The following is a 56,482-nucleotide window of genomic DNA, read 5'->3' on the forward strand; positions in this document are numbered from 1 at the left end:
TCATGCGTTATTGGGAGGATATGGATGTCGCCGAGACTGCCGCCGCAATGGGCTGCTCCGAAGGCAGCGTGAAAACGCACTGCTCCCGGGCCACTCACACGCTGGCGCAAGCGCTCAAGGCGAAAGGAATCACGCTATGAGCTCCCTTGAAAACACAGAACTCGAGTTTGCGCGTCAACTGCGCCGCGCGCTTGACGAAAACACCGCCAGCCTCCCTCCCGCCACCGTCGACCGGCTCGCTGCCGCGCGTCGTGCCGCGTTGGCGCGCAAAAAGCCCGAAGCCGTCAGCGCGCCGGTGTTCGTGCCTGCGTTCGCCGGCATGCCGGCCGGGATGGCGGGGCTACCGCAGGGAGGCTTCGAGCCGCGCCGCCGCTGGCCGCTGCGCCGCTTCGCGCTCGCGTGGCCGCTGGCCGCGCTGGTCGTGAGCCTGATCGGCATCGCGTACTGGGAAGATCACCAGCGCACCGCCGAACTTGCCGATATCGATGCCGCCATGCTAAGCGACGACCTGCCGCTCAATGCCTATCTCGACCACGGCTTTAACGCGTATCTTTCACGCGCCCACTGAGCGGGAGATTCCTCGGGTGAGTTACAAGCGCGGCCTGGCCGTTGTTTTCGGATGCACGATCGCGGCCCTGGTGTCGTTTGTCGCGACCTATCCGCGCTTTCACCCGAGCCCATCGTCGGCGGGCAATCCGTCGCCCGGCGTCAACGTCGCCGCGCCCGCGCCCGCCCCCGCACTTTCCGTCGAATTGCCCGGCCTGCCGGGCAGCAATAGCCCCCTCGCGTGGTCACGCCTGAGCGCCGCCGACCACGCCGCGCTGGCCCCATTCGCATCGCAATGGGATTCGTTTAGCGACGAACGCAAGCGAAAGTGGATCAAGATTGCGTCGCGATACACAAAAATGTCGCCGGATGCGCAAAAGCGTCTGCATGAGCGCATGAGTGAATGGGTGCGCATGACGCCCGATCAGCGCCGCGTCGCGCGCGAAAACTACCAGGTTTCGAAGGAGTTACCGCGCGAAGCGCGCCAGAAGGCGTGGAAAGCGTACCAACAACTGCCCGAAGAAACGAAGGAGCGGCTCGCCGCGAGCGAACGCAAGCGTCGCCCCAGCGTCGTCAGCGCGCCGCCATCGGCTCGCAACGAGATCAAGGGCATCGACCGGTTCGTGAATGCGCGCGAGCACGGCGCCAGTGCTGCCGCGGCGGCGAGCGCCGCGCCGGCTGCCTCCGCGCCGGCCGCGGCCTCGCTGCCGGCAACGCCTGCGATTCCGGCGGCGGGCAGCTTCGTACCGGCGACGCCGGTGCCCGTGTCGCCTGCCGAAGCGCCGGCAATCTTCCACGGCTCCTGATTCCGACCCCGAACCCATTACGTGTCCCAGCCGCTCGCCACCCCCACCCTGCCTGCCGCCGCACCCGGCGGCACGGCGCCCACCGTCCGGCGACGGCTCGCGGCACTGCTCTACGAAGCGGTCATTCTGTTCGGCGTCGTGTTTGTCGCCGGCTATCTGTTCAGCACGCTGACGCAGCAGCGTAACGGGCTCGCGCATCACAACCTGCTCGCCGGCTGGATCGGCCTCGTGGTTGGCGTGTACTTCGTCTGGTTCTGGACGCACGGCGGCCAGACGCTGCCGATGAAAACCTGGCGATTACGGGTTGTTGGCGCTGATGGCGCGCCGGTTTCGGTTGGGCGGGCGATTGCGCGGTATGTGTTCGCCTGGTTGTGGTTTTTGCCGCCGCTGGCGTTGCATCCACTGCTTGGGTTGCGGGTGCCGCAGACGCTTGTTATTGCGGGCGTCTGGTTCGTGGTGTGGGCCGCGAGTGGGCGTTTTGATCCGCAGCGGCAGTTTTTGCATGATCGGCTCGCGGGGACGCGGGTGGTAGCGGTTGGGCGCTAGCGCGCGTGGGCGATGGGCCGAATGCGGTGCTCTCCTTGGGCGTGGGAGGCCTTTTTTGCCTTTGTTCGTGCGGTGTTGGCCTTTCCTTGCTGGCTTGTCGGTCTATTAGCGTAGCCCCTGTGCGGGGCGGCACCTACTTTCTTTGCTGCTGCAAAGAAAGTAGGCAAAGAAGACAGCTCAAACCGCCAACTCTTAAGCGGGTCCCTCGGTCCGCGTGAGGTAGTGGTGCATCTGGAATCCGTGCTCCCGCACATTCCGCGCTAGTGACAAGGCAGTCATTCTTCCGGCGGCGCTACGCGCGCCGAATCCCCGCTCAAAAACCACTGGTTGTTTCGGCGCGTCGCCGAGGCGCAGCCGAGGGTCCCCGCTGCGCGGGCCAAACCATTGGTTTCCCTGGCAGACCCGTCCGCGACGCACGTAGTGCGGAGTGGGAGGGATGACGGCTTTGTCACGAACGGGGAATGTGCGGGGGCACGGATTCCAGATGCACCACTACCCCCTCCAAGCCAGGGGACCCGCTTAAGAGTTTGCGGTTTGAGCTGTCTTCTTTGCCTACTTTCTTTGCAGCAGCAAAGAAAGTAGGTGCCGCCCCGCACAGGGGCAACGCTAATAGACCGACAAGACAACAAGGAAAGGCCAACAAAGCCAGAACAACGAAAAAACAGGCCCCGCCAAGGCCCCTCCGTAATAAGAACTTCTCATGACTGTCACGCCGCAGTCACGCGCCCCCGGCCCAATACGGGCACCGCCACTCGACGCGTGAGCCATGGACCCCAATACGTCCGCGACTTCCCTGTTTCGTCAAACCGGACCGAGCGTCGACCCCGTCGCGTTCCGGCCCGCTCCGGGTTCTACTCAACACGGCCTGCCGCTGCCCGCGACGCCATCACTCGATGCCCGCGCCGATCATCCCGATGACGGCCACGACGATCCGCATCGCTATCGCACGATCTGGCTCTCGGATATCCATCTCGGCTCGAGCGGCTGCCAGGCGGGATATCTGCTCGACTTCCTGCGCCACAACGAATCGGAGTACCTGTACCTCGTCGGCGACATCATCGACGGCTGGCAGTTGAAGAAAGGCTGGTACTGGCCGCAGGCGCACAACGACGTCGTGCAGAAAGTGCTGCGCAAAGCGCGCAAAGGCACTCAGGTCATCTACGTGCCCGGCAATCACGACGAAGCCGCGCGCCAGTTCTGCGACCTCGCGTTCGGCGACATCCACGTACGCGGCGAAGCGTTCCACACGACGCTCGCCGGCAAGCGGCTGTGGATCGTGCACGGCGATCTGTTCGACGGCGTGATCCAGCACGCGAAATGGCTCGCCTATCTCGGCGACACGCTGTACACGATGATCCTCGTGCTGAACCGCTGGTTCAACCGCATTCGCAGCAAACTCGGATTTCCGTACTGGTCGCTGTCGCAATACCTGAAGCATCAGGTCAAGAACGCGGTCAACTTCATCTCGTCGTTCGAACGCGTAATGACCGACGAAGCGCGTCGCCGCGGCTGCGACGGCGTCGTCTGCGGCCACATCCACAAGGCCGAGATGCGCGAGATCGATGGCGTGCTCTATTGCAACGATGGCGATTGGGTCGAGAGTCTGTCGGCGCTCGTCGAGACTTATGAAGGCGAGCTCAAGGTGATCTTCTGGACTGCGCTGCGCGCGCCCCAGGCGGGCACGCAAAAAGCCCGCGCCACTGCCTGAGCACTTCCACTCTCCACTTCCACAGGGCCCGCAGCGATGAACAACGCGATGAAGATCATGATCGTCACCGACGCATGGGAGCCGCAGGTCAACGGTGTCGTACGCACGCTGAAGAACACCCGGCGCGAACTCACCGCGCTCGGCCATCAGGTCGATCTGCTGACGCCGCTCGAATTCCGCACCATCCCGTGCCCGACTTACCCGGAGATACGCCTGTCGTTGCTGCCGCGCCGCCGGCTGCGCGAGCGCATCGACCGTTTCGCGCCCGACGCGTTGCACATCGCGACCGAAGGTCCGCTGGGCATGGCCGCGCGCGCGTATGCGCTCGACCACAAGCTGCCGTTCACGACCGCGTATCACACGCGCTTTCCCGAGTACGTGCAGGCGCGCTTTCGCATCCCGCTCGCGGCGACCTACAGGTTTCTGCACTGGTTCCACAAGCCGTCGCTCGCGGTAATGGCGCCGACCCCCATCGTCAAGCAGGACCTCGAGAAGTTCGGCTTCACGAACGTCGTGCTGTGGACGCGCGGCGTCGATCTCGAAATCTTCCGTCCGATGGACTCGAAGGTGCTCAACACCGCGCGGCCGATCTTCCTGTACGTGGGACGCGTGGCGGTCGAGAAGAACGTCGAGGCATTCCTGCAGCTCGACCTGCCCGGCTCGAAGTGGGTCGCGGGCGAAGGTCCGGCGCTCGCCGAACTGAAGTCGCGCTATCCGCAGGTCAACTATCTGGGCGTGCTGTCGCAGGCCGAACTCGCGAAGGTCTACGCGGCCGCCGACGTCTTCGTGTTTCCGAGCCGCACCGACACGTTCGGACTCGTGCTGCTCGAAGCGCTCGCATGCGGCACGCCGGTGGCCGCTTATCCGGTCACCGGCCCGATCGACGTGCTCGGCGACGGCGGCGCCGGTGCAATGCACGAGGATCTGCGCGAAGCGTGTCTGGAGGCACTGAAGATCGATCGGTCGCATGCGCGCGCATGGGCCGAGCGCTTCTCGTGGGCAGCGGCGTCCGCACAATTCGCCGCGCATCTGAAGCCGCTGCGCGACACGGCGTATCGTGAGGAAAGCGCCGCTGCGTGATGCGGCGCGCGGAGCCATCCATGCGAAGCAGTCGATCCAGCGCCGAAGGCGCGTCGAACGGCGCACTGCGCGCCGTCGAGTCCACCCGCGACACCACCAGCATCGAACCGTTCGACGACGTACGCGAACCGGGTATGACCGGGCATGCGGATACCGTGCATCGGGTGAACGGCGCGAGGACCACGACCGGCGGCGCCAGCGTCGCGGGTGGCATGCAACCTGACGCCACCCAGGACACGACTCGCGACTCAAGCCACGACGCCCCCAACGAACCGCTCAGCCCCGACGACCCGCTCGCCCCGCTGCCCTTCAACCCCTACAAAGGCAACCGCGGCCTCACGCGCGCATGGCACGCGATGAAAAACTCGCTGGCCGGTTTTCGCGTTGCGATTCGCGAGGAAAGCGCGTTTCGTCAGGAACTCACGTTGGCCGCGATCCTGATTCCGTGCGGCCTCGTGGTGCCCGTCGATCCCGTGTCGCGCGTGTTGCTGCTCGGCTCGGTGCTGCTCGTGCTGATCGTCGAGCTGCTCAATTCGAGCGTCGAAGCGGCAATCGACCGGATCTCGCTCGAACGTCACGAGTTGTCGCGCCGCGCGAAGGATCTCGGCAGTGCGGCCGTGATGGTCGCGCTCGGCATGTGTGTGATGACGTGGGGAGTCATCGTCGGGCCGCTGGTCGTCGGCTGGGTTCGCGCGTGGCTTTGAGGTTCGATGCGGGTTGAAGCGCACGCTTCGCCACGCCCCACAGGATGAAAATCCGCGCAGGCGGTTGGGGATTAGAACGCTCGGTTTATAATCGTTTGACGGTCTCACAGGAAAGCGCTCGCGCAAACGGATCCGCGCCTCGCCTCATCCTGCCCTTTCGGGGGGCCCGCCGTGTGTCGGCGGGTTCGGGAGAGCTCAATATACCAACCGCATCCGGGTGGAACACGCAGCAGCGGCACGCCGCCGCGCGCCCAGCCCGGCATAACCAGGGCCGGACGACATGGAAGCCAAACCTCCCCGCCGCACGCGCGAACGGATTCTCGAACTGTCGTTGAAGCTGTTCAACGAAATCGGCGAGCCGAACGTCACGACGACGACGATCGCCGAGGAAATGGAAATCAGCCCAGGCAACCTGTACTACCACTTCCGCAACAAAGACGACATCATCAACAGCATCTTCAGCCAGTTCGAGCAGGAGATCGAGAAGCGTCTGCGTTTCCCCGACGACCATCGCGCGACCATCGACGAGATGTGGTCGTATCTGCAGTACATGGTCGATTTCACGTGGCGCTACCGCTTCCTGTACCGCGACCTGAACGACCTGCTCGCGCGCAACCGCACGCTCGAGACGCACTTCAAGCAGATCATCAGCCATAAGGTGCGCTTCGCGAGCCAGTTCTGCGAACAGCTCGTCGCCGACGGCGAAATGGTCGCGACACCGCAGGAAATGCAGGTGATCGCCACCAACGTCGGCGTGATCGGCACGTACTGGCTGTCATATCAGTTCGTCATGAATCCGCGCAAATACAACGAGCAGGAAGCGATCCGCGAAGAGCTGCATCAGGTCAGCGTGCAGATCGTCTCGCTGATGGCGCCCTACCTGCGCGGCCGCTCGCGGCAGCTGTTCGACGATCTCGTATCGGGCAGGCTGCCCAAGCGCGAGTTCTACGACTACCTGCCGCCGCGTGAAGGCGCCGCGCCTCGCAACGAATCGAAGGACAGTTGAGCATGAAGTCGGTGTGTGTCTATTGCGGCTCCTCGATGGGAGCCAAACCGTTGTATGCGCAGGCGGCGCGCGCGTTCGGCCGTGCGCTGGTCGAGGCCGATCTCGCGCTCGTCTATGGCGGCGGCAAGGTGGGGCTGATGGGCGTGATCGCCGATACCGTGATGGCCGAAGGCGGCCGCGCGATCGGCGTGATTCCCGAGCTGCTCGTCAGCAAGGAAGTGGGGCATAACGGCCTGACCGAACTGCACGTGGTGCCCGACATGCATCATCGCAAGAAGATGATGGCCGAGCTGTCCGATGCGTTCGTCGCGATGCCCGGCGGCGCGGGCACGCTCGAGGAGCTGTTCGAGGTCTTCACGTGGGCGCAGCTCGGCTACCACGGCAAACCGGTTGCACTCCTGAACACCGACGGCTTCTACGCGCCGCTGATCGACCTGCTTCAGCACACGGTCGACGAAGGCTTCATGCGCAACACCTATCTCGACATGCTGCAGATCGACGCCGATCCGCTCGCGTTGATCGGCAAGCTGCAACGCTACGCGCCGCCCGCGCGCGACAAATGGGCGGCGGTCCAAAGCGACGCGATCTGAATCCCGGGTCCGCGGAACCCGAGCGAAGCGCGCCGCGCACGCACCACCCCAACGACGAGGTTGCGATGACGAAAGCTGTTCTGATCACCGGCGGCAGCCGCGGCATTGGCCGTGCCACCGCGCGTCTGCTTGGCGCGCGCGGCTGGTGCGTCGGCGTGAACTACGTGCGTGACCTCGCCGCCGCGCAGCAGACGGTCGCAGAGGTCGAACACGCGGGCGGCCGCGCGGTGCCGATCGCCGGCGATGTCGCGAACGAAGCCGACGTGACCGGCATGTTCGATACGCTGCAGCAATCCTTCGGCCGCATCGATGCGCTCGTCAACAACGCGGGCATCGTCGCGCCGTCGAGCCAGCTCGCCGATATGGACTTCGCGCGTCTGAAACGCATGTTCGACGTCAACGTGCTCGGCGCCTATCTGTGCGCACGGGAAGCGGCACGGCGCATGTCGACCCAGCGCGGCGGCGCGGGCGGCGCGATCGTCAATGTTTCGTCGGCGGCGGCGCGGCTCGGTTCGCCGAACGAATACGTCGACTATGCGGGGTCGAAAGGCGCAATCGACACGATGACGCTCGGCCTCGCGAAAGAACTCGGCCCGCAGGGCGTGCGCGTGAACGCGGTGCGTCCGGGCCTGATCGACACCGAGATCCATGCGAGCGGCGGCAAGCCCGAGCGCGCCGCGCAACTGGGCGCGACCACGCCGCTCGGCCGCCCCGGCCGCGCCGAAGAGGTCGCCGAGGCCATCGTGTGGCTGCTCAGCGACGCGTCGTCGTACGTGACGGGCGCGCTGTTCGACGTCGCCGGCGGCCGCTGAGCGAACGCCGCACGCAACGCGGCGCAAGCCTTAAACACCTGGCGCGGCCCACTACGGCCGCGCCTTTCCAGCCCGCTCCCCCTCTCCTCTTTCCCCACGAACCCTGGTCGATTTCTCACGAAACCGGCACAGCCGCGCATCGAATGCGCGCGCGTTCGTTCATGTGTAATCTTCAGTAATAATGCGGCGCTACAATCGACCAGATCGTATGCATCTGCAGGCGACGTAAGCAAAGCATAAGTACGAGGCCAACGCCGCCGCGTACGCTGACCAGAGACTTCCATGCAACACAAGCAGTCCACGCGCTGGCGCGCGCACAGTGCCAACGCGACGGCCCCGACCTCGGCCGCTCCAGCAGGTGGCGCGCACGAGGCGCTTTCCGCCAGCACCGCGCACCCGTTTGCCGACGCGCAGGGCCAGCCGGCGGCCGGGGACCCCGCGGCTTCGGCCGCAGCGGTATACAGCGCCGACACCGCCCATCCATCGGGCTCCGCCGTTTCTGCCGACCGCGCAACGCGCGGCCTGCAGCGTTGGCGCGCGCTCGCGGCGATCCGCCCGCTGCTGTGGCTGGTCGCGCTGGCGATCCTGTGCGCGTGGCTCGCCCCCGGCATTCTCGGCCACGAACCGTGGAAGCAGGACGAAACCTACACATTCGGCATCGTCCAGCACATGCTCGATACCGGCGACCTCGTCGTGCCGACCAATGCCGGCCAGCCCTTCGTCGAAAAGCCGCCGATCTACGATTGGGTCGCCACGGGCCTCGCGTGGATGTTCGGCCGCTATCTGCCGCTGCACGATGCGGCACGGCTCGCGAGTGCGCTGTTCGCGGGCCTGACGGTGTATTACACCGCGCGGGTCGCGCGTCGCGCGGTCGCTGCGTCGAGCTGGTTCGACCTGCGCGTGATCGGCACGCTCGCGCTGTTCGGCGGCACGCTCGTCGTCGTCAAGCACGTGCACGACATGATGACCGACGTCGCGCTGATGGCCGGCGCCGCGCTCGGCCTTTGCGGACTGTTCGAACTCGTACTCGTGCATCTGCGTGACGACCCGCGCGCCGCGTCGTATTTACCGATGCACTCGCAAGCCGCCCGGCACACCAAACCGCTCGATGCCCGCGAGCGGCGTCACGCGATCATCAGCGGCGCGACGATGTTCGGCGCGGGCGTCGGCGTGTCGCTGCTCGCCAAGGGGCTGTTCGTACCGCTCGTGTTCGGCGCCACCACCTGCGCGGCGCTGCTGCTCTATCCCGCATGCCGCAGCCGCGGCTTCGCCGGCGCGCTCGGCCTCGCCGCGCTCGTCTGCGCGCCGTTCGCGCTGATCTGGCCGATCTGCTTCTACCTGCGTTCAGAGGCACTCTTCAAGGTGTGGCTGTGGGATAACAACGTCGGGCGTTTCTTCGGTTTTTCGGTCGCCGAGCTCGGCTCCGAAAACGAGAGCCACCTGTTCGTACTGCGCACCGTGCTGAGCGTCGGCTTTCCGGTCGTACCGCTCGCGCTGGCCGCGCTCGCCGGTGGCGCATGGCGGCGCTGGCGCGATCCGCGCGTCGCGTTGCCGGTGCTGTTCGCGGGTATCGGTTTCGCGGTGCTGCAAAGCTCGGCGACGGTTCGCGAGCTATACATCCTGCCGTTCATCGCGCCGCTCGCGCTGGTCGCGATGCAGGGCGTCGAACGTTTGCCGGCGCACCTGCATACCGGCTGGGATATGACTAGCCGAGTGCTGTTCGGCAGCGCGGCCGCACTCGTGTGGATCGTCTGGTCGATCATGACGACCCCCGCGAGCACGCATGCGTCGCTGCATCTGCTCGGCCGCTGGCTGCCGCTCGACTGGGTGCTGCCGATTTCGCCCGCGCTGATCGTCGGCGCGCTGCTGCTGACGATCGGCTGGCTGTGGCTGTTGCCGTCGTTCAAGTACGCGGGCAAATGGCGCGGCGCGCTCAGCTGGTGCGCGGGCGCGATGCTCGTCTGGGGGCTCGTCAGCACGCTGTTGCTGCCGTGGCTCGACTACGCGAAAAGCTACCGCTCGGTGTTCCGGGACCTCGGCGCGAAGATGGATATCGAATGGAACGACGGCGACTGCATGGCAAGCTCCGGACTCGGCGAATCCGAAGCGCCGATGCTCTTCTACTACACGGGCATCGTGCATCAGCCGAGCGAAGATCCGCGCACGACCGCCTGCACCTGGCTGATCGAGGAAAGCCGCCGCGACAACGCGCGGCCGCCGGCCGGCGAATGGCGGCTGTTCTGGTCCGGTGCGCGACCGGGCGATTCGGATGAGCTGTTGCGCGTCTTCGTGCGCACGCCGATGGCGGGCAAGCTGCACGGCGACGAATAGAGCCGCGCAACGCGTCGCGCCGGCCGAGTGTCTCGCGCGCGCGTCCGCGTCGATTCAGAACGACGAACCGGGCTCGCGCAGGAACGCGATCTCCTCGTCGCTCGATTCACGTCCGAGCAACCCGTTGCGATGTGGAAAGCGGCCAAATCGTTCAATCGCTTTCGCGTGGCGCAGCGCGTACTGATAGTAGCCGTCACCGCCCGGCTCCGCCGCAAGCTGTTTGAACAGACGCAGCGACTCCTGCTGGCTCGCGAGCGTTTCATCGTGCTCGAACGGCAGATACGCGAACGCGCGATGCTGCACGTCCGGCAACAGCCGATCGGCGCCGCTCGCGATGATCCGTTGCGCGGTTTGCAGCGCCTTGCCGTCGGTCGAGAAGGCGCGCGGCGTATTGCGATGGCAGTTGCGGGAAAACTGGTCCAGCACGATGACGAGCGCCAACGCACCCAACGGCGTGCTCTGCCATGCGTCGAGCTCACCCGCGTTCGCCGCATCGATCAGGTTACCGAAACGTTCGCGCAGCATCGTATCGACGGCGTCATCGCGCTTGAACCAGAACTTGCGCTCCGTGCCGCGCTCCGGCGTGCCCGGCGCACCGAACCAGCAGTCGAGAACCTCGCGCGCCCGCGGCGCAAGCGCTGCATAGTCGGCTTCGACCGAGTACGGTGCCGAGGTGGCGTGCGGCGGCGTGTCAGCCATTGCGGTTGCGCATCCAGTCGGCGGTTTCGAAGAACGAGCCGAGCAGGCGCTCGCGCAACGGTTCCGGCAAGCCGACATCCTCCATCGCCCATGCCATGCACCTCAACCACTGGTCACGCTCGCTCGACGCGATCGCGAACGGCAGATGCCGCGCGCGCAGACGGGGATGGCCAAAGCGGCCGATGTAATGATCGGGACCGCCGAGCCAGCCGCACAAAAACCAGAATAGCTTGTCGCGCGAACCCTCGAGCGACGCCGGATGCAGCGCGCGAATCCCGGCGAAATCCGCCTCGAGATCCATCAGGTCGTAAAAGCGGTCGACCAGGTCGCGCACGCGCGTCTCGCCGCCCACCAGTTCGAAGGCCGTCGGTTTGTCCGAGGACACTTCGTCGTTCAAATCGCTCATACCCTGCTCAACAGCAAAAAGACATCACCAGGAAAACTCACGCGTCGCGCAGCGACTGCAGCGCCGGCCGCGCCAACACATGCCGCAAACTCAGCCACCCGCCGACACCGGCACACGCGATGCCAGCCGCGATGCCCACCGGCAGCAGCCACGGATCGAAGTCCAGATAAAACTCGAACACGTGCGTGGCCAGCATCGAGCCGACGATCTGCGCGCCGAGCGCCGCCATCAGGCCGGCAAGCGCGCCGACCGCGACGAATTCGGCCACCTGCACCGCCCGCACCTGACGATGCGATGCGCCCAGCGCACGCAGCAGCGCGGATTCTCGCATACGCTCGTCGCGCGTGCCGGCGAGCGCCGCGTATAGCACCAGCACGCCGGCCGCGAGCGTGAAGGCGAACAGAAATTGCACCGCGCCGATCACCTGCTGCAACACGCGCTGCACCTGCGCGAGGATCGGGCCGGTATCGATCGCGGTCAGATTCGGATACGCGGCGATCAGGCCATCGATCGTCGACTGTTTGTCCACCGGCAGATGGAAGCTCGTGATGAAAGTCGCCGGAAAATCCTGCAACGAAACCGGCGGCATCAGCACGAAGAAGTTGACCTTGAAAGAACCCCAGTCGAGCTTGCGCACGCTCGTCACCGGCGCCTCGACAGTCAGCCCCGTCACGTCGAAGCGCAGCACGTCGCCGGGCTTCACGTTGATCAGCTTCGCGAGACCCTGCTCGATCGAGATCTGCGGCTTCGTCGTCTCGCCGAACCAGGTTCCCGCGGCGATCCGGTTGTCGTCGGGCAGTTGCGTCGTGTAGGACAGGTTGAACTCGCGGTCGACCAGTCGCCGCGCATCCTCGCCCTTGAACGAATCCGGATCGACCGCCTTACCGTTGATCGCGACGAGCCGCCCGCGCACCATTGGCGACAGCGCCGCGCCGGCGATGCCGTGCGCGTCCAGATACTGCGTGACCGCGTCGCGCTGATCGGGCTGGATGTCGATGATGAACTCGTTGGGCGCATCGGGCGGGGTCGATTTGCGCCAGCCCTGCACGAGGTCGTTGCGCGTCATCGCGATCAGCAGCAGGCACATCAGGCCGATGCCGAGCGCGGTGATCTGCAGCGTGCTGGTACTGCTGCGCCGCTCGAGTGACGCCAGCGCATAGCGCCAGCCGATGCCCGCATTGACGCGCTCGCTGCGCACCACGCGCGCCGCGACCCACAACGCGAGCCGCGCGATGCCGGCGAACACCAGCAGCCCGCCCGCGAATCCACCCGCGACGATGCCCCCGAGCTTCAATTCCCCCGCGGCGAGTATCAGCAGCCCCGCGAACAGCACGATGCCGACCGCGTAGGCGGCCCACGCAGTGCGTCCCTCCTCGCCCCATTCACGCCGCAGCACGCGCACCGGCGGCACGCGCGTGAGCGGCAACAGCGGCGGCAGCGCGAAGCCGAGCAGCAGCACGAGGCCGGCCGCGATGCCTTCGAGCGCGGGCCACAGCGTCGGCTGCGGCAGCACCACGTCGATCAGGCCGCCGAGCCACGTCAGCAGCGCGAGATGCCCGAGATAACCGAGCGCCACGCCGAGCACGCCGCCGAGTACGCCCAGCCCGACGAATTCGAGCGTGAACAGCGCGCGCAGCGCGGCCTGGCTCACGCCGAGACAGCGCATCGCCGCGCAGCCGTCGAGATGCCGGCGCATATAGCGGTGCGCGGCCATCGCGATCGCGACGGCCGCGAGCAGCGCGGTCAACAGCGACACGAGCGTCAGGAAATGGCCCGCGCGATCGAGCGTCTGACGCACCTGCGGCTGGCCGTCCTGCAGCGACTCGAGTGCGACGCCGCGCATCTTGCCGCCGTCGACGTGCTCATGCGCAAACTGCGCGAAGCGCGCGACCGCGTCGTCTGAACCGGCCACCAGCAGCCGGTACGTGACGCGGCTGCCATAGGTGATCAGGCCCGTCGACGGTACGTCAGCGGCATTCAGCATCAGGCGCGGCGAAAAGTTGACGAACGAAAAGCCGCGATCGAGCTCGCGCGTGATCAGCGCGCCGACCGTGAAGTTGCGATTGCCGAGCTTCACCGCATCGCCGATCTTCAGCTTCAGCGCGTCGAGCAACTGCCGGTCGACCCACACGGTGCCCGGCGCCGGAATCGACGTCGCCGGATGATCGGCCGCACCGGGCGCCGCCGCGATGCGCAATGCGCCGCGCAACGGATAGCCGGGCGACACCGCCTTGACGGCGGCGAGCCGCGTCGCCGGCTGCGCGCCGGTCGAATTGATCATGCTGGGAAAGATCGCCGTGGTGGCGGTGCGCAGGCCCAGGGCGTGCGCCTCGGCGGCGAATTGCGGATCGACCGGATGATCGGCGCGCACGATGAAGTCCGCGGCGATCATGCGCCGCGCATCGCGCTCGAGCCCCTGATGCAGCCGATCGCCCAGAAACCCGACGCTCGACAACGCCGCGACCGCCAGCACGAGCGCGAGCAGCAACATCGTCAGTTCGCCCGCGCGCCAGTCGCGCGCCGTCATCCGCATGGCCTGGCGCAACAGATCGATGCCGCCGAGCCGCCGCGCCGGTCTCGTGTCGGCGCGCGTTCTTGAACCCGCCTTGGATCCTGGTAGTGCTTCGCTCAATCGTGCCTGCTCCTCGCAAATCGCGACACCATGTGCGTGGCCATGCCGCGAAAACCGCCCTGCACGCCACGCCACAATCGCGGCAATGCCCACGCCGCGAGCAGCAGGAAGCCTACCATCAAGACCAGAAACACGAGCGGCACGAACAGCGCAAGCAGTACGCCGCCGACCACGAGGCCGTCCTCGGCGGTCGACGTGACGAGGTTCGACACCGGCTCCGGCGACAGGTTGATCAGCGCGCGCGTGCCCGCCTTCGCGAGATGCGCGGTGCCGGCGAGCGTGCCGCCCGCGAGCGCGGCAACGCTCAGCAGCGTCGGATCGGCGTGGCCGAGCGCGCCGGCGGCCAGCACGGCGCCGGCCGGAATGCGGATGAAGGTGTGGATCGCATCCCACAGCGAATCGAACGCGGGGATCTTGTCGGCGAGGAATTCGGCCAGCGTCAGCACAGCCGCCGCACCGATCACCCATGGCGATGACAGCGCGGACAATGTGTTCGGCAAGTGAATCAGGCCAAGACGTTCGAACACGCCGGCCAGGAGGACCGTCAGATAGAGGCGCAGACCGCTGCCCCATGAAAGGCCCGCTGCAAGTGAAAGTGATTCAAGCATGGCCGCCTCCGCGCGCTCCGTGCGTGCCAGGCGCCGCGGCGGGAACGAGCGGGCGTTCCGCGCCGAAGCCATCAGGCTCGCCAGGCTGGCCGCGCCAGCCAGGCCGCGGGCAATCTCAAGGTCGTTTCTGTCTCATTATAGCTACGATAATTCGCAGAACGCAGAGCGGCGAAGCCTTCGCTGTGGCTTGCAGGCAATGGCGGCCGCGCCCCGAGCGCAGGTGGCCGCCCGGTCAGTGCCCCGACGACAGCTTCAGGCCGACGAGGCCGATCACGATCAGCGACGCACTGGCGGCGCGCGCGACCGTCAATGCCTCGCCCATCATCACGACGCCGAAGATGAACGCGCCGACCGCGCCGATCCCTGTCCAAACAGCATAGGCTGTGCCGAGCGGCAACTGGCGCATCGCGAGCGCGAGCAGCACGAAGCTGCCGAGCGCGGTCACGACCGTGAAGACGGACGGCCACAAGCGGGTGAAACCTTCGGAAGTTTTGAGACCGGCCGCCCACGCGACTTCGAGCAGACCGGCAATCAGGAGAAGAAACCAGGACATCGACACAGCTCCATGAAAAATGGGGCCGTCCCCGATGATTGATGCAGGCGCAAGGTCGTCCTTACGTCGGGAGATTATAACGAAGCGGCATCGCGGACGAACTCACACCGCACCCACCAGCCGGTACCCGACGCCCGTCTCCGTGACGATATGCTCCGGCTGCGCCGGATCGCGCTCCAGCTTGCCGCGCAGATGCGCCATGTAGATGCGCAGATAGTGGTGACTCTCGACGTGCGACGGCCCCCACACGTCGCGCAGCAACTGCCGGTGCGTGAGCACGCGGCCCGCATGGCGCACGAGGGTCGCGAGCAGCCGGTATTCGATCGGCGTCAGATGGACCGCGGCGCCGTCGCGCGTAACCTGGCGCAGCGCGAGGTCGACGGTGACCGCACCGAAGCGCACCTGCGGCGATTCGTTCGCGCCGCCGTGATTGCGCCGCCGCAGATGCGCGCGGATCCGCGCAAGCAACTCCGACACGCCGAACGGCTTGGTCAGGTAATCGTCGGCGCCGGCGTCGAGCGCGGCGACCTTTTCGCTTTCCTGGGTACGCGCCGACAGCACGATCACCGGCAGCTCGCTCCAGCCGCGCAGCTCGCGGATCACGTCGAGGCCGTCGGTGTCGGGCAGGCCCAGATCGACGATCACGAGATCGGGCTTGCGCGTCGCCGCTTCGACGAGCCCCTGCTTGCCGGTCTCGGCGTCGTACACGGCGATGCCCTCGCCTTCGAGCGCCGTGCGCACGAAGCGGCGAATCTGCTTCTCGTCTTCGATCAGAACGACGGTGATGCTCAGGTCACTCATGGGCGGGGCGGGTGAGCGGGTTGAGGTCGGCGGCGGTGTCGGTGTCGGTGGCTGCGCCTTCGTCTTCGAGCGTATCAAACGTCTCGGGTGCGTCGGGCGGCGTCTTGACCGGCAGCGTGAACCAGAAGCGCGCGCCCTCGACGTGGCCATCCGCGGCCAGCCGGTTGAGCGCGCCGATTGTACCGCCGTGCGCCTCGACGATCGCGCGGCAGATCGCGAGCCCAAGGCCGATGCCTGGTTTCGCCGACTCCTTCTCGCCGCGCGTGAACTTCTCGAACACGCGCGCTTCCATGCCGGCGGGCAGGCCGGGGCCGTTGTCGTCGATCGTGATGCGCACGAACGGCGTGCCGTCCGCGTCGATCTGCTGCGCGCCGATCGCGAGCGGCGTGCCGGACGCCGTGTATTTGGCCGCGTTCTCGAACAGGTTCGAGAACAAGCGCTCCATCAACACCGCGTCGAGATGCAGCAGCGGCAGATCGGCGGGCAGCGTAACCCGCACCGGATGATCCGCGAGCACACGCTTGCACGCGCGCAGCGCGGCGCCGACGGTCTCCTCGAGCAGCGTCCATTGCTGGTTCAGCTGCAGGCTGCCGGCCTGCAAGCGCGCCATGTCGAGCAGATTCGTGACGATGCCGGTCATGCGCAGCGCTTCTTCGTGGATTGCGTCGACGAGTTCGTCGTCACGCCGCGCGGCGGATTGCGCGTCGGTCCGCAAAGAAGCATTCGCCTCGCCTTCTGTCCGCCCCTGTCCCGCCTGCCGCCCCTGCGCGAGCATCGACGAAAACCCGACGATCGTCGTCAGCGGCGTGCGCAGATCGTGCGAAATCGCCGACAGCAGCGAATTGCGCAACCGCTCCGACTCCATGTTGACGAGCGCATCGCGCGCGATATCGACGTAGTGCACCCGCTCGAGCGCGAGCGCGATCTGCGCGGCGAACGCATCGAGCATGCGGCGCTGTTCGGGCACGGTCAGCTCGCGCTCGTCACGCACGACCACCGCGAGCACGCCGCGCGTGCGCATCGGCGCCTTCAGCGGCAGATACAGCGCCGCGGCGGCCGGCAGCGTATCGGTGCCGTGGCCGGCCGGCTTCTGCTGATCGTAGACCCACTGGCCGACGTCGAGATCGAGCGCGTCGCCTTCGAGCGTGATCGCCGCGTCGGGGTCCTCGATCTTCTGTTTGATCTGGTCGGCGCTGTCGGGCAGCAGGATCGCCACACGCGCGCCGAACACCTCGCTCACGTGCCGGGTGCCGATGCCGACGATCTGCTCGGTCGCGAGCGCCGCGGCGAGCTCGCGCGCCATCTCGTACATCGCGCCGGTGCGCTGCTCGCGGCGTCGCGCGACGCTCGCCTCGTGGCGCAGGCTCGAAGTCAGATGGCTGATCACGAGCGAGGTCAGCAGCATGCCGAAGAACGTCAGCAGGTATTGCGTGTCGGAGACCGACAGCGACATGCGCGGCGGCACGAAGAAGAAATCGAACGCGGCGACGCTCGCGAACGACAGCACGACGCCCGGCCCGCGCCCGAGCTTCACCGCGGTGAAGATCACGCCGAGCAGATACAGCATCACGAGGTTGGTCAGATCGATGCGGACGATCAACCGGCTCGACAGCAACGTGATCGCCGCGCCGATCGCGAGCGCGTACGCGTACGCGCGCGGCGGCGAGCGACGCTCGCGGGCCGCGCTCAACGCCTCGCGCCACGCGTTCGCGGTCGTGTTCAACAGCCGCCGCTGCTCGCCGCCGTCGCGCTCCGACGACACGCGAATCAGCGTGAGATCGAGATCGCCGCTCTTCTCGGCGATGCGCTCGCCCAGCGGCCGGCGCAGCCAGCGGCTCGCGCCCGTGCGCGACGATGCGCCCGCCACCAGCTTCGATACGTTGCGCGCCTGCGCGTAACCGATCAACGCGTCGAGCGCATCGCTGGCGGCGAGCGTCGCGGTTTCGGCGCCGAGTTCGGCGGCGAGCTTCAGCGCGTTCAGCGTGCGTTCGCGGCGCGCGTCGGGCAGGCGCTGCAACGCGGGCGTTTCGACATAGACCGCGAGCCAGTCGGCCCTCAGGCTCGCGGCGAGGCGCGCCGCCGAGCGCACCAGCGCCGGCGCTTCCGGACCGGGACCGACACACACCAGCAGCCGCTCGCGCGCCTGCCAGATACGCTGGATCGACCGATCGGCGCGGTACTCGCGCATCTGCGCGTCGACCCGATCGGCGGTGCGGCGCAGCGCGAGTTCGCGCAGCGCGATCAGGTTGCCCTTGCGAAAGAAGTTGCGCACCGCGCGCTCCGCCTGCTGCGCCATGTAGACCTTGCCGTCGCGCATGCGGTCGAGCAGTTCCTCGGCCGGCAGATCGACGAGCGTGACTTCGTCGGCATGATCGAACACGCGATCGGGCACGGTCTCCCACACCCGGATGCCGGTGATCTGGCCGACCACGTCGTTCAGGCTCTCCAGGTGCTGCACGTTGACGGTCGTATAAACGTCGATGCCCGCGTCGAGCAGTTCGTAGACGTCCTGCCAGCGCTTCAGATGACGCGCGCCCTGCACGTTCGAATGCGCGAGTTCGTCGACGAGGATCAGTTGCGGCTTGCGCGCGAGCGCGGCGTCGAGATCGAACTCGCCGAGCTTGCGGCCGCGATACTCGATCTGCGCGAGCGGCAGCACGTCGAGCCCCGCGAGCAACGCGGCGGTATCGCTGCGTCCATGCGTTTCGGCGATGCCGACCAGCACGTCGACCCCTTCTTGCTGGCGGCGGCTCGCGGCCTGCAGCATCGCATAGGTCTTGCCGACGCCGGCCGACGCGCCGAAGAAAACCTTCAGCCGGCCGCGCTGGCGTTTTTCTTCGTCGCGCTGCAGCTTGTCGAGCAGTTGGTCAGGATCGGGGCGGTTCATGCGCAGTGGTTTTGATAGTCGTACGAGCGGCGGTGTCTGCATGGTGGCACGGCCCGCGCCGGCCCGCAAATGGCGGCGCGGCGCCACGCGAAACACCGCTGTTTCATCGATGAACCGCAATTGCGGCTGGTGCGTCGTCGATGCGTTCAGTGTCAGCCGCGCTTCATTTCATCGAGCGCGAGATTGAGCTTCAGCACATTCACGCGCGGCTCGCCGAGCACGCCGAACTGGCGCCCCGTCGTGTAGCGCTCGACGAGCGCCTGCACGTCGTTCGGCGCGAGGTGACGGGCCTGCGCGACCCGCTCGAGCTGATACGCGGCCGCGGCCGGACTGATCTCCGGATCGAGCCCGCTGCCCGACGACGTGACCAGATCGACCGGCACCGGCTTCGACATGTCGGTGCCCGCCGCCTTCAGCGCCGCGAGACGGCCCTTGATCTCGTCGAGCAGCGCGGGGTTGTTCGGCCCGAGGTTCGAGCCGCCCGAGCTTTGCGGGTTGTACGGCATCGGGCTCGTCGCCGACAGCCGGCCCCAGAAGTACTGGGGCGCGTCGAACTGCTGGCCGATCAGCTGTGAGCCGACCACCTTGCCGTTCTGCTCGATGAGGCTGCCGTTGGCCTGTTCGTGGAACGCCGCCTGGCCGAACGCGGTCATCACGGCGGGATAGGCGAGTCCTGTGATCGCGGTCAGCACCGCGAAGATCACGATCAGCGGACGGAACAGATTTTTCATGATGGGTCTCTTTCCCTTTTCATCACTTCTGGTTGTGGCGTAATGACGCGCTGCGCGCTCAAACCCAGCCGAACGCGGCGAGCACCATATCGATCAGCTTGATGCCGATGAACGGCGCGATGATCCCGCCAAGGCCATAGATCAGCAGATTGCGGCGCAGCAGGATCGCAGCGCCTAGCGCGCGATAGCGCACGCCCTTCAGCGCCAGCGGAATCAGCAGCACGATGATCAGCGCGTTGAAGATCACCGCCGACATGATTGCCGAGGTCGGCGTCGCCAGATGCATCACGTTCAGCGCGTTCAGCGCCGGATACGTCGACGCGAACGCGGCCGGGATGATCGCGAAGTACTTGGCGAGGTCGTTGGCGATCGAGAACGTGGTCAACGACCCGCGCGTCATCAACATCTGCTTGCCGATCTCGACGATCTCGATCAGCTTGGTCGGATTCGAATCGAGGTCGACCATATTGCCGGCCTCTTTTGCCGCCTGCGTGCCGGTGTTCATCGCGACCGCGACGTCGGCCTGCGCGAGCGCGGGCGCGTCGTTGGTGCCGTCGCCGGTCATCGCGACCAGACGCCCTTCGGCCTGATGCGCGCGAATCGTCGCGAGCTTCGTTTCGGGTGTCGCTTCGGCGAGGAAGTCGTCGACGCCCGCTTCGGCCGCGATCGCGGCGGCGGTCAGGCGGTTGTCGCCCGTCACCATCACGGTCTTGATGCCCATCTTGCGCAGCTCGGCGAAGCGCTCCTTGATGCCGCCCTTCACGACGTCCTTCAACTCGATCACGCCGAGCACGCGCGCGCCCTGCTCGCCTTTCTCGGCGACCACCAGCGGTGTGCTGCCGCGTCGCGCGACATCGGCGACCGCGTTGCTGACTTCATTCGGGAAACGGCCGCCGTTCGCTTCGACATAGTGCTTGACCGCATCGGCCGCGCCCTTGCGGATTTCACGGCCATGAGTCCCGTACGGAGTCCCTTGCGGAGACAGATCGACGCCGCTCATGCGGGTCTGCGCGGTGAACGCGAGAAACACCGCATGCAGCGAAGCCATATCGCGCTGACGGATATTGAAGCGCTGCTTCGCGAGCACGACGATGCTGCGGCCTTCCGGCGTTTCGTCGGCGAGCGACGACAGCTGCGCGGCATCGGCAAGCGCCTCTTCGGTCAGACCCGGCGCGGGCAGAAACTGCGACGCCTGGCGGTTGCCGAGCGTGATCGTGCCGGTCTTGTCGAGCAGCAGCACGTCGACGTCGCCGGCCGCTTCGACGGCACGGCCCGAGGTCGCGATCACGTTCGCCTGCATCATGCGGCTCATCCCGGCCACGCCGATCGCCGACAACAGGCCGCCGATCGTCGTCGGGATCAGACACACGAGCAGCGCGGCGAGCGCGGTGATCGTCACCACGTGGCCCGCTTTCGCGGCTTCGACGGAGAACATCGAAAACGGCAGCAGCGTCGCGGTGGCGAGCAGCATCACGATGGTCAGCGCGACGAGCAGGATGGTGAGCGCGATTTCGTTCGGCGTCTTCTGACGCTTCGCGCCTTCGACCATCGCGATCATGCGGTCGAGGAACGCCTCGCCCGGATTGGCCGTGACGCGCACGACGATCCAGTCCGACAGCACCCGCGTGCCGCCCGTCACCGACGAAAAGTCGCCGCCCGACTCGCGGATCACCGGCGCCGATTCACCGGTGATCGCCGATTCGTCGACCGAAGCGACGCCCTCGATCACTTCGCCGTCGGCCGGGATCACGTCGCCGGTCTCGACCAGCACGACGTCGCCACGGCGCAGATCGGTCGCGGTCGTGATGCGGATCGGCGACTTCGGATGCGGCTCGTTGAGCTTCTTCGCCATCACGTCTCTCTTCGCGCTGCGCAGCGACGCGGCCTGCGCTTTCGAGCGGCCTTCGGCGAGCGCCTCCGCGAAGTTCGCGAACAGCACCGTGAACCACAGCCATAGCGTGACCGCGAGGATGAAGCCCGCGGGCGCCTCGGCCTGACCGCCGAGCGCGGCGATCCACAGAATGGTCGTCAGGATGCTGCCGACGTACACGCAGAACATCACCGGGTTGCGAAACTGCGTGCGCGGCGTGAGCTTTTTAAAGGAGTCCACGATCGCCGGGCGCAGCAGCGCCGGGTCGAACATGGACCGGGTAGCGTTATGTTCAGTCATTGAATCCTCGAATGTCCGTGGGCGCTTGCAGGCTTGCGGCGTGCAAGCGCCTGTTCGGTCGCTGGTTCGCGGCCGTGGCTCACTGCCGTGGGTCAGTGCGCGCCGATCATCATCAGTTGCTCGACGCCGGGACCGAGCGCGAGCGCCGGGACATAGGTCAGCGCGCCGACCAGCAGCACCGTGCCGAGCAGCAGCACGACGAACAGCGGTCCGTGCGTCGGCAGCGTGCCGCCGGTGACGGCGATGCGCTTCTTCGCGGCGAGCGAACCGGCGATCGCGAGCACCGGCACGATCGTGCCGAAGCGGCCGAACCACATCGCGATCGCGGTGAGCCAGTTGTAGAACGGCGTATTCACCGTGAGACCTGCGAACGCGCTACCGTTGTTGTTCGCCGCCGAGCTGAACGCATAGAGGATCTCGGAGAAGCCGTGTGCGCCGGGGTTCGCGATGCCGGCCTTGCCCGCCGCGCTGAGCACCGCGATCGAGGTGCCCACCAGCACGAGCAGCGGCGTGAGCAGCACGACGATCGACACCATCTTCATCTCGTAGGCCTCGATCTTCTTGCCGACATATTCAGGAGTACGCCCGATCATCAGTCCCGCGACGAACACCGCGAGCAGCGCGAACACGAGCATCCCGTACATGCCGGAACCGACACCGCCGAAGATCACTTCGCCGAGCTGGATCAGCAGCATCGGATACAGGCCGCCGAGCGGCGTCAACGAATCGTGCATGTTGTCGACCGCGCCGCACGAAGCCGCCGTCGTCGCGACCGTGAAGATGCCCGACTGCGCGATGCCGAAGCGCGTTTCCTTGCCCTCCGCATTGCCGCCCGCCTGCAGCGCGTTCGCCGACTGATCGACGTTGAGCGCCGTGAACGCGGGATTGCCGCTCTGCTCGGCGCTGATCTCGCCGAACACGCAAACGCCGAACGCGATCGTCATCGCCGCGAGCACCGCGACGCCCTGCCGCCGGTCGCCGATCACGCGGCCGAACACGAGCGCGAGCGCCGCCGGGATGATCAGGATCGAGATGATCTGCACGAAGTTCGAGAACGGCGTCGGGTTTTCGTACGGATGCGCGGAGTTGCCGTTGAAGAAGCCGCCGCCGTTGGTGCCGAGCATCTTGATCGCTTCCTGCGACGCGACCGGGCCCATCGCGATGGTCTGCGTCTTCACGGGCGTGTCGAGCGTCACCGGATCGCCCTTCGCGTCCTTCACCGGATTGCCTTGCGCGTCGAGCTTCGGCGCGGCGTAGGTGGTGGTCTGCAGCGTCGGCACCTCCTGATATGCCTTGAAGTTCTGGATCACGCCCTGACTCATCAGCAGTGCGGCGATGATCGCCGCCATCGGCAGCAGGACGTACATCGTCACGCGCGTGATGTCGACCCAGAAGTTGCCGATCGTCTGCGCGGTATGACGCGCGAAGCCGCGCATCAACGCGAACACGACGACGATGCCGGTCGCCGCCGACAGGAAGTTCTGCACGGTCAGGCCGAGCATCTGCGTCAGATAGCCGACGGTCTGCTCGGGCGTGTAGTCCTGCCAGTTGGTGTTGGTCACGAAGCTGACCGCGGTGTTGAAGGCGCTGTCGACCGACATCGCGCCGAACTGCTGCGGATTGCCGGGCAGCCACCCTTGCACGCGCAGCAGCACGTACAGGAACGCCGCGCCGAGCACGTTGAACGCGAGCGTGGCGACCGCGTAGTGCTTCCAGCCCATCTCCGCCGCTGGATCGACGCCCGCGATACGGTAAAGCAGCCGTTCGAGCGGCGCGCCGAAGCGCACCACGCGCGAACTGCCGTCCATCACGGCGCCGAGATAGCTCGCCATCGGCACCGCCGCGGCCAGTAGCACGACGATAAAAAGACTCGCCTGCAGGACATCGTTCGTGTTCATTCAATGTCCTCCGCGCGCAGCAGCGCATACACGAGATATACGAACAGCAGCGCGGTGGACGCGCCGGCCAGCCACAGCATCCAGGTCATCAGCGCGCTCCTTGTCCGCGGCGCAACTGCATCAGCTTCTCGCAGCCGCCGATCAGCCCAAAGGTCAGCAAGGCAAACAGCGCCAGGCCCCCGACATACAGCACATCCATTCTCGTTCTCCATTCACGGACTTTGGATGGATAGAACGGTATGCCGATCGGCCTAAAGGGCTGGTCAAAGATCGCGGGGTACGCGTAAAAATCGCGTAAACGGACAAGGCCGTTTCATCTCGCGATGAAACGGCCCTGATGGATGACGTGCAGCGCAGCCCGAGGCCGCGCTGCCACTTTTTATGGCAGCAGGATCGTCGACCCCGTCGTGCGGCGCCCTTCGAGGTCCGCATGTGCCTGCCCGACGTCCGGCAGCGCATAGCGCTGATTGATGCTGGTCTTGACCTTGCCCGAGCTCAGCACGTCGAACAGCTCGGCCGACATCGCCTCGTAGTCGCTGCGTTTCGCCATATAGGTGAAGAGCGTCGGTCGTGTAAAGAACAGCGAGCCGCGTCCCGCGAATTCCGACGAATCGATCGGCGGCAGCGGACCCGACGCGTTGCCGAAGCTCACGAACAGGCCGAGCGGCGCGAGACAGTCGAGCGATTTTTCGAAGGTGTCCTTGCCGATCGAATCGTAGACGACCGGCACGCCCGCGCCGTTGGTGATCTCGCGTACGCGCTTCGTGAAGTTCTCGCGCGTATAGACGATCGCGTGATCGCAGCCGTGCGCTTTCGCGATCTCGGCTTTCTCGTCGGAACCGACCGTGCCGATCACCGTCGCGCCGAGCGCCTTCGCCCACTGGCACACGAGCAGGCCGACGCCGCCCGCTGCGGCCTGAATGAGGATCGTGTCACCGGTCTTCACGCGATACGTGCGGCGCAGCAGATATTGCGCAGTCAAGCCTTGCAGCATCACCGACGCGGCCTGCTCGTCGCTGATCGCATCGGGCAGCTTGACGACCAGCGCGGCCTGCAGCACGCGCTCCTGCGCATACGCGCCGGGCGGCCGCGCGACATACGCGACGCGATCGCCGACCTTCAGACCGGTCACGCCCGAGCCCACCGCGCTGACCTCGCCGGCCGCTTCCATGCCGAGCCCGCCCGGCAGCGGCAGCGGATACAGACCGGTGCGGAAATACACGTCGATGTAATTGAGGCCGACCGCCGTCTGGCGAATGCGGATCTCGCCCGCGCCGGGCTCGCCCACCTCGACGTCGACCCATTTCATGACGTCGGGGCCGCCGGTTTTGTCGAAACGGATTGCCTTGACCATCACGTCTCCTTCATCTGTCATCTGTATGGATGTGGGTGCGGCGACGCGCGCGCTCACGCCTCGCCGGACAGGCGCAGCGTCAGCACGTCGAGCACCATGCGGGCGGTCGAAATGTTCGTCGCGCACGGAATGTTGTGCACGTCGCACGCGCGCACTAGCGCGTTGATGTCCGGCTCGTGCGGTTGCGGCGTCATCGGGTCGCGCAGGAAAATCACCATGTCGACGCGCCCTTCGGCGAGTTGCGCGCCGATCTGCAGGTCGCCGCCGTGCGGGCCCGACAGCATGCGCTCGACCGTCAGGCCGTGCGCGTCGCTGATGCGTCCGCCGGTCGTGCCGGTTGCGACGATCTCGCAGCGCGCGAGCGTGTCGACGTATTCGCCGGCCAGTTTGACGATGTCGTCCTTCTTGTGATCGTGCGCGATCAGCGCAATGCGGGTGCTCATGACGTAAGACTCCTCAAACCCTTGTGACTATCGTTGTTGTGATGTGACGGGTGTCGTTCGCGCGCGGCGGCTCGGTACGTGCCTGCTCAGTACGTACCAGCTCAGTACGTACCGGGATAGGCGCCGCCGTCGATCAACCAGTTCTGCCCGGTGATGTAACCCGCGTGCGTGCTGCACAGGAACGCGCAGGCGCGGCCGAATTCTTCGCGATTACCGAAACGGCCGGCGGGGATCGTCTTCATGCGCTGCTTGCGCGCTTCGTCGATCGAAATATTGTGCGTCTTCGCCTGCGCCTCGAACGTGACCGCGATACGGTCGGTGTCGAACAGGCCCGGCAGCAGGTTGTTGATCGTCACGCCGGTCGGCGCGACCTTGCGCGCGAGCCCCGCGACGAAACCGGTCAGGCCGGAGCGCGCGCCGTTCGACAGGCCGAGCACGTCGATCGGCGCCTTCACCGCCGAGCTCGTAATGTTGACGATGCGCCCGAAGCCGCGCGCGCTCATCGTGTCGATGGTCTGACGGATCAGCTCGATCGGCGTCAGCATGTTGGCTTCGAGCGCGCGGATCCAGTCCTCGTGCGTGAAGTTGCGGAAATCGCCCGGCGGCGGACCGCCCGCGTTGTTGACGAGAATGTCCGGCTGCGGGCAGGCCGCGAGCGCGGCCGCGCGCCCTTCAGGCGTGGTGATGTCGCATGCGACGGTCTTCACCTCGACGCCGCTCTGCTTGCGGATCGCCTCGGCGGTCGCTTCGAGCGTTTCGGCGGTGCGCGCGACGATCGTCAGGTCGACGCCCTCGGCGGCGAGCGCTTCCGCGCAGCCGCGTCCCAGACCTTTGCTCGCCGCGCAAACCAGCGCGCGGCGTCCTGCGATTCCCATGTCCATGTGTATGCCCTCCTGGCGAAGTTTCCCCAGATTCTAGAAGAATCGGTGCCGGACTGTGCCGCGTCGCTGCAAACTCAGGTATCGCCGGGCGGTACTCTTTCGGTAAACTTGCGCGGTGGCGCGCTTTTCCACCGTTCGTCCGACCTTCGAGCGCGGACTGAGCCAACGGATGAGCGCGCCGAACCGATCCACCTTGCCGCCGCGCGCGAGCCCGCCATGACCCAGGACAGCCGTTTCCCCAATCTCTTCATCCTCGATCACCCGCTGATCCAGCACAAGCTGTCGCACATGCGCGACCGGGACACGTCGACGCGCACGTTCCGCGAACTGCTGCGCGAAATCACGCTGCTGATGGGCTACGAAATCACCCGCAACCTGCCAATGACCACGCGCCGCATCACCACGCCGCTCGTCGAGATCGACGCGCCGGTGATCGCCGGCAAGAAGCTCGCGATCGTGCCGGTGCTGCGCGCGGGCGTCGGCATGTCGGACGGCCTGCTCGAGCTGGTGCCGTCGGCGCGCGTCGGCCATATCGGCGTGTATCGCGCGGAGGATCATCGGCCGGTCGAATACCTGGTGCGGCTGCCGGACCTCGAAGACCGCGTGTTCATCCTCTGCGATCCGATGGTCGCGACCGGCTACTCGGCCGTGCACGCGGTCGATGTGCTCAAGCGCCGCAACGTGGCGGCCGAGAACATCATGTTCCTCGCGCTCGTCGCCGCGCCCGAGGGCGTGCAGGTGTTCCAGGACGCGCACCCGGACGTCAAGCTGTTCATCGCGTCGCTCGATTCGCATCTGAACGAGCATGCGTACATCGTGCCGGGCCTGGGCGACGCGGGCGACCGGTTGTTCGGTACGAAGAACTGACGCGCCGGGGGCCAGCGGTGGTGGCCTGGCGATGCCGCCGCCCCGGAACCGGCCCCGCTTTCGCCCGCATCCGGCCCTCCCGGCGACACATCCGCGCCGCCTCCATTCATTTTCGCGTCGATTTCATGGCATTTGCGGCCGGTTTCGCGGCGCGGCCCCCTCTGCCGCACCCTCGCGGCATGATAAAATTCGAATCCGCTCGACGGAGCGCCTCGACCCGCACGATCACTCGCACCACCGCCTGCAATTTCGACTGGCGCCCCGCGCTTTCGCATCAGGTCATGCGGCGCCTGGCCGCGCAAGCTGCCCCGCCGCGCTGCGGCCCACCGGGCCGGCCGATCATGCATGAGCCGGCACGAACGCCTACCGGCGGGCAAGCGCGGAACGACGCGCGGGAACGGCCAGGCTGAGATCGGCGGCACAGGTGGCCGCCTCGACGGGCCAACACGAGCGACAAGCACGAGCGGCCGGCAGCCTTTCACCTGACGGATTGACATCGAGGCGCAACACGCGAGGCGCCCGACATCGCAACGACAATTGCACTATGCGTGTGCCCCGCTGGCGCGCGCGACGGAGAAAAGTATGGCGGGTCATTCGAAATGGGCCAACATCAAGCATAAGAAAGCAGCGGCCGATGCCAAGCGCGGCAAGGTCTGGACGCGGCTCATCAAGGAAATCCAGGTTGCGGCCCGTCTGGGCGGCGGCGAAATCGACTCGAACCCGCGTCTGCGGCTCGCGGTCGACAAGGCGTACGACGCCAACATGCCGAAAGACAACATCAACCGCGCGATCCAGCGCGGTGTCGGCGGCGCGGACGGCGCGAACTACGAGGAAATCCGCTACGAAGGCTATGGCATCGGCGGCGCGGCGGTGATCGTCGACACGATGACCGACAACCGCACCCGCACGGTCGCGGAAGTGCGTCACGCGTTCTCGAAGAACGGCGGCAACATGGGCACCGACGGCTCGGTGTCGTTCATGTTCGATCACGTCGGCCAGTTCCTGTTCGCTCCCGGCACCGCCGAAGACGCGCTGATGGAAGCCGCGCTCGAAGCGGGCGCCGACGACGTCGTGACGAACGAGGACGGCAGTATCGAGGTGCTGTGCCCGCCGAACGATTTTTCGAAAGTAAAGGCTGCACTCGAAACGGCGGGCTTCAAGGCCGAACTGGCCGAAGTCACGATGAAGCCGCAGACCGAAGTCGAATTCACCGGCGACGATGCCGTGAAAATGCAGAAGCTGCTCGACGCGCTGGAAAATCTGGACGACGTGCAGGAAGTCTATACAAACGCGTCGATCGCCGGCGAGTGATGGCGCGCCGGGCTCTGGCATCGTTTGCCCTTGCTGTTGATGGTTTATTGCACGGCTGAGCACACCGCTCGGCCGTTTATGGTTTTCAAGTCTCGGGGATTCACATGAAGTTACTCGTCGTCGGTTCCGGCGGTCGCGAACATGCGCTGGCATGGAAGCTCGCGCAATCGCCGCGGGTCCAGCTCGTCTACGTCGCGCCGGGCAACGGCGGCACCGCTCAGGATGAGCGTCTGCTCAACCTCGACATCACCGAGCCGGCCGCGCTCGCTGATTTCGTCGAAAAAGAACAGATCGCGTTCACGCTGGTCGGGCCGGAAGCGCCGCTCGCGGCAGGCATCGTCAACCTGTTCCGCTCGCGCGGTCTGAAGATCTTCGGGCCGACCAAAGAGGCCGCCCAGCTCGAAAGCTCGAAAGATTTCGCCAAAGCGTTCATGAAGCGCCACGGCATCCCGACGGCCGAGTACGAAACCTTCGCCGACGTCGCCGCCGCGCACGCGTATCTGGACGCCAAGGGCGCGCCGATCGTGATCAAGGCCGACGGCCTTGCCGCCGGCAAGGGCGTGGTGGTCGCGCAAACGCTGCAAGAAGCGCACGCCGCGGTCGACATGATGCTGTCGGACAACAAGCTCGGCGACGCCGGCGCGCGCGTCGTAATCGAGGAGTTCCTCGCCGGCGAGGAAGCGAGCTTCATCGTGATGGTGGACGGCAAGCACGTGCTCGCGCTCGCGTCGAGCCAGGATCACAAGCGTCTGCTCGACGGCGACCAGGGCCCGAACACGGGCGGCATGGGCGCCTACTCGCCCGCGCCGATCGTCACGCCGCAGCTGCATGCGCGCGTGATGCGCGAAATCATCCTGCCGACCGTGCGCGGCATGGAGAAGGAAGGTATCCGCTACACCGGCTTCCTGTACGCGGGCCTGATGATCGACGCGCAAGGCAACCCGAAGACGCTCGAATTCAACTGCCGGATGGGCGACCCCGAAACGCAGCCGATCATGGCGCGTCTGAAAGGCGACTATTCGAAGGTAGTGGAACACGGGATCGCCGGCACGCTCGACACCGTCGAGCTCGAATGGGACCGCCGCACCGCGCTCGGTGTCGTGCTCGCCGCGCACAACTACCCGGACACGCCGAGGAAGGGCGACCGCATCAACGGCATTCCCGCCGAAACCGCGGATTCAGTCACGTTCCACGCCGGCACCACGCTGACGGACGGCAAGCTGACCACCTCGGGCGGGCGGGTGCTGTGCGTCGTCGGTCTCGCGGATTCGGTGCGCACCGCGCAGGCGGCCGCGTACCACACGATCAACCAGATCGCGTTCGACGGCATGCAGTACCGCCGCGACATCGGCTATCGCGCGCTCAACCGCAAGCACGACGGCAAGTAAGCTTCGCTAGCGCTGGACGCCGTGCGGGCGGCGCACTGCCGGTGCCACAGGCGCCGCAGTGCGGGCACGTTACACGACGCGCGCTACACTGAATCTGTCCCGCTCGTCGCGGCAGACGGGCCCGGAGCCCGCGAATCGACTGAAGCGGCAAGCCGCCTGTGATGTTCGCCTCCGGCAACCAGGCAATCCGAACCAGCGGTCCAGGTTCGCAGACACCCGGCGCCAACGCGGCCATCGCTTTCTTTCGAAGAACCCGCGGCACGACGAGCGTGCCGCTCCAGCACCAGCATTCATGAGCAATTCGAGCTACGACGCACAAGCCGTGCGCAGCTGGCTGCAAGGCCTGCAATCGCATATCGCGGACACGCTCGGCGCCTTCGACGGCGCCGCGTTCGCTACCGACGCGTGGCAGCGCACGCCCGGCGAGAAGCTGCGCGGCGGCGGCGTCACGCGGATTCTCGAAGGCGGCCAGTTCTTCGAGCGCGCGGGCATCGGCTTCTCGGACGTCGCGGGCGACGCGCTACCGGGCTCGGCAAGCGCCGCGCGGCCGCAACTGGCCGGGCGCGGCTTCGAGGCGATGGGCGTGTCGCTCGTGCTGCATCCGCACAATCCGCACTGCCCGACCGTGCACATGAACGTGCGCCTGCTGATCGCGACGAGGGAAGGCGAAGAACCGGTGTTCTGGTTCGGCGGCGGCATGGACCTGACGCCCTACTACGGCTACGAAGAGGACGCCCGGCAGTTCCATCAGGTGTGTCGCGACGCGCTCGCGCCGTACGGCGCGGACCTGTACCCGCGCTTCAAGCGCTGGTGCGACGAGTACTTCTTCCTGAAGCACCGCAACGAGCCGCGCGGCATTGGCGGGATTTTCTTCGACGATTTCTCGGCGCCGGGCTTCGAGCAATCGTTCGCGATGCTCAAAAGCGTCGGCGAAGGCTTTCTCGAGGCGTACCTGCCGATCATCGAGCGGCGCCGCGACACGCCGTACGGCGAAGCCGAGCGCGCGTTCCAGGCCTACCGGCGCGGCCGCTACGTCGAGTTCAATCTGGTCTTCGACCGTGGCACACTGTTTGGGCTGCAGAGCGGCGGACGCACCGAATCGATCCTGATGTCGATGCCGCCCGTGGCGAACTGGCGCTACGACTGGCACCCCGAGCCGGGCACGCCGGAAGCGCGTTTGTACAGCGATTTCCTCGTGCCGCGCGAGTGGGTGTGACGCGCCACCTGTCTCGCTTACGGTCACGACAAAGGACCCTCACCTGAAACCAAACGCTCACCCTGTCGCCCTGCCTCGCCGGATCGGTCTGCTGGGCGGCACTTTCGACCCGATCCACGACGGCCACCTCGCGCTGGCGCGGCGGTTCGCCGACGTGCTGCGGCTGACCGAACTGGTGCTGCTGCCGGCCGGCCAGCCGTGGCAGAAAGCCGACGTGTCGCCCGCCGAACATCGGCTCGCGATGACGCGCGCGGCGGCCGCGTCGCTCGCGATCCCCGGCGTGACGGTACGCGTCGCGACCGACGAAATCGAGCACGATGGCGCGACCTACACGGTCGAGACGCTGCAATGCTGGCGCGAGCGCGAAGGCGACGACGCATCGATCACGCTGCTGATCGGCGCGGATCAACTGGTGCATCTCGACACATGGCGCGACTGGCGGCGCCTGTTCGAGCTCGCGCATATCGGCGCGGCCACGCGGCCCGGCTTCGACCTCGCGTCGGTCGCCCCCGCGGTCGCCAAGGAAATCGCCGCGCGCCGTGCGCGCGCCGACGTGCTGCAGGCCACACCCTGCGGCCATCTGCTGATCGACACGACGCTCGCGTTCAACGTATCGGCCACCGACATTCGCGCGCATCTGCGCGAGCAGGTCAACCAGCGGCTCGCCCACGCGGGTGCGGGCGGCACAAGCCAGGATCGGGCCGCGAGTCACGTCCCCGCCGCGGTGTGGGACTATATTCTTCAACATCATCTGTACCACCGGTAACTCCATGGATATTCGCAAACTGCAACGCGTAATCGTCGACTCTCTCGAAGACGTCAAGGCGCAAGACATCAAAGTGTTCAACACCAGCCACCTGACCTCGCTGTTCGATCGCGTGATCGTCGCGAGCGGCACGTCGAACCGGCAAACCAAGGCGCTCGCGTCGAGCGTGCGCGAAGGCGTGAAGGAAGCCGGCGGCGAGATCATCAGCACCGAGGGCGAGGATATCGGCGAATGGGTGCTGGTCGATTGCGGCGACGCGATCGTGCACATCCTGCAGCCGGCGCTGCGCCAGTACTACAACCTCGAGGAAATCTGGGGCGACAAGCCGGTGCGCATCAAGCTGTCGACGCCGAATCCGTTCGGCGGCGCGCGCGCAAGCGAGCCCGACGACGAGGAAGACGAGGAAGCGCCGGCCGCGAAGCCCGCGCGCAAGACCACGGCGCGCCGCAAGTAAGCGGGCCGTGTCGGGCACAGCGCTACTGTCCTCGCGATGAAACTGCATATCCTCGCCGTCGGCCACAAGATGCCGGACTGGATCGCGACCGGCTTCGACGAATACGCGAAACGCATGCCGCCGGAGTTGCGCATCGAACTGCGCGAGATCAAACCGGAGCAGCGCTCGTCGGGCCGTTCGGCCGAAAGCGTGATGGCCGCCGAACGGCAGAAGATCGAAGCCGCGTTGCCGAAGACCGCACGCATCGTCGCGCTCGACGAACGCGGCAAGGACTGGACCACGATGCAGCTCGCGGGCGCGTTGCCGGGCTGGCAGCAAGACGGCCGCGACGTGGCCTTTCTGATCGGCGGCGCGGACGGGCTCGATCCCGAGCTGAAGGCACGCGCCGATATGATGCTGCGCGTGTCGAGCCTCACGCTGCCGCACGCGATGGTGCGCGTGCTGCTGGCCGAACAGCTTTATCGGGCGTGGACCATCACGCAAAATCATCCGTATCATCGCGCGTAGGTGCTGGAGCCTCGCGCGGCGACGCCTGGCAACGATTCGTTGCTGCTGACGCGTCGCGGGCGCTCAGCTCCATACGCTTGAGCGTATTGCCGCCGCTTCGTGCGATGATGCGCCCGACGCGCCGTGCATCGATGCCGCTAGTGGATGCAGCGCATCGATTGGATCACCGGGTCAACCTCGCCCGCTCACTCTTCCACGCCCACCCGCGTTCACCACCCCGCGCCATCCGTTTCCCGCTTCATCGAGACCCGTACATGCCCACGCCCTCCGCTTCGCTGCATCCGTTCGTCTACCTCGCCTCGCAAAGTCCGCGCCGCCAGGAGCTGCTGCAACAGCTCGGCGTGCGTTTCGAATTGCTGCTGCCGCGCCCCGATGAAGACGCCGAAGCGCTCGAAGCCGAACGGCCCGGCGAACACGCGCGCGACTACGTGCAGCGCGTGTGCATCGCGAAGGCGCAAGCGGCCCGCGCGCGGCTCCTCGACGGCGGTCACGTGGTGCGGCCGATACTCGTCGCCGACACCACCGTCACGATCGACGACGCGATTCTCGGCAAGCCCATCGATGCCGGCGATGCGGTCGCCATGCTCACACGTCTCGCGGGCCGCTCGCACGAAGTGCTGACCGCGCTCGCCGTGATCGATGCCAACGGCGCGCTGCTGCCCGCGGCGTTGTCGGTCTCGAAGGTGCGTTTTGCTGCAGTGCACGCAGACGCGTTGCGTCGCTACGCGGCGAGCGGTGAGCCGCTCGGCAAGGCGGGGGCGTATGGCGTGCAGGGACGCGCGGCGGAGTTTATCGAGCATATAGACGGGTCCTATTCGGGTATTATGGGTTTGCCGCTTTTTGAAACCGCTGCCCTCCTGCGTGCAGCGCGCATCGACTTCTAGAACAACACCATGAATGAAGAAATCCTGATCAATGTCACGCCGCAGGAAACGCGCGTCGCGCTCGTTCAACAGGGCGCCGTCCAGGAACTTCATGTCGAACGAACGCTGTCGCGCGGCCGCGTCGGCAATGTCTATCTCGGCAAGGTCGTGCGCGTGCTGCCCGGCATGCAATCGGCGTTCATCGACATCGGCCTCGAACGCGCCGCGTTTCTTCATGTCGCCGACATCTGGCATCCGCGCATCGCCGGCGAAGCGCAACATCAAACACCGCATCAGCCGATCGAAAAGATCGTCTTCGAAGGTCAGACGCTGATGGTGCAGGTCGTCAAGGACCCGATCGGCACCAAGGGCGCGCGGCTGTCCACGCAAGTGAGCATCGCCGGGCGCACGCTCGTGTATCTGCCGCAGGAGCCGCACATCGGCATCTCGCAGAAAATCGAAAGCGAAGCCGAGCGCGAGGCCGTGCGTGCGCGTCTGACCGCCGTGCTGCCCGCCGACGAGAAAGGCGGCTACATCGTGCGCACGATCGCCGAGGATGCGACGAGCGAAGAGCTCGCAGCCGACGTCGCGTATCTGCGCAAGACGTGGGCGACGATTCTGTCGCAGGGGCAGCGCATGCCGCCCACCAGCCTGCTCTACCAGGATCTGAATCTCGCGCAGCGCGTGCTGCGTGATTTCGTCAACGATGAAACGTCGCGCATCCAGGTCGATTCGCGCGAGACGCATCAGATGCTCGCCGATTTCGCGGCCGAGTTCACACCGGCGGTATCGTCGAAGCTGCACCACTACACCGGCGAGCGGCCGCTGTTCGATCTGTACAACATCGAGGCCGAGATTCAGCGCGCGCTATCGCGTCGCGTGGATCTGAAGTCGGGCGGCTACCTCGTGATCGACCAGACCGAGGCGATGACGACGATCGATGTGAACACCGGCGGCTACGTCGGCGCGCGCAACTTCGACGACACGATCTTCAAGACCAACCTCGAAGCCGCGCATACCATCGCGCGGCAACTGCGGCTAAGGAATCTTGGCGGCGTGATCATCATCGATTTCATCGATATGGAAAACGTCGAGCATCGCGACCAGGTGCTAGGCGAATTGAAGAAGGCGTTGTCGCGCGATCGCACGCGGGTGACCGTCAATGGTTTCTCGCAACTCGGGCTCGTCGAGATGACGCGCAAGCGTACGCGTGAGTCGCTCGCGCATGTGCTGTGCGAGCCTTGCCCGATTTGCCAGGGCAAGGGGCAAGTGAAGACTGCGCGCACGGTGTGCTATGACGTGTTGCGGGAGATTTTGCGCGAGTCGCGGCAGTTCAATCCGCGCGAGTTTCGCGTGGTCGCTTCGCAGCAGGTGATCGATCTGTTTCTCGAGGAAGAGTCGCAGCATCTGGCGATGCTGATCGATTTCATCGGCAAGCCGGTGTCGTTGCAGGTGGAGTCGAATTTGAGTCAGGAGCAGTACGACATTGTGTTGATGTAATCGCCAAATGCTGAACGAGGATCAACGGGCCGTTCCCGTGACCGTCAGAATTCGAACTCAGAAAAGAAAGGCCCGCACGGATCGCTCCGGCGAGCCCTTCCTGTACTGATGACGCTCTATCGACATTCGCCCAGTGATGTCCACCCATCGAGCAGAATCGCGCCAATAGCGATCAACGATAAAAGGGTCGCGGCAAGGACATAGGCGCTCCATGCGGCCATGGGCTGCCGGTTAGGTCTGCATTCGTTGCTCGTCATGCTGCGTGATGTTTCGGCCGCGCGGCGTCGCAGCGTTGATCAATTGTGGCACGCACGATCGGATTGGCAAGCAGCTGGCGGGAATTAAGCACGCCATAACGGGCGCGAAGCGCTTTTTCAACCGCCTGACAGTCTGCATAGTTGCCGCTGTCGGCAAGGCTATACGCAATGCGTCTTACGGCCTCGCGCCGAGCCGTCGCTAGCCGATCCCGATTCATGACGGTTTGCCTCTGACGTAACGGTGTCGCTTATATCATAGGGCGCACAGCGACGCGCTGCCGCCATGCCTCGCCGTGTCTCGTTCAATCCAGATCGAACAGCGCCCGGTCAGCGGGCCGGGATAGCGCATCGTCCATCATCTGCCTGAATTCAGCCTCAGCCCACTCGCCGCGATCCACGCGCCGCAGAACCGCTTCGCCGACGAGCTGCACCTTGCGCTCGCGGTCCGCCTTCGTCTGCTTGTGCGCCTGGCGGCGCGCTTTGTCAGCGACCTTGCGGGTCTGCTTCAGTTCGTCGAGCTTCCTGTCGGTCGCGGTAATGCGGCTTTTCAGCAGAGACATCGCTTACTCCTTCGTATCGGTCAATGTGTGATGGCATCGAAGCGGTTTTGGACCCGGCCGGCGGCGCGCTTGATCTTTAGAAGCGGGATTTCCCCGGTTCGAAGCAGCGCCTCCCTCTCGCGACGCGAGGGAGGTCAATCAATCTCCTGAACCCCGTGGCACACCGCGACGACTTCCGCACCGACGGACGGCTCCAGTACGAACAGGATGGACTTTTTTGCAGCAATGGCTGCATCGATCGTCTGCGCCTTCTCGTCCGTCATCGCTGCGCGATAGTCGTGCTGGCTGTTTGCCCAATTTGCATAGGTGCGAATCTCGTCGGACGCGAACGCATGCGACGTCGAAATGAGCAGGCGCGACACCACGTTCTGCTGGCAGAAATCGTTGACGCGTACGGCCGAGACTCCGGAGAACAACAGTTTCGGCACAGCGCCGTCCGCGCATTCGAAGCTGAGCAGCACGGTGGAATCCGTGCGCGAATATGCGCAGCCGACCAGCTCGGCGTCGTGATAGCTATGTCTGGTTTTCATGAGTGGCAAAGGTAGGAAAGGGTGTGATTGCTTGCAGGATGGTCGGCTACCGGCGTTCACGGTAGCGGCGAAAACCGCACACCGGGCCCACGAATGGGAAAGGGGCCGCCCGCGTCCTCCCAGTTGTGGGCATGCGGGATGCCTTGCCCGTGGTCGTGGTCGAAATCAAATCAACGACTGGAAAACCGTCTTGCCCGTACATCCGCATTTGGCCACTGCCGGGGTTCGTGTACCAGCTGCCGGCCGCGCCCTTGTTAGGCGTCAGGTTGCCCGCAAGATCGAAGGAATCACCGGACACAGCGTCGTCGCCGTACTCGAACGGATGCGCACCGCTGAACGGCGTCGATGTACCCGCGGCCGATTCAGCGAACCCCTCGGCCACACCGTCACCTTCGCCCATGTCCGCGTTGCCGCCGACAAGTGCACCGGCCACGGCCTCGACTACCCCAAGCAGGGCGCCGCCGCTGCTACTGCCGCCCATCGCAGCGCGCGCGGCGACCAGTCGCGATTCCCACGTGGCCGGATCGTACGGGCCTGACAGGACCGGCTCGCCGTTGAATGAGGTGATGCCGGGCGGGAACAGATTGGGTGAGCGGCTCCAGTAGGTTCCACCTCCACCCCCTGATGACGGCCAGCGCAGCGGTGCAGGGGTGGGGCTGTACACACGCCCCAGCGCGGAACGCCGGTCACGGTGGACCACCGGGACGAGCCGCCCATCTTTCACCGCCTGCCTGAGAACGCGCTCGATACTTGCGTTGTCGGTCGGCAGGTTCCAGTGCGAGAGACCCAGCGCATCCCTGACATAGATCTGGATTTCGCGTAGAGCCTGACCGCCCGTGATCGTCCGCAGGTCCAGGCGTGGCCGGAAATACCTGTCGAAATCCCGCCGGTCCTGTTCAAGCTGCCTGCGCGCGTCTTCTTCGTCCCGCCTGTCGTCCCTCATGAACGACGACCAGCCTCGCGAGCGGCTGCTATCTCGATCCCAAAACAGGCTGCTGCGCCGTTCTCGCTCCATGCTGTGATACTGGCTGGCGGCATGCAGCGTGCACTGCCAGCTGCACTCCAGCGGAATTTCTAGCGAGTTCCAGGGCATACGATGGTCTCTATCCGTGTGACGGCGTAAACCTAGCAGATGATTGCCGCGCTGGGTTTTTGGGATATGGCCTGGGTGGGGCCTAACGAGCCGTATATCTCAGTCGGCACGCGTTAACCGGTGGGGGTTGACGAAATAACCTCATGAGGTTATTTCACGTGGTCGCGAGGGGGAAATCACGACTACTGCGTTTGGGGAGTTTGTCCGTAGCTTGCGGCACCAGCACTCGGAGCTGCTCAAGGACATGGCGGAAAAGCTGCTGGTTACATCGGCGTTCCTGTCGGCCGTGGAAACTGGCAAGAAGAGCGTTCCGGCCGAATGGGGCACAAAACTGTCTTTGATGTACGCCCTTCCGAAGAAAGAAGCATTGAAGCTTCGGAAAGCGATCGACGAATCGCAACGAAGCGTCACGATCGACCTGGACGGACAGTCGGCAGACCGGCGTGGCGTTGCCGTGGCGCTTGCTCGCCGCTTCAATGAACTGTCCGACGAAGAGCTTTCGCAGTTGAAACAGAACATGTTCTTGTTCAAGCCGAAGGGAGATAAATGATGCATGCCTTCCGCGCTTTGCCGATGAAGCGCGCCGAAATCAGGGTGGTTGCCCACAATCTTCGGCGGTCGTTGGGCCTGGAAGGCAGGTTATGGTTCCCTGTGCTTCAACTGGTCGAACATGCGTTTCCGCGCCTGGATAAGAAATACCGCTTCGAAGTGGCGGAATATGATGAGCTTGGCGACTCGCATGGGCTAACCGAACGGGATGGCGATTCAGTCTGCATCAAGATCCGCGAGGACATTTACGACCGGGCATATGCAGATGAAGGCCGGGATCGCGGGACAGTTGCGCACGAAGCGGGGCACTACCTGTTGCACGCTCGATCGCCCGCCTTGCACAGTCATTTCGGAGGCGAACTCAAGTCGTATGAAGATCCGGAATGGCAGGCCAAAGCGTTTCAGGGAGAACTGCTGGTCCCGAAACACCTTGTAGTCGGCATGAGCGCGGTCGACGTTGCCCGCGAGTGTGGGGTGTCGTACGACGCTGCGGAGTATCAACTCAAGCTGTACGCTGCGGGAAAATAAAAAGCGCATTGAAGAGCGCCAATCCAGAAACGTCGCGAAATACTTCGCGAGATCCGCCACCTGTTCGGCGTGCTGCGCAACCGGCATCAGTTCGCCCTCGAGTTTCGACAGTTCGAGATCGTTAATCCGCGTGCGGCTGCACAGGTTGTCGATCTGCGCCTGCCTGAGCGGGTCGTCGTCGTCGAACCGCGCCTCGGCCTGCTGGTCGAGCGTGCGCCGCCAGAGGTTGCGCAGACTCAGACCGGCGAAGTAGCGCCCATGGGACGCTTTGACGGTCACGCCCTCGGCGGCCAGTCGCGCAATCTGCTCAACGGTCGCGATCGGGCCGAACTGCGTGAGCCAGTGGGCCGTGACCTCGAAGTCCGGCTCGGCTGCTGTTGCTTTAAAGCGCCGTCCCGAGATCACGTCGATGCATTCATCAAAGCAGGACTCTCGGCTGGTGGCAAATCCCAGGGAGAGCCTAGCTTGAGGCCTCACTATCACCGCGACTATTACGCGGCATTTCTGGTCGACCCGGCTGGCAATCGCGTCGAGGCCGTCTGTCATACCTCAAGCCCTAACCTCTAAGCCGCCACGTCACACCCCGTCTGCTCCAACACAGCCTGCGCCCTCTGGTGCAGATTGCGGCCAGCCAACGACGCATCCGGCGACCTGGCCCACGTGCCCAACGCGGCCAACATCGGCGTGCGGGTCGGGTCCGCGTGCGCCTTCGCGAACATCGCGCCGACGCGTGATGCGTTCCTGCCCCTCCGTTGCAGGTCGCGGTACGCGACTTGCTGGCCGAACCGGAGCGGACCGGCGACGCTACACGCCGCGCGGCAGCGCTGCCTCGATGAACACCGCGCACAACGCTTCCATGCCCTTCGCGTCCTCCTCGTCGAAGCGCGCGACGACCGGGCTATCGACATCCCACACGCCAATCAGCGTGCCGTCGGGCGCGACGAGCGGCACGACGATTTCCGATTGCGACGCCGAATCGCATGCGATATGGCCGGGAAACTCGTGCACGTCGCGCACGACCTGGGTCTGACGGGTTTGCGCGGCCGTACCGCAGACGCCCTTGCCCAGCGCAATGCGCACGCACGCGGGCTTGCCCTGGAACGGGCCGACCACCAGTTCGCGGCCGTCGTGAAAGTAAAAGCCGGCCCAGTTCAGATCGCTCAACGAATGAAAGACGAACGACGAGAAATTCGCGGCGTTGGCGATCCAGTCCGTTTCGCCGGCCAGCAGCGCGCGCGCCTGCGCGACCAGTTCTTCATATTGCGCGGCTTTGGGCAGATGCGAGGTGGAGGAAACTTCGAACATGACGGCGTCCGTGATCAGAGCGGGATGGCAAGCGGTAAGGGGTGAAGTGTAAAGCAAGCGCAATCCCCGCGCGCGGGTGTCGAACGCTGTGACACGCGCCGCGCGTCTACGCTCGCCGTCCCCGTCGGTTCTCGACTCTCCGTCCTTGGTTTCTCCCTTCCGGCAGTCGGCGCAATGACAGGCCACAAGCTTTTTTCGTATGTGGCTCTCACGCTGACCGCCTCGGCAAGCGTGTGCGCGGCACAAACACCACCACACGCTACGATTAATGATTTCATCGGCAATTGGGTCGTGACCGATGTAGTTGACTATGCCGATATTTCTGGTGGCATCCCCGAAGCAAAACGGATTCTCGGCATGACGATGACAATTACGCCGCAATCCATGAGCTTCGACAGTGAAACCTGCAAGCCCAACACAGGTTTTACCGTCAAGCGAATTGACACGCTTTCGGCGTTGAAGAAACAGTTCGACCTTCGCGTGAATGAAACCGGGTTGCCCGCTACAACCGTTGTCGTAGATAGCGACAATTGTTTTGCGATCTTCCGGATGGACGCTCACAGGATTGTTTTTGGATGGGACGGGATCATCGTTCGCGCCATCCGCGATCAGTGAGAGCTCGTTGAGTACCCGTCCCAGAGGCCCGGGCCTTTTACTGATCGACCCCAATGATCACGCTCGACGCCTTGAAAACCGCCGTCGCCGCCTTGCCGCTCGCGAGGCCGAGGCGCTCGACGCTGTCGTTCGTGATGATCGCCGCGATCTGCGCGCTGCCGGCACTGATCGTCACTTCCGAATTGACGGCGCCCTTCGTCACCGCCGCGACGGTCCCTTCGATGCAGTTGCGCGCCGACACCTGCTGCCTCGCGACATCGACCATTACGATCACCGACGATGCCTTCACGAGCGCAAACGCCTGCTTGCCGGTCGCCAGCCCGAGCGACTTCGCGCTGCCGTGCGTGATGATCGCGACGACCTCGAGACCGTCCGGCGTGCGCAGCGTGACTTCGTCGTTGACTGCACCGTGCCTGACGTCGGTGACTTCGCCGCTGAACTGATTGCGTGCGCTGGTTTTCATGGCGGACTCCCTGGCGATTGTCGCGCGTGGCGACGCGCGGGTGGGCGGATAAAGCGAGTGTAATCGAAGCCGCGCGCGTCCCCGCCCAACATCCGATGCGCCGTGCGCATCGCCGACACCGTATCATCTTGGCCGTGCACCTCATACGCCGAATCTTTATGCCCGTCGCCGTTCTCTCCCGCCGTGCCTGCCGCGCCGTCGTGCTGTGCGTCGCCGTCGCGACGCTCGCCGCGTGCAGCACGCCAACGCCGCCGCGCGGCACGCACGCGTTCGTCGACAACGTCACGCTGTTTTCGCTCGCCCATTACGACCAGAACGTCGATCACTGGCTCGATCCGAACAGCCCCGACTACGATCGGCCGTTTCTCAGCGCCGCCGAGCAGCGCGCACATTTCGACGCGCTGTTCGCGCGCTACTTCGGCACGGGCGAGAACGCGCCGTCGCCGTGGAATCCCGCCTGGGTGACGACACGCGTGTTTCGCGAGCAGGGCGAGGACATTGCGGCACTGCAACAGCGCCGCATCGACAGATTCGACAACACCGGCAAGCGCGGCGGCGTGATCGGTTACGGCGAAAACTTCCGGCCGCACGACAAGGCGTGGATCGACGCGATCGCGCGCAACATCAACGTCGCGCAGTTCACGCAAACACCGGTCTATCAGCCCGAGCGGCGCGCGATCGCGACCGGCAACCTGATGGTGCGCGAGTTGCCTACCACCGATCCGTCGTTCTACGACCATCGCCTGGCCGGCGAGGGTTATCCGTTCGACAACCTGCAGATCTCGGCGGTGCGACCCGGCACGCCGCTCTATGTGCTCGGTAGCAGCGTCGACGGCGCGTGGCATTACGTGCAGACGCCCGACGTGCAGGGCTGGGTGCGCAGCGACGGCGTCGCGTTCGCCGACGATGGTTTCATCGATCAATGGCGCGCGGCGGCCGGGAAGTCGCTAGGGGCGGTGATCGTCGCGTCGGCGGCGGTCAACGACAGCCACGGCGTGTTCCGCTTCGCTGCCCCGGCCGGGACGATGCTGCCGCTGGTGGCGGGTGCCTCGGCATCGCCAGCCGCGACCAGCACCAATGCAGGCACACTCCAGCTCCTCGTTCCCGCGCGCGACGTCGACGGCCGCGCGCTGATCCGCACCGCGTCGCTCGACGCCACGCAGATCACGCCGATGCCGCTCGCCGCGACGCCGCGCCATCTCGCGATGCTGTTGAAGGCGCTGATCGGCCGGCCGTACGGCTGGGGCAATAGCGGGCTCTACAACGACTGTTCGTCGGAACTGCAAAGCATCTTCGCCGCGTTCGGCGTGTGGCTGCCGCGCCATTCGTCGACGCAGATGAGCGCCGGCCGCATGGTCGATCTGTCGGAGTCGACACCCGCCGAACGGCTCGACTATCTGGCGCGGCATGGCGTGCCGCTGCGCACGCTGATCTACATCGGCGGCCACGTGATGCTGTACCTCGGCAACACGACGCGCAACGGCGCCACGGTCCCCGTCGTCTATCAGGACGTGTGGGGCCTGCGCCCGGCCGACAACAGCCGGCGCGCGGTCATCGGCGGCTCGGTGATCCTGCCGCTCGACGAGCGCATCCCCGAGGACGCGACGCTGCAGTCGCTCGCCGCGACGCCCACGTTCCAGATCAGCATCCTCGGCGCGCCGGTGGGCAGCACGGCGCCGTCGTCCGCGCCGCCGGCGGACGAGGACAATCCGGCGGGATAAATGGCGGGCCGCCCTCCCCCGCGCCTGAAAATATTTTTTTCGGAGTGTCGATCCGACGGTGACCAACTCGTCGTAACGTTGAAGACCCAGCTCATGCAGCCGATCTTTCCCCTGAGGAACCGTTACTTCAAGGAGTCACCGTCATGTCCAGCGCCGCAGCCAAACCGATCCCGGACGGGATGCACTCGCTCACGCCGTACCTGATCTGCAAGAACGCCGCCGAAGCGATCGCGTTCTACACGAAAGCCTTCAACGCCGTCGAACAGATCCGTCTGCCGGGCCCCGACGGCAAGGTGATGCACGCGACCCTGAAAATCGGGGACTCCATGCTGATGCTGACCGACGAATGGCCCGAGCACCAAAGCTTCGGCCCGAACACGCTGAAGGGCACGCCGGTCACGATTCACCACTACGTACCGGACGTCGACGCGAGTTTCAAACAGGCGGTCGACGCGGGCGCGACCGTCACGATGCCCGTCACCGACATGTTCTGGGGCGACCGCTACGGCCAGGTCAAGGACCCGTTCGGCCACAACTGGTCGCTCGCGACGCACAAGCGCGACCTGAGCGCCGAGGAAATCCAGCAGGCGATGGCCGCGATGGACTGTTCGTCCCAAGAGAAGAAGTGAGCGGCCGATGGGCGTCGGGCAATCGCACGCCCACGCCCACCGACACCAATCCCGAAGGAGCAACGTCATGCAGAAAATCGCGCCGTGCCTGTGGTTCGACGGCAACGCGGAAGAAGCCGTGGAGTTCTACACGTCGGTGTTTTCGGCGTCGCGCATCGCCACCACGCTGCACGCCACGGACGCCGGCCCAGGACCGGCGGGCAAGGTCGTCGCCGTCACCTTCGAAATCGAAGGCCAGGAGTTCATGGCGCTGAACGGTGGCCCGCAATACAAATTCACGCCGGCCATCTCGCTGTTCGTGCACTGCGACTCGCAGGAGGAAATCGATCGCTACTGGTCGAAGCTGCTCGACGGCGGCGGCGAGCCGTGGGCATGCGGCTGGCTGCGGGACCGCTTCGGCGTGTCGTGGCAGATCGCGCCCAACGTGCTGCTGCAGATGCTGCGCGACCCGGATCGCGCCAAGGCAAGCCGCGTGATGGCGCAGATGATGAAGATGGTCAAGCTCGATATCGCGCCGCTCGAACAGGCGTATCGCGGCGAATAGGACGGCGGCCAGCGGGCGCCCCCCTCGCCCGCGCGATCTTTTGATAGGATCGGTCTCGACCCCAACACGGCGAGACAACCACGGTGCGCGTCAACCATCAGGCCTTCTTCTGCTCGCTGTTCATCGCGCGTCTCGCCGATCAGATCCTGCTCTTTCTGGTGCCGCTCGTGGTGTTTCAAACGACGCGCCAGGTCTCGTGGTCGGGGCTCGCGTTTTTCATCGAAACGCTGCCGCGCTACCTCGTGTTCCCGTTCTTCGGCGCGCTCTGCGATCGCTTTCCACCGCTGCGCCTGATGCGGCTGAGCCAGGCGGTGCGTGCGCTCGCATGCTTCGGCGGTATCGCCGCGTATGCGCTGTTCGGCGGCATCGGCTGGCTGATCGCGCTGTCGGCCGCGTGCGGCGTGCTGACGAGCCAAGGGCTCGTCGCGCGCGAGGTGATGCTGCCGCAGATCTTCAGCACGCAGCAGATCCAGAAGGTGCTCGCGTATTCGCAACTGGCCGATCAGCTCGGCTTCGTGCTTGGGCCGATGCTCGCCGCGTTGCTGCTCGGTGTGTGGCATTGGGAATCGGTGGTCGCCGCGACCGGCGTGCTGTTTCTGTGCGCCGACGCCGCACTGTTCGTCTGGCAGCGACTGAGCGGCTTTCGCGCGCCTTCGCCTGTGTCCGCCCGATCGCTCACGCCCGCCGCCCACTGGACCACGCCGCTGCGCATCGCGCTCGATCACGTGTGGACGCTGCCGGGCCTGAAGAAGGTCATCATGTTCGCGGCCGCGGAGAACCTCGTCATCGGTGTCACGCTTGCGACGTCGGCGGCGATGGTGACGGGTTTGCATGCGCAATCGAGCCGCTACTACGCCGGTCTGCAAACGGCCGGCGCGCTCGCCACGGTGCTGGTGCTGCTGACGGTTGCGCGCGCCGGATGGCCGGCGCGCGTGCTCGGTCTCGTCGCATTCGTGACGATCTGCGCGGGCGGCGTGATCGCAGGCGCGAGCGCGTCGCCGTGGGGCTATGCGCTCGGCTTCCTGCTGATCGTCGGCTTCGACAAGATGTTCAACGTCTACATCCGCAGCGCGCGTTTGCAGATCATCCCGCCCGAGGACTACGGCAAGACCATCGGCGTCGCGATTCTGCTGAACAACCTGACGCAGCCGCTCGCCGGCCTGCTCGTCGGCGTGTTCTCGGCGAGCACCCAAACCGGCCCACTGATCGTCGCGCTGTCGCTGACGATGGGCGGCATCGGCGCGGCGGTATCGATCGGCTCGGCGCTGCAGCGCCGCAAGCGCGCGTGGGCGCTCGAAGACTAACGGCGCTTCGACGCGCGACGACACGCTCGAAGTTACCCACAGTTTTTGTTGGCAAATCTGTGCATAACTTCCCGGAAAAATCCGCAAGCCTTTGATACGCCTGTCGTTTTTTCGTCTGCATCGAAGGTGCGGCAGCGCACGGAGTTTTACCGGGGTTCATGAGTGGCCGGCTGTGCGCAGACCGTCGTCAGCGCCGTGCGCATGCGAAGAGTTTCATCAGATTTACACGCTCGTCAGCTAAACCCGGCACGCTGTAATTCGTGACAAAAATGCCACGTTCTATTGCAGCGCAATTAGCCGCATTTCTGCTTAAGAATTCACGAAAATTAACGATCCATACATAGCCTAAATTTTTTGTATCGATGACAATGGATCTGCATGCCCTGACGCAATCTGGGCCTACGCTTCCGCTTAGGATAAGGTATTGAGTCAATTCGCTGTGAACTCGATCCGAATATCCGCCGCAAATCATTATTAACAGATATAAATCGTTAAATCCCGATCTGCTAAATTCAATTTAAATCACATTTGTCAAATGCGTCCGGAGTACCGCATCTTTAACCAAATGCTTCGGCGAGCGCAGCAATTACGGCGCGAAACCGGCGCCGTGCCCGCGGACGTCGGCCCCGCGCTACGCGAAGACGCGGATGCTGCCGGCGTGTCGCAGGGACGGCGGCGCGCGCTGAAAACGCTCTGGGGGCTTGCGATCGCCGCGCCCGCGGGCTGGCTCGCGAGCCGCTTGCCGTGGCAGATGTGGACCGCCGAATTCCACACCGCGACTGGCGAACTGGACGACGTGCTGCTGGCGGACGGCACTCATATCACGCTGGGCAGCGCGAGCGCGATCAACGCCGCGTTCGAGGCGAAGGTTCGGCGCGTCGATCTGCTCGGAGGGGAAATCATGGTGCGGCCCGTGAGCGATGTTGGCGGCGCACCGGGCGCCCGAACGACTCATGCGCCTTTGCTCGTGCAGACGGCCGAAGGCGTCGTCGAAGCGCGCGGCACGCAGTTCAGCGTGAGGCAAGGGGATGGTTTCACACGCGTGGCCGCGTTTCGCGGCGACGCGCTGGTGAGGCCGGCATCAGGCGCGGCGCTGGTGCTGACGCAAGGCCAACGGTGCACGCTGACACGCTTCGGCGTCGCGGCGCCGCAAGCGCTCGACCCGCGCGAGGCGATGTGGACGCGTGGCCTGCTCTACGCGAACAACATGCGTATCGCGGATCTCGTCGACGAACTCGCGCGCTATCACGCCGGCGTATTGCGCTATGCCGCCGACGTCGCCGATCTGCGCGTGTCGGGCATCTATCAGCTCACCGATACCGACGCGACGCTCGCGCTGCTGCAGCGGACCTACCCGATCCGCTTGCGCTCGATCACGCCTTACTGGACCGTCGTCGAAGCGCTCGACAGCGCGAGAATCTGACGCTCAGGCCGCGACGGCCTGCGGCAACGCGAACCCTTGCTCGCCCTGCTCGCCGCCCAGCGCATCGAGCAGATCGCGCAGCATGCGGTCGAGCTCGGCCGTCATCAGCGCGACGTCGGAATCGAAGCGCTCGTCGTCGTTCTGCGCGGTCGGGTCGCTCGCTTCCTTGAGCACGTCGAGCGGCGCGACGCGCTTGATCGTCAGCGACGGCGTCAGCACGAACGACACGCGATCGTTCCACGTCATCGCAAGCCGCATGCATTGCTTGCCCGCCTCGATGTGGCGGCGCATGTCTTCGGCGTCCAGCGCATGCCCGACATAGCGCACCGTCGCGTTGCCCTCGGCGGGCGAACGCAGCTCGGTGTCCTGATCGAGCGTGAAACCCGCCGGCGCGTCGCCGTCGAGCAGCCAGCCGGTCATCGCCGCGACCGGCGACTGCGCGACGCGCACCGTCATCAGCGGCAACTGGTCGATTGACTTCACGAGCAGGCCGCGCACATCGTCGGCGACCGCCTGCGACGCCGCGTCGATCACGAGCCAGCCATTCGTGCAATCGATCCACACGCGCGTATCGCGGCGGATGCTGAACGCGCGCGGCCGCAGCTCGTCGGTGACCTGCTCCTTCAGATCGCGCATCTGCTTGCGGCCCGGCTTGAAGCCCTGCTGCTCCTCGAGCTCGGCCGCGCGCTCGCGCGTGACCTGGGTGACGACCGACGCGGGCAGCAGCTTCTTCTCGGCACGGAACGTCAGCAGCATCTGACCGTTCATTGCGTAGACCAGCGAGTCGCCGTCGCGCGGGGGCGCCCAGCCTTGGGCCTGCATCTCGATGCTCTGGCCGGGCGCGAACGCGTACGGCGCGAGCCACTTCTGCATCTGTTCAGGGTTAACGGACCACGGCGCGGGCAGACGGTGCAGCTGAAGGTTTTTGAACCACATGAGCGAAGTCGGATTTAGGCAAAGCGCAATATTTTATCCGAGGAGAACCAGCCGGAGCGTTCTGGCGGACGCAATCTCGCAGACCGCCTATTTTCAAAAATAAACCGTAAATCCTTCCAACTGCAGGCTGATTATCAAACCTCGCCGATGTCAGCCGAATGCGCTTCATCAACTTACTTCGCAAGAGCGCCTCCATGGTCGAAGCCGTCATGGTTTGGCCGTAGCCGGCCGCCCGCGCGTTTTGGCGGCAAATCACCTAGACTTTTGGACAGGACAGACCCAGACGGAGGCGGTCATGGCCGACCAAACCGCAAGCTGGCAGACGGTGCAATACGAGGGCTTCGAGATACACGTGTCACCTGTCGCGAAGGATCCGCCCGACCCGGCGCATGCCACCGATGCGGCCGCGAAAAACAGCCGCTACACGTATCTAGGCTACGTCTGCCATCCGGGCGCCAACCCCCAGCTTCCCGGCCATGCGGTGCCGTTTCACGCGGACGGCGAGGAGAGCTTCGCGAGCCTGGCCGACGCGCTCTCCGAAGCGGTGCACGTGGGACGCAGCATCGTCGACGGCACGCATCCGGATCTGACGGTGCTGCCGCTCGTAACGCGCGGCGTTTGACACACGCAGCGCGTCAAGCAGCCGTTTTCGGCTCGACGCCCGTCAGCCCAACGCGCGCTTGATGCGCGACTTCAGCAGCGCACGGCGCAGCCGGCCGGTGCGCTCGGGCTCGCTGACCGCGAGCGCGCCGTCGATGGCGGTGCCGCGGCGCAGGTAATAGCGGTCGAAGGTCGCCTGCGTCATCCCCCACTTGTTGAGGAACTGGCGACGCCCGTCGTTCTTCACGATCTTGCCGGTGCTCTTCTGCTGGAAGTGATAGACGAGACTGTCGCCGACGCCGACGAACACGCGGCAGCCCGCGTCCCACAGCTTCATCGAGAAATCGTTGTCGCTGCTCATGCCGGGGCTCAGTTCGCTGCTGTAGCCGCCCACCTTGAACCACCAGTCCCGATGCACGAGCGTCGGCGGCCACGTCGCGCCGCGCCAGTCGGCGCGCACGAGACCGGCCGCGGCGGCGACCAGCTCGTCGGCGCGAAACGCCTGCGCGTCGCGGCCGAAGTCGCGCACGACCACGCATGGATTGCCCGAATCGACCGGCTCGATCATCGTGCCCGACAACATGAACAGGTTGTCGGCCGGCATCTGCGCGAGACGCTTGACGAGCGCGTCGTCCCAGCCGGGGCAGCAGTACATGTCGTCGTTCATGTAGACGATGTAGTCCTGCGTCGCGCGCGCCGCCGCGATATTGACCGCATGACAGATGCCGATATTGCCGGGCGACGCCGTGTGCTCGATGCCCTCGTCGCGCACCCACGCGAGCGTGCCGTCCGAACCGTCGTTCACGTGCACGATGAGCTGGTGCGGATACGTCGAATGACGGCGCAGGCTTTTGATCACGAGGCGCAGATAAGGCAGGTTGTTCCAGGTCGGGATGATGATTGAGAACATCGAGTCGGTCCGTTGAGCTGGGCGCGGGGCGCGGCATGCGCCGCGCCCCGGCCATGAATGTCGCGCGATTGTACCGCCCCCGCCTGCTCGCACGACAGACGCCGCCCCGCCCGCCTCACCCGCATGCCGCGGACCAGCGGAACCTCCCCGCGTTCGGCAGCAAGCATTTCGCAAGGAAGCGCATGGTTATAATCCGGATCGCTCTACCGTCTTGAGAAACTCAAATGGTCCGGCACCCCCTGCAATTTCACCACCGGAACGGTAGTGTTTTCATCGATAACGTAGACCTATGATTTTTGCTTCCAGTCTGGTCTGGCTCACGTCGGCTCTGCTGTTTCTCGCGCCCGCCGTCAATCTGATGTGGCGCGGCGGCACCGGCTACTGCTTTTTCGCGCTCGTCGCGCTCGCGCTCGGCGCGGCCATCGTCAACCGGCGCATGCCGGGCTATTTCTCCGCGTTGCGGACCTACCGCTGGTTCACGATCGGCATGCTCGCGTTCGTCGTCGGGATCGGCGCGCAGCAGTTGGTGCTCGGCTACTGGCTGCCACGCGAGTTCGACAATGCGTCGCGTTTCGTGCTCGCGCTTCTGGTGTTCCTGCTGCTGCGGCAATTGCCGTCGCGCAATCTGCGCTTGATCGGCTGGGGCTGCGCGGCCGGCGCGCTCGCGGTCGGCGCATGGGCGTTCATCGATCAGCCGCCCGGCGGCTGGACCGACGCGAACCGCCTGAACAACTCGTACACGAACGCGATTCCGTTCGGCGATACCGCGCTGCTGCTCGGGTTCCTGTCGGTGTTCACGCTTGGCTGGGACAATCCGCGCGACTGGCGCGTGCTGGTGCCGCGCGTGCTCGCGCTGGTGTCGGGCGGCTATGCATCGTTTCTGTCGGGCTCGCGCGGCGGCTGGGTCGCCGTGCCGGTGTTCGTCGTGCTGCTCGGCATGCAGTACCACTGGTTCACGCACAAGAAGCGCCTGCTGATCGCGACGCTCGTCATCGTGATCGGGGCGGGCGGTCTGTTGTCGACCGAACGGGTTCAGAAGCGCTTTGCCGAGGTGCCGAACGACGTGTCGATGATGCGCAAGGGCGAGGACGACACGGCCACCGGCCTGCGCCTGCAACTGTGGAACGCGTCGCGGATGATGTTCGAGCGGCATCCGGTGTGGGGCGTCGGCAAAGGCCATCTGGTCGACGAGCTCGGCGTGATGGCGAAGCGCGGCGAAGTGAAGGCCGAGATCGTCAACGAGCGCGCGCATAGCGACTTTTTCTCGACGCTCGCCGAGATGGGCGCGGTCGGCGTGATCTGCCTGTTGCTGTTCTACTACGGGATCACGATGTATTTCTGGCGACACCGGCATGCGACCGATCCGGCGATTCGCGCCGCGTCGTACGCGGGTCTCGCGGTCGCGGCGAGCACGGTGATCTTCGGGCTCACTATCGACGTGCTGGTGCCGATGATGGTGGCGGTGCTGCTCGCCTCGCTGGTGGCGACGCTGCTGGCGGTGATCGATGCACGCAAGCGCGAGTTGCGAAGCGAAGCGCGGACCACGCCGGCGCCAGCCGCGCTCGTGCGCGAGACGCAGCCGCGCGATTGATTTTGATTTGACGAGAAGCGGCAACCCGAGCGCGGAGCGCCGCCCTCATCCCCGCGTGAACACCTCGTAAAGCGCCGCGACGTGCGCGTCGACGCTCGGGTCGTACACGAGGCTGTCGCGCGGCGTCGCGATGCGCGCGGCGCCGCTCTTCACGCGCTCGACCGCCTGCTCGATCGCGCGCTCGAAACCGCCCGCAGTCTGCCGCGAGAACTCGATCTTCGCGGCACCGGTCACCGTCTCCGCCGAGCCGACGTTGTCGGCGATCACGAGCGGCGTGCCGCACATCACCGACTCCACGCCGACGAGCCCGAACGGCTCGTACGCCGACGCGACGACCGTGAAATCGGCGGCCGCGAACAGTTTTTCGATCTCCTTGCTGTAACCCGCGTAACGAATTGTGTCGCCGGTTTTCGGCACCGGGCGTCCCGCGACGACGAGGCAGACCGGCAGCGTCGTGCGCGAGAAAAACGCTTCGAGCAGCGGATAGCCCTTGCGCTCGTGACTCGTCGACGAGAACACGAACATCACGCGATCGTCGGGCACGCCGAGCTGGCGGCGCACGGCCGCGCGCGCGGCGGGGTCGAGCGGCCTGAAGCGTGCGGTCTCGACCGGCGGATAGAGCACGTCGATCCGCGCGGCCGGCACGTCATAAAAACGCTGCAACTCGCGGCTCATCAATTGCGAATGCGCGACGATCGAGCGCGCCCGCGTGTAGACGCGCCGCTCGAGCTCGATCTGCCATTCGTCGCTGCGGCGCGGCGCGCGGCCCGCGGCTTCGAGCGAACCCGGATGCGTGCCGCCGCACAACGCGACGTCGGCATGCGTCGAGTGATTGATCGAGAACACGCACGCCGGACGATGCCGCTTCAACCGCTGCTTCAGACGCCAGTCGAACGCGAGGTTGCGCAGCTTGCGCGGCGCCCAGCGTACGTCGAGCGGCTGCGCATCGATCCACGCGGCCTCGGGCAGCGCGCGGTCGATCTCGCGCGCGAACAGCGTCGGGCGCAAACCCATGCGATGCAGGCCGGCGATCACGTCGCGCGTGTAACGCTCGGCGCCACCGCTGTTCTTCAGCGCCTGGGCGGTCAGCGCGATGTCGGTGAGGGGGCGGCGGTTCGGGTCGAGGGCTGCGTCGCGGGTTGGCTCTGACAAGGATCGGTCTCGGTGAGGCGCACGCGCGGGCGAGGCCGTGGGTGCGCAGTTTCGGGGCAGCGGCAATTGTAAAGGATGGGTTTCGCCGGGCTCAGCTCGGGGTGCCCGGGTTTGCCGCGTGCGTCGCGCGGCGCGGCCGTCAGCGGCTAGAATCTAGGCCAATCGCCTTCGTCCCGACTCCATGACCGATAGCCCGCCGTCCGCCGCAACCGCCGACACCACCCGCCCGCTCGTCTCGATGCTGCTGATCGCCTACAACCAGGCAGAGCAGATCGGCGACGCCGTGCGCAGCGCGCTCGCGCAAACCTACGAGCCGCTCGAAATCATCGTCTCCGACGACGCATCCAGCGACGCCACCTACGCCGCGATCGAAGCGGCGCTCGCCGGCTACGCGGGCCCGCATCGCGTGATCGCACGGCGCAATACCGTGAACCAGGGCATCAGCGCGCACCTGTCGCAACTCGCGCAGCTCGCGCACGGCGAACTGCTGTTCGTCGCCGCCGGCGACGACATGTCGGCGCCCGCGCGCTGCGAGCGCGTCGTCGACTGCTGGCTCGCGCATGGGCGCCGGCCCGACCTGATCGCCACCGATCTCGCCGACATGGACGAAGCGGGTCACGTGCACGAGCGCGTGAGCCCGACCGAGCTCGATCGCTATCGCAGCTTCGACGACTGGCTCGTCGAGCGTCCATGGCTGATCGGCGCGGCACATACGTGGTCGCGACGCCTGATCGAGCGCTTCGGGCCGATGCTGCCGGGCGCCGCGGCCGAGGATCAGATCATGGTGCTGCGCGCGATCCTGTCGGGCGGCGCGATCAGTCTGCGCGAGCCGCTGGTGCGCTATCGGCGCGGCGGACTTTCGCGCAAGCGTCGCTACCAGTCGGTCGACGAGCTGATCGCGCGGATGCGCCAAAGCAATCGCTACGGACTCGCGGAGCTCGCGCAACTGCAGCGCGACGCTCAGATCGCCGGTGTGGGCGAACGCATGCGCGCGGCGATGGCGCCGAAGCTTGCGCGCGAGCAGTTCATCCATGCGATGTTCGAAGCGGGCAGCGTCGGCGAACGCCTCGGGCTGGTGACGCGCAGCGCCGGCGTGAAGCTCGGGCTGCGGATTCGGATGTTCCTGTATGCGAGTTGCCCGATGGTCTACGCGCCGGGCATCTGGATCAAGCGGGTCGTGCGGGGCAGAAAGGCCTGAAGACGACGATAGGGTCTCGCGGTGCCTGGCGACGCCACATGGGTCAGGAAAGTCCGCGCGACGCACCCCGCCGCTGCCGCAAGCGTCGCGCGAGACTCGGCCTACGCACCTCGACGCCGAAGCTCAGCACGCTCGCGCGCAAGCGCCGCAACATCTTCACCGAGCGCACGAAGGTCTCGCCGGTGTGGCTGATCATCACGAACTCGAATGCGCCGCGCCAGCTCGCGACACCGCGCGAAAACGCATACATGTCGTGACGCGCATCGACGGGCAGCTCGGCGCCGAAGCGTCGCGCGAACACCCGCACCTGATCCGCGATGGCTTCGATCTGCCGCTGCCGGCTCGCGCCGCGCCGTCGTGCCGCCTCGGCGCCGCATTCGTCGCGCGCCGCGCCGCGCTCGTTGGTCGCGCTCGCGCCGACCGCGTTGCCGTCATGCTGCCGATACTTCAGGTGCGGCGCCGCGACGTGGCGAATCTCGCCGAACGACGCGACCACCATCGCGAGCCACCAGTCGTGCATCACGATGCCGGGCGGGAACGGCAGCGCACGTTCGAGCGTCGCGCGATTGACGAGCATCGCGCAGCCGGGCACATGGTTGCTCAGCAGAAAATCGCGCAGTCGCGTCGCGCAGCGCGACTTCGCGGTGATATCGAACAGCGAGCGTGACATACAGCACAGCGTCGAGTCGACGAGCTCGATGTCGCAGAACGCGAGCGCCGGCGTCGCGGCGGCGTCGCCCGCGCTTTCCACGCGCCGCAGCTCGCGCATCAGATCGGTGACCTTCTCGGGCGCCCAGACGTCGTCCTGGTCGGCGAGCGCGATGTAGTCGCCGCGGCAGCCGGCGAGCGCGCGCTCGAAATTGCCGACGATGCCGGCCCGCGTGCCATCGCCGACGAGCCGCACCGGCACGCGTCCCGTATGGGACGCGAGCAGTTCGCGGGTGCCGTCGCAGGAGGCGTCGTCGGATACCACGACTTCGAGATGGGGCCAGCTCTGCCCTTCGAGCGAAGCCAGCAGCTCGGGCAGATAAGTGCGGCCGTTGTACGTCGCGAGCGCGATGGAGACGAGCGGCTTGCTCGGGTCGTCGTGAGACATGGGCAGTCGATTTCCGCGAGGCGGACCGTGATTGCCCGCCAGCATGCGATTAGCGCCGAAAAAGCGCAATAAATTGAGACTTAAACGCAACACCGGCCCGCGCCCGCCGTTCGCAATGTGCCGGATCAAACCGGGCTTTGCTGAAACTGGATGCGATGCAGATGGGCGTACAAGCCGTCGTGCTCGAGCAGCTCGCGATGGCTGCCGCGCTCGACGATCCGCCCCGCCTCCATCACGAGGATGCGGTCGGCGCGCTCGATCGTCGACAGGCGGTGCGCGATCACGAGCGTGGTGCGGCCTTTCATCAGCGTTTCGAGCGCCGCCTGCACGTGGCGCTCGGACTCGGAATCGAGCGCCGACGTCGCTTCGTCGAGAATCAGGATCGGCGCGTTCTTGTAGATCGCGCGCGCGATCGCGAGACGCTGGCGTTGGCCGCCCGACAGCATCATGCCGTTGTCGCCGACGAGCGTCTCGATGCCCTGCGGCATCGCCTGCACGGTGTCCCACAGGTTCGCCGCGCGCAACGCCGCCTTGACCTTCTCCGCATCGACTTCCTGACCGTACGCGACGTTGTGCGCGATGGTGTCGTTGAACAGCACGACGTCCTGGCTCACCATCGCGATCTGGCTGCGCAGCGCGTGCAGGTCGTACTCGGGCAGCGCGACGCCGTCGACCAGAATCGCGCCGCCGGTCGGATCGAAGAAGCGCGGCAACAGATTCACCAGCGTGGTCTTGCCGCTGCCCGACGGCCCCGCGAGCGCGACCATCTCGCCCGGCGCGATCTTGAACGACACCTGGTCGAGCGTATGGCGGTTGTGCGTGGAGTTCGTGCCGTAGATGAACGACACGTCGCGGAACTCGACCTCGCCGCGCGCGTGAGCGAGCGGCTTGCCGCCGCCTTCCGGCTCGGCCGGCTCGTCGATCAGGCCGAAGATCAGCTCGGCCGCGGTCATGCCGCGCTGCAACGGCTGGTTCACGTCCATCAGATGCTTGAGCGGCGAGATGATCAGGAGCATCGACGTGACGAACGCGACGAAGCCGCCGACCGTCGTCTGATCCGACGACGACTGCACCACCGCGATCGTGATCACGACCGCGAGCGCGATCGACGCCAGGAACTGCGTCAACGGCTGCGCGAGGCCACCGGACACCGTCATGCGCATCGCGTAGCCGCGCAGGCGCCGGCTCATCGCGGTGAAGCGGTCCGTCTCGTATTGCTCGCCGTTATGCACCTTGACGACCTTGTAGCCGCCCACCGTTTCTTCGACGATATACGACAGCTCGTTGGTGAGCAGCTGATGCTCGCGGTTCAGTCGCCGCAGCCGGCGATTGATCTTGCCGACCAGCCAGCCGATGCCTGGCAGCAGCACCGCGACGATCAACGTCAGGCGCCAGTTCAGATAGAACAGATAGCCGAGCAGGAAGATCACCGTCAGCGAGTCGCGCACGAGCGTGACCATCACGCTCAGCAGCACGTTCAGGATCTGATTGACCTCGAAGACGATCGCGTTGATCACCGTGCTTGCGGTTTCGCGCTGGAAGAACGCGACGCTCGTGTGGATCATGCGGTCGAACATCTTCAGACGCAGCTCGAGCAGGATCTTGTTCGACACGTACGCGAGCAGATAGCCGGACGCGTACTGTGACACGCCGCGAATCAGCGCGAGGCCGATCACCGCGATCGGCACGAGCCACTTGGTCTTGTCGACTGCGTGCGAGCCGAAGCCCTTGTCGAGCAGCGGCTTGAGCAGCGCGGGAATGGCGGCGTCGGTGCCGGCGCTCACCGCCATCGCGATGATCGCGCCGACCCCGACCCACAGCAGCGGCTTGATGAAAGGCCACAGGCGCCGCAGGACGACGGCCGGCGACGACGCATCGCCTGCACCCATGGGTTTGCTTAACGTTGGCTTCGCGCTCAAGGAATCCTCTGGAAATGCGGAACGGCGAGCACGCGGCGCATGATCGGACGGCCGCGTGAAACATCAAAAAAGAGCATTGTAATCGGTTGCAGATGACGGCCGGCGCTCGGCGCGCGACGGCATCCGCGCAACGCCTGGCGGATCGGTGCCGTGGTGTGGGGACGGATGAGATGTGTATACTCGCTGCTCGATTGCCGGGTCGCGACCCGCTCCGTCACTTCGTCCTCCACGCAACTCAGGTATGCAAGAAACCACTCTTGGCGTTGCCATCATCACCCGGAACGCGGCGGCGCGGCTGGCCGAATGCCTGCAGGCCGTGGCCTTTGCCGACCAGATCGTCGTGATCGACGGCGGCAGCACCGACGGCACCGCCGACATCGCCCGCGCGCACGGCGCTCGTGTCATCGAACAGACGGACTGGCCGGGCTTCGGCCCGCAAAAGAACCGCGCGGTCGATGCACTGACCACCAACTGGATCCTCTCGCTCGACGCCGA

General features: G+C 65.8%; 57 protein-coding genes and 1 pseudogene (2 of these 58 cut by a window edge). 33 read left to right on the forward strand and 25 right to left on the reverse strand.

Annotated features, from left to right (window positions below; all coding sequences use genetic code 11):
- From F6X37_RS08520 to F6X37_RS08570, 11 genes are all read left to right on the forward strand, one after another.
- On the forward strand, positions 1–140 hold the end of the coding sequence (locus F6X37_RS08520; RefSeq protein ID WP_090803748.1) for an RNA polymerase sigma factor. 424 nt of this gene lie to the left of the window's left edge; the window shows 140 of its 564 coding nt (coding positions 425–564); its start codon lies off the left edge, out of view; its stop codon occupies positions 138–140.
- Positions 137–568, forward strand: coding sequence for a DUF3619 family protein (locus tag F6X37_RS08525; RefSeq protein ID WP_184072110.1), 432 nt, complete (start codon positions 137–139; stop codon positions 566–568). The genes F6X37_RS08520 and F6X37_RS08525 overlap by 4 nt, the downstream gene beginning before the upstream one ends.
- 16 nt (positions 569–584) lie before the next feature.
- On the forward strand, positions 585–1,352 hold the full coding sequence (locus F6X37_RS08530; RefSeq protein WP_187610977.1) for a DUF3106 domain-containing protein: 768 nt from the start codon (positions 585–587) through the stop codon (positions 1,350–1,352).
- A 21-nt stretch (positions 1,353–1,373) separates the two neighbouring features.
- On the forward strand, positions 1,374–1,898 hold the full coding sequence (locus F6X37_RS08535) for an RDD family protein (protein WP_184059350.1): 525 nt from the start codon (positions 1,374–1,376) through the stop codon (positions 1,896–1,898).
- Positions 1,899–2,664: 766 nt separating this feature from the next.
- Entirely contained in the window at positions 2,665–3,606 is a 942-nt protein-coding gene (locus F6X37_RS08540; RefSeq protein ID WP_090803742.1) for a UDP-2,3-diacylglucosamine diphosphatase, read from the forward strand.
- A 48-nt stretch (positions 3,607–3,654) separates the two neighbouring features.
- Entirely contained in the window at positions 3,655–4,686 is a 1,032-nt protein-coding gene (locus F6X37_RS08545) for a glycosyltransferase family 4 protein (RefSeq protein WP_187611058.1), read from the forward strand.
- Positions 4,687–4,706: 20 nt separating this feature from the next.
- Positions 4,707–5,390 (forward strand): diacylglycerol kinase, encoded by a 684-nt coding sequence (locus F6X37_RS08550; RefSeq protein WP_187610978.1) that lies wholly within the window; start codon positions 4,707–4,709, stop codon positions 5,388–5,390.
- Positions 5,391–5,670: 280 nt separating this feature from the next.
- Positions 5,671–6,396, forward strand: coding sequence for a TetR/AcrR family transcriptional regulator (locus tag F6X37_RS08555; RefSeq protein WP_090803741.1), 726 nt, complete (start codon positions 5,671–5,673; stop codon positions 6,394–6,396).
- Positions 6,397–6,398: 2 nt separating this feature from the next.
- A complete protein-coding gene (locus F6X37_RS08560) occupies positions 6,399–6,986 on the forward strand; it encodes a TIGR00730 family Rossman fold protein (RefSeq protein WP_187610979.1) in 588 nt (195 codons plus the stop codon).
- 65 nt (positions 6,987–7,051) lie between these two features.
- Entirely contained in the window at positions 7,052–7,798 is a 747-nt protein-coding gene (locus F6X37_RS08565; protein WP_187610980.1) for an SDR family oxidoreductase, read from the forward strand.
- 282 nt (positions 7,799–8,080) lie between these two features.
- Positions 8,081–10,129, forward strand: a complete 2,049-nt coding sequence (locus tag F6X37_RS08570) for an ArnT family glycosyltransferase (protein WP_187610981.1) — start codon at positions 8,081–8,083, stop codon at positions 10,127–10,129.
- A gap of 54 nt (positions 10,130–10,183) precedes the next feature.
- Here the strand turns inward: F6X37_RS08570 and F6X37_RS08575 are convergent, their stop codons facing one another.
- The 15 genes from F6X37_RS08575 to F6X37_RS08645 all read right to left on the reverse strand — a co-directional run bounded on the left by F6X37_RS08575 (position 10,184) and on the right by F6X37_RS08645 (position 26,192).
- Positions 10,184–10,828, reverse strand: coding sequence for a DUF924 family protein (locus F6X37_RS08575; protein WP_090803737.1), 645 nt, complete (start codon positions 10,826–10,828; stop codon positions 10,184–10,186).
- A complete protein-coding gene (locus tag F6X37_RS08580) occupies positions 10,821–11,234 on the reverse strand; it encodes a group II truncated hemoglobin (protein WP_184021737.1) in 414 nt (137 codons plus the stop codon). Before F6X37_RS08580 ends, F6X37_RS08575 begins: the two co-directional genes overlap by 8 nt.
- A gap of 37 nt (positions 11,235–11,271) precedes the next feature.
- A complete protein-coding gene (locus tag F6X37_RS08585) occupies positions 11,272–13,761 on the reverse strand; it encodes an ABC transporter permease (RefSeq protein ID WP_262419843.1) in 2,490 nt (829 codons plus the stop codon).
- A gap of 101 nt (positions 13,762–13,862) precedes the next feature.
- Positions 13,863–14,474, reverse strand: coding sequence for a DUF4126 domain-containing protein (locus tag F6X37_RS08590; protein ID WP_187610983.1), 612 nt, complete (start codon positions 14,472–14,474; stop codon positions 13,863–13,865).
- 232 nt (positions 14,475–14,706) lie between these two features.
- Complete coding sequence (gene sugE, locus F6X37_RS08595) at positions 14,707–15,027, reverse strand: quaternary ammonium compound efflux SMR transporter SugE (RefSeq protein WP_187610984.1); 321 nt, start codon at positions 15,025–15,027, stop codon at positions 14,707–14,709.
- Positions 15,028–15,129: 102 nt separating this feature from the next.
- Complete coding sequence (gene kdpE, locus F6X37_RS08600) at positions 15,130–15,828, reverse strand: two-component system response regulator KdpE (protein WP_176109149.1); 699 nt, start codon at positions 15,826–15,828, stop codon at positions 15,130–15,132.
- Positions 15,821–18,715: a DUF4118 domain-containing protein gene (locus F6X37_RS08605; protein WP_187610985.1), complete on the reverse strand. Its 2,895-nt coding sequence runs from the start codon at positions 18,713–18,715 to the stop codon at positions 15,821–15,823. The genes kdpE and F6X37_RS08605 overlap by 8 nt, the downstream gene beginning before the upstream one ends.
- Before the next feature lie 152 nt (positions 18,716–18,867).
- A complete protein-coding gene (gene kdpC / locus F6X37_RS08610) occupies positions 18,868–19,446 on the reverse strand; it encodes a potassium-transporting ATPase subunit KdpC (protein ID WP_090803729.1) in 579 nt (192 codons plus the stop codon).
- A gap of 58 nt (positions 19,447–19,504) precedes the next feature.
- Positions 19,505–21,616 carry a potassium-transporting ATPase subunit KdpB gene (gene kdpB, locus F6X37_RS08615; RefSeq protein ID WP_187610986.1) on the reverse strand — a complete coding sequence of 704 codons (2,112 nt, stop codon included), beginning with the start codon at positions 21,614–21,616 and terminating at the stop codon, positions 19,505–19,507.
- A 92-nt stretch (positions 21,617–21,708) separates the two neighbouring features.
- A complete protein-coding gene (gene kdpA / locus F6X37_RS08620) occupies positions 21,709–23,514 on the reverse strand; it encodes a potassium-transporting ATPase subunit KdpA (protein ID WP_187610987.1) in 1,806 nt (601 codons plus the stop codon).
- Complete coding sequence (gene kdpF, locus F6X37_RS08625; protein WP_013088901.1) at positions 23,511–23,603, reverse strand: K(+)-transporting ATPase subunit F; 93 nt, start codon at positions 23,601–23,603, stop codon at positions 23,511–23,513. Before kdpF ends, kdpA begins: the two co-directional genes overlap by 4 nt.
- Positions 23,603–23,713: a hypothetical protein gene (locus F6X37_RS08630; RefSeq protein WP_018419977.1), complete on the reverse strand. Its 111-nt coding sequence runs from the start codon at positions 23,711–23,713 to the stop codon at positions 23,603–23,605. Before F6X37_RS08630 ends, kdpF begins: the two co-directional genes overlap by 1 nt.
- Before the next feature lie 180 nt (positions 23,714–23,893).
- A complete protein-coding gene (locus tag F6X37_RS08635) occupies positions 23,894–24,868 on the reverse strand; it encodes a quinone oxidoreductase family protein (RefSeq protein WP_187610988.1) in 975 nt (324 codons plus the stop codon).
- A 53-nt stretch (positions 24,869–24,921) separates the two neighbouring features.
- On the reverse strand, positions 24,922–25,311 hold the full coding sequence (locus tag F6X37_RS08640) for a methylglyoxal synthase (RefSeq protein ID WP_013088898.1): 390 nt from the start codon (positions 25,309–25,311) through the stop codon (positions 24,922–24,924).
- A 101-nt stretch (positions 25,312–25,412) separates the two neighbouring features.
- Positions 25,413–26,192: an SDR family oxidoreductase gene (locus tag F6X37_RS08645; protein WP_090803723.1), complete on the reverse strand. Its 780-nt coding sequence runs from the start codon at positions 26,190–26,192 to the stop codon at positions 25,413–25,415.
- Positions 26,193–26,408: 216 nt separating this feature from the next.
- On the opposite strand from F6X37_RS08645, the gene upp reads away from it, so the two are divergent.
- The 9 genes from upp (at position 26,409) to rng (ending at position 35,064) form a co-directional block, all read left to right on the forward strand.
- Entirely contained in the window at positions 26,409–27,059 is a 651-nt protein-coding gene (gene upp, locus F6X37_RS08650) for a uracil phosphoribosyltransferase (RefSeq protein WP_026225693.1), read from the forward strand.
- Between the two features lie 582 nt (positions 27,060–27,641).
- The gene (locus F6X37_RS08655) at positions 27,642–28,370 is read left to right on the forward strand and encodes a YebC/PmpR family DNA-binding transcriptional regulator (RefSeq protein ID WP_018419973.1); all 729 of its coding nucleotides are present in this window, start codon (positions 27,642–27,644) and stop codon (positions 28,368–28,370) included.
- Between the two features lie 104 nt (positions 28,371–28,474).
- Positions 28,475–29,758: a phosphoribosylamine--glycine ligase gene (purD, locus tag F6X37_RS08660; RefSeq protein ID WP_187610989.1), complete on the forward strand. Its 1,284-nt coding sequence runs from the start codon at positions 28,475–28,477 to the stop codon at positions 29,756–29,758.
- Positions 29,759–30,050: 292 nt separating this feature from the next.
- A complete protein-coding gene (gene hemF, locus F6X37_RS08665; RefSeq protein WP_187610990.1) occupies positions 30,051–30,974 on the forward strand; it encodes an oxygen-dependent coproporphyrinogen oxidase in 924 nt (307 codons plus the stop codon).
- Between the two features lie 43 nt (positions 30,975–31,017).
- Complete coding sequence (locus tag F6X37_RS08670) at positions 31,018–31,740, forward strand: nicotinate-nucleotide adenylyltransferase (protein ID WP_221307877.1); 723 nt, start codon at positions 31,018–31,020, stop codon at positions 31,738–31,740.
- Between the two features lie 4 nt (positions 31,741–31,744).
- A complete protein-coding gene (rsfS, locus tag F6X37_RS08675) occupies positions 31,745–32,194 on the forward strand; it encodes a ribosome silencing factor (protein WP_187610991.1) in 450 nt (149 codons plus the stop codon).
- A gap of 36 nt (positions 32,195–32,230) precedes the next feature.
- Positions 32,231–32,701, forward strand: coding sequence for a 23S rRNA (pseudouridine(1915)-N(3))-methyltransferase RlmH (rlmH, locus tag F6X37_RS08680; RefSeq protein ID WP_187610992.1), 471 nt, complete (start codon positions 32,231–32,233; stop codon positions 32,699–32,701).
- Between the two features lie 254 nt (positions 32,702–32,955).
- Entirely contained in the window at positions 32,956–33,585 is a 630-nt protein-coding gene (locus tag F6X37_RS08685) for a Maf family protein (protein WP_187610993.1), read from the forward strand.
- 9 nt (positions 33,586–33,594) lie between these two features.
- Complete coding sequence (gene rng, locus F6X37_RS08690; RefSeq protein ID WP_184059381.1) at positions 33,595–35,064, forward strand: ribonuclease G; 1,470 nt, start codon at positions 33,595–33,597, stop codon at positions 35,062–35,064.
- A gap of 559 nt (positions 35,065–35,623) precedes the next feature.
- On the opposite strand, the gene F6X37_RS08695 is transcribed toward rng, so the two are convergent.
- The 3 genes from F6X37_RS08695 to F6X37_RS08705 all read right to left on the reverse strand — a co-directional run bounded on the left by F6X37_RS08695 (position 35,624) and on the right by F6X37_RS08705 (position 37,504).
- On the reverse strand, positions 35,624–35,881 hold the full coding sequence (locus F6X37_RS08695) for a hypothetical protein (RefSeq protein ID WP_187610994.1): 258 nt from the start codon (positions 35,879–35,881) through the stop codon (positions 35,624–35,626).
- 134 nt (positions 35,882–36,015) lie between these two features.
- Positions 36,016–36,342 carry a hypothetical protein gene (locus F6X37_RS08700; RefSeq protein WP_316251948.1) on the reverse strand — a complete coding sequence of 109 codons (327 nt, stop codon included), beginning with the start codon at positions 36,340–36,342 and terminating at the stop codon, positions 36,016–36,018.
- A gap of 115 nt (positions 36,343–36,457) precedes the next feature.
- Complete coding sequence (locus tag F6X37_RS08705; RefSeq protein WP_262419839.1) at positions 36,458–37,504, reverse strand: hypothetical protein; 1,047 nt, start codon at positions 37,502–37,504, stop codon at positions 36,458–36,460.
- Between the two features lie 244 nt (positions 37,505–37,748).
- Here F6X37_RS08705 and F6X37_RS08710 point away from each other — a divergent pair, with 244 nt between their 5' ends.
- From F6X37_RS08710 to F6X37_RS36735, 3 genes and pseudogenes are all read left to right on the forward strand, one after another.
- Positions 37,749–38,054, forward strand: a complete 306-nt coding sequence (locus F6X37_RS08710) for an XRE family transcriptional regulator (RefSeq protein ID WP_187610996.1) — start codon at positions 37,749–37,751, stop codon at positions 38,052–38,054.
- Positions 38,055–38,077: 23 nt separating this feature from the next.
- Positions 38,078–38,581 carry an ImmA/IrrE family metallo-endopeptidase gene (locus F6X37_RS08715; protein ID WP_410451213.1) on the forward strand — a complete coding sequence of 168 codons (504 nt, stop codon included), beginning with the start codon at positions 38,078–38,080 and terminating at the stop codon, positions 38,579–38,581.
- Between the two features lie 378 nt (positions 38,582–38,959).
- Positions 38,960–39,148, forward strand: a pseudogene (locus F6X37_RS36735) (VOC family protein); the annotation flags it as partial.
- A gap of 237 nt (positions 39,149–39,385) precedes the next feature.
- On the opposite strand, the gene F6X37_RS08725 reads toward F6X37_RS36735, so the two are convergent.
- Positions 39,386–39,886: a GAF domain-containing protein gene (locus F6X37_RS08725; protein WP_018419924.1), complete on the reverse strand. Its 501-nt coding sequence runs from the start codon at positions 39,884–39,886 to the stop codon at positions 39,386–39,388.
- Between the two features lie 174 nt (positions 39,887–40,060).
- On the opposite strand from F6X37_RS08725, the gene F6X37_RS08730 reads away from it, so the two are divergent.
- Positions 40,061–40,501, forward strand: a complete 441-nt coding sequence (locus F6X37_RS08730; RefSeq protein WP_090803691.1) for a hypothetical protein — start codon at positions 40,061–40,063, stop codon at positions 40,499–40,501.
- Positions 40,502–40,538: 37 nt separating this feature from the next.
- Here the strand turns inward: F6X37_RS08730 and F6X37_RS08735 are convergent, their stop codons facing one another.
- On the reverse strand, positions 40,539–40,964 hold the full coding sequence (locus F6X37_RS08735) for a molybdopterin-binding protein (protein ID WP_187610999.1): 426 nt from the start codon (positions 40,962–40,964) through the stop codon (positions 40,539–40,541).
- Positions 40,965–41,122: 158 nt separating this feature from the next.
- Here F6X37_RS08735 and F6X37_RS08740 point away from each other — a divergent pair, with 158 nt between their 5' ends.
- The 5 genes from F6X37_RS08740 (at position 41,123) to F6X37_RS08760 (ending at position 46,585) form a co-directional block, all read left to right on the forward strand.
- Entirely contained in the window at positions 41,123–42,685 is a 1,563-nt protein-coding gene (locus tag F6X37_RS08740; RefSeq protein WP_187611000.1) for an SH3 domain-containing C40 family peptidase, read from the forward strand.
- Positions 42,686–42,828: 143 nt separating this feature from the next.
- Positions 42,829–43,314, forward strand: a complete 486-nt coding sequence (locus F6X37_RS08745; protein ID WP_187611001.1) for a VOC family protein — start codon at positions 42,829–42,831, stop codon at positions 43,312–43,314.
- A gap of 67 nt (positions 43,315–43,381) precedes the next feature.
- The gene (locus tag F6X37_RS08750; RefSeq protein WP_187611002.1) at positions 43,382–43,858 is read left to right on the forward strand and encodes a VOC family protein; all 477 of its coding nucleotides are present in this window, start codon (positions 43,382–43,384) and stop codon (positions 43,856–43,858) included.
- 83 nt (positions 43,859–43,941) lie between these two features.
- On the forward strand, positions 43,942–45,162 hold the full coding sequence (locus F6X37_RS08755) for an MFS transporter (RefSeq protein WP_187611003.1): 1,221 nt from the start codon (positions 43,942–43,944) through the stop codon (positions 45,160–45,162).
- 565 nt (positions 45,163–45,727) lie between these two features.
- A complete protein-coding gene (locus F6X37_RS08760; protein ID WP_262419840.1) occupies positions 45,728–46,585 on the forward strand; it encodes a FecR family protein in 858 nt (285 codons plus the stop codon).
- Between the two features lie 3 nt (positions 46,586–46,588).
- Here the strand turns inward: F6X37_RS08760 and F6X37_RS08765 are convergent, their stop codons facing one another.
- Positions 46,589–47,521 carry a recombination-associated protein RdgC gene (locus F6X37_RS08765; protein ID WP_090803682.1) on the reverse strand — a complete coding sequence of 311 codons (933 nt, stop codon included), beginning with the start codon at positions 47,519–47,521 and terminating at the stop codon, positions 46,589–46,591.
- Between the two features lie 295 nt (positions 47,522–47,816).
- On the opposite strand from F6X37_RS08765, the gene F6X37_RS08770 reads away from it, so the two are divergent.
- Positions 47,817–48,143: a hypothetical protein gene (locus F6X37_RS08770; RefSeq protein WP_187611005.1), complete on the forward strand. Its 327-nt coding sequence runs from the start codon at positions 47,817–47,819 to the stop codon at positions 48,141–48,143.
- Between the two features lie 42 nt (positions 48,144–48,185).
- Here the strand turns inward: F6X37_RS08770 and F6X37_RS08775 are convergent, their stop codons facing one another.
- Positions 48,186–49,031, reverse strand: coding sequence for a glycosyltransferase family 2 protein (locus F6X37_RS08775; protein ID WP_187611006.1), 846 nt, complete (start codon positions 49,029–49,031; stop codon positions 48,186–48,188).
- A gap of 289 nt (positions 49,032–49,320) precedes the next feature.
- Here F6X37_RS08775 and F6X37_RS08780 point away from each other — a divergent pair, with 289 nt between their 5' ends.
- A complete protein-coding gene (locus tag F6X37_RS08780; protein WP_187611007.1) occupies positions 49,321–50,622 on the forward strand; it encodes an O-antigen ligase family protein in 1,302 nt (433 codons plus the stop codon).
- 45 nt (positions 50,623–50,667) lie between these two features.
- On the opposite strand, the gene F6X37_RS08785 is transcribed toward F6X37_RS08780, so the two are convergent.
- Positions 50,668–51,774 carry a glycosyltransferase family 4 protein gene (locus F6X37_RS08785; protein WP_187611008.1) on the reverse strand — a complete coding sequence of 369 codons (1,107 nt, stop codon included), beginning with the start codon at positions 51,772–51,774 and terminating at the stop codon, positions 50,668–50,670.
- 181 nt (positions 51,775–51,955) lie between these two features.
- Between F6X37_RS08785 and F6X37_RS08790 the strand changes: the two genes are divergently transcribed.
- The gene (locus F6X37_RS08790; protein ID WP_187611009.1) at positions 51,956–52,972 is read left to right on the forward strand and encodes a glycosyltransferase family 2 protein; all 1,017 of its coding nucleotides are present in this window, start codon (positions 51,956–51,958) and stop codon (positions 52,970–52,972) included.
- A 43-nt stretch (positions 52,973–53,015) separates the two neighbouring features.
- Here F6X37_RS08790 and F6X37_RS08795 read toward each other — a convergent pair whose 3' ends face one another.
- Positions 53,016–54,068, reverse strand: coding sequence for a glycosyltransferase family 2 protein (locus F6X37_RS08795; protein ID WP_187611010.1), 1,053 nt, complete (start codon positions 54,066–54,068; stop codon positions 53,016–53,018).
- Between the two features lie 125 nt (positions 54,069–54,193).
- A complete protein-coding gene (msbA, locus tag F6X37_RS08800) occupies positions 54,194–55,987 on the reverse strand; it encodes a lipid A export permease/ATP-binding protein MsbA (RefSeq protein WP_090803670.1) in 1,794 nt (597 codons plus the stop codon).
- Between the two features lie 241 nt (positions 55,988–56,228).
- On the opposite strand from msbA, the gene F6X37_RS08805 reads away from it, so the two are divergent.
- Positions 56,229–56,482: the beginning of a glycosyltransferase family 2 protein gene (locus tag F6X37_RS08805; protein ID WP_187611011.1), read on the forward strand. It continues 508 nt past the right edge of the window; only the first 254 of its 762 coding nucleotides appear in the window; it begins with the start codon at positions 56,229–56,231; its stop codon lies off the right edge, out of view.

The organism is Paraburkholderia sp. 31.1 (genome assembly GCF_014397645.1).
In the GTDB taxonomy this organism is placed as follows: Bacteria; Pseudomonadota; Gammaproteobacteria; order Burkholderiales; family Burkholderiaceae; genus Paraburkholderia; species Paraburkholderia tuberum.

Bases quoted from the DNA above. Each gene is read 5' to 3' on its own strand.
- F6X37_RS08525 (WP_184072110.1), top strand. From the start codon at position 137: ATGAGCTCCCTTGAAAACACAGAACTCGAGTTTGCGCGTCAACTGCGC.
- F6X37_RS08540 (WP_090803742.1), top strand. From the start codon at position 2,665: ATGGACCCCAATACGTCCGCGACTTCCCTGTTTCGTCAAACCGGACCG.
- F6X37_RS08545 (WP_187611058.1), top strand. From the start codon at position 3,655: ATGAAGATCATGATCGTCACCGACGCATGGGAGCCGCAGGTCAACGGT.
- F6X37_RS08550 (WP_187610978.1), top strand. From the start codon at position 4,707: ATGCGAAGCAGTCGATCCAGCGCCGAAGGCGCGTCGAACGGCGCACTG.
- F6X37_RS08555 (WP_090803741.1), top strand. From the start codon at position 5,671: ATGGAAGCCAAACCTCCCCGCCGCACGCGCGAACGGATTCTCGAACTG.
- F6X37_RS08560 (WP_187610979.1), top strand. From the start codon at position 6,399: ATGAAGTCGGTGTGTGTCTATTGCGGCTCCTCGATGGGAGCCAAACCG.
- F6X37_RS08565 (WP_187610980.1), top strand. From the start codon at position 7,052: ATGACGAAAGCTGTTCTGATCACCGGCGGCAGCCGCGGCATTGGCCGT.
- F6X37_RS08570 (WP_187610981.1), top strand. From the start codon at position 8,081: ATGCAACACAAGCAGTCCACGCGCTGGCGCGCGCACAGTGCCAACGCG.
- F6X37_RS08575 (WP_090803737.1), bottom strand. From the start codon at position 10,828: ATGGCTGACACGCCGCCGCACGCCACCTCGGCACCGTACTCGGTCGAA.
- F6X37_RS08580 (WP_184021737.1), bottom strand. From the start codon at position 11,234: ATGAGCGATTTGAACGACGAAGTGTCCTCGGACAAACCGACGGCCTTC.
- F6X37_RS08585 (WP_262419843.1), bottom strand. From the start codon at position 13,761: ATGACGGCGCGCGACTGGCGCGCGGGCGAACTGACGATGTTGCTGCTC.
- F6X37_RS08590 (WP_187610983.1), bottom strand. From the start codon at position 14,474: ATGCTTGAATCACTTTCACTTGCAGCGGGCCTTTCATGGGGCAGCGGT.
- sugE (WP_187610984.1), bottom strand. From the start codon at position 15,027: ATGTCCTGGTTTCTTCTCCTGATTGCCGGTCTGCTCGAAGTCGCGTGG.
- kdpE (WP_176109149.1), bottom strand. From the start codon at position 15,828: ATGAGTGACCTGAGCATCACCGTCGTTCTGATCGAAGACGAGAAGCAG.
- F6X37_RS08605 (WP_187610985.1), bottom strand. From the start codon at position 18,715: ATGAACCGCCCCGATCCTGACCAACTGCTCGACAAGCTGCAGCGCGAC.
- kdpC (WP_090803729.1), bottom strand. From the start codon at position 19,446: ATGAAAAATCTGTTCCGTCCGCTGATCGTGATCTTCGCGGTGCTGACC.
- kdpB (WP_187610986.1), bottom strand. From the start codon at position 21,616: ATGACTGAACATAACGCTACCCGGTCCATGTTCGACCCGGCGCTGCTG.
- kdpA (WP_187610987.1), bottom strand. From the start codon at position 23,514: ATGAACACGAACGATGTCCTGCAGGCGAGTCTTTTTATCGTCGTGCTA.
- kdpF (WP_013088901.1), bottom strand. From the start codon at position 23,603: ATGACCTGGATGCTGTGGCTGGCCGGCGCGTCCACCGCGCTGCTGTTC.
- F6X37_RS08630 (WP_018419977.1), bottom strand. From the start codon at position 23,713: ATGGATGTGCTGTATGTCGGGGGCCTGGCGCTGTTTGCCTTGCTGACC.
- F6X37_RS08635 (WP_187610988.1), bottom strand. From the start codon at position 24,868: ATGGTCAAGGCAATCCGTTTCGACAAAACCGGCGGCCCCGACGTCATG.
- F6X37_RS08640 (WP_013088898.1), bottom strand. From the start codon at position 25,311: ATGAGCACCCGCATTGCGCTGATCGCGCACGATCACAAGAAGGACGAC.
- F6X37_RS08645 (WP_090803723.1), bottom strand. From the start codon at position 26,192: ATGGACATGGGAATCGCAGGACGCCGCGCGCTGGTTTGCGCGGCGAGC.
- upp (WP_026225693.1), top strand. From the start codon at position 26,409: ATGACCCAGGACAGCCGTTTCCCCAATCTCTTCATCCTCGATCACCCG.
- F6X37_RS08655 (WP_018419973.1), top strand. From the start codon at position 27,642: ATGGCGGGTCATTCGAAATGGGCCAACATCAAGCATAAGAAAGCAGCG.
- purD (WP_187610989.1), top strand. From the start codon at position 28,475: ATGAAGTTACTCGTCGTCGGTTCCGGCGGTCGCGAACATGCGCTGGCA.
- hemF (WP_187610990.1), top strand. From the start codon at position 30,051: ATGAGCAATTCGAGCTACGACGCACAAGCCGTGCGCAGCTGGCTGCAA.
- rsfS (WP_187610991.1), top strand. From the start codon at position 31,745: ATGGATATTCGCAAACTGCAACGCGTAATCGTCGACTCTCTCGAAGAC.
- rlmH (WP_187610992.1), top strand. From the start codon at position 32,231: ATGAAACTGCATATCCTCGCCGTCGGCCACAAGATGCCGGACTGGATC.
- F6X37_RS08685 (WP_187610993.1), top strand. From the start codon at position 32,956: ATGCCCACGCCCTCCGCTTCGCTGCATCCGTTCGTCTACCTCGCCTCG.
- rng (WP_184059381.1), top strand. From the start codon at position 33,595: ATGAATGAAGAAATCCTGATCAATGTCACGCCGCAGGAAACGCGCGTC.
- F6X37_RS08695 (WP_187610994.1), bottom strand. From the start codon at position 35,881: ATGTCTCTGCTGAAAAGCCGCATTACCGCGACCGACAGGAAGCTCGAC.
- F6X37_RS08705 (WP_262419839.1), bottom strand. From the start codon at position 37,504: ATGCCCTGGAACTCGCTAGAAATTCCGCTGGAGTGCAGCTGGCAGTGC.
- F6X37_RS08710 (WP_187610996.1), top strand. From the start codon at position 37,749: ATGGCGGAAAAGCTGCTGGTTACATCGGCGTTCCTGTCGGCCGTGGAA.
- F6X37_RS08715 (WP_410451213.1), top strand. From the start codon at position 38,078: ATGAAGCGCGCCGAAATCAGGGTGGTTGCCCACAATCTTCGGCGGTCG.
- F6X37_RS08725 (WP_018419924.1), bottom strand. From the start codon at position 39,886: ATGTTCGAAGTTTCCTCCACCTCGCATCTGCCCAAAGCCGCGCAATAT.
- F6X37_RS08730 (WP_090803691.1), top strand. From the start codon at position 40,061: ATGACAGGCCACAAGCTTTTTTCGTATGTGGCTCTCACGCTGACCGCC.
- F6X37_RS08735 (WP_187610999.1), bottom strand. From the start codon at position 40,964: ATGAAAACCAGCGCACGCAATCAGTTCAGCGGCGAAGTCACCGACGTC.
- F6X37_RS08740 (WP_187611000.1), top strand. From the start codon at position 41,123: ATGCCCGTCGCCGTTCTCTCCCGCCGTGCCTGCCGCGCCGTCGTGCTG.
- F6X37_RS08745 (WP_187611001.1), top strand. From the start codon at position 42,829: ATGTCCAGCGCCGCAGCCAAACCGATCCCGGACGGGATGCACTCGCTC.
- F6X37_RS08750 (WP_187611002.1), top strand. From the start codon at position 43,382: ATGCAGAAAATCGCGCCGTGCCTGTGGTTCGACGGCAACGCGGAAGAA.
- F6X37_RS08760 (WP_262419840.1), top strand. From the start codon at position 45,728: ATGCTTCGGCGAGCGCAGCAATTACGGCGCGAAACCGGCGCCGTGCCC.
- F6X37_RS08765 (WP_090803682.1), bottom strand. From the start codon at position 47,521: ATGTGGTTCAAAAACCTTCAGCTGCACCGTCTGCCCGCGCCGTGGTCC.
- F6X37_RS08770 (WP_187611005.1), top strand. From the start codon at position 47,817: ATGGCCGACCAAACCGCAAGCTGGCAGACGGTGCAATACGAGGGCTTC.
- F6X37_RS08775 (WP_187611006.1), bottom strand. From the start codon at position 49,031: ATGTTCTCAATCATCATCCCGACCTGGAACAACCTGCCTTATCTGCGC.
- F6X37_RS08780 (WP_187611007.1), top strand. From the start codon at position 49,321: ATGATTTTTGCTTCCAGTCTGGTCTGGCTCACGTCGGCTCTGCTGTTT.
- F6X37_RS08790 (WP_187611009.1), top strand. From the start codon at position 51,956: ATGACCGATAGCCCGCCGTCCGCCGCAACCGCCGACACCACCCGCCCG.
- F6X37_RS08795 (WP_187611010.1), bottom strand. From the start codon at position 54,068: ATGTCTCACGACGACCCGAGCAAGCCGCTCGTCTCCATCGCGCTCGCG.